Consider the following 49966-nt stretch of genomic DNA (forward strand, 5'->3'; position numbering starts at 1 on the left):
AGATCGTTAAGCGTACTGAATCTTAATCAAGGACAACTATAATTTAAAAGAATTAGACCCGTGAGAGTATCCAAAGAGGCATTAGGGACTGACTGTCCATCACCGCAATGGTATGGCTGGTTTTCCTATGCTTTCAGAATCGACGAAAGGAGCGAAGCGGAACCTCACGGGCCGACAATGCGGTAAAACCGCAATTGATTTAACCTAAACTCCATTTTTAAAAAACCGAACTACAAGATGATATGGAAGTAAATAGTATCATGAATTAGCCGTGCCACCAACGACCATTAATATTGACAGGTAAAGGGTGATTATGCTAAAGTAGTACAGGATCTTTTTATGGCTGTATTTGGAACTATATACTGTAGATTCGGCAGTAGGAGGTGGCACAGTGCGCGTAGGTGTAATTTTAGCATGTACTGAATGTAAAAACCGCAATTATAATACACAGAAAAATAAGAGAAACAATCCGGAACGCTTAGAGCTTAAAAAATACTGTCCCGTTTGTAAAAAACAGACTGCCCACCGCGAGACCAAATAAGTGGTGGCGTGTCGAAGGATGTGAGCAAGTGGCAAAAAAGGCAGGCGCGGCAAAGCCTAAAAAGGGTGCCAAAGCACGCGCAAAAAAGGCAGCTACAGGAGAAGAGGCTAAACAGGAACAGGAAGAGCGCCTGGCTGAGGCCGCACCTGTTTCAGAAGGAAAATTACGCTCTTTTCTGCGTCTCATAAAAAAGGATGACAAGCCAAAGGATCAGGTACAGGAAGCAGCAAAAAAGCAAAAAGCGAGTAAACCGGCAGGTTGTTAAAAAAGAGAAGCGAGTTGCTCGTAAGGAAGGCAGAGATAAACCCAAGAGGAATTTTTTCCAAAATACGGCTAAATATTTTCAGAGTGTATGGGGAGAGCTAAAAAAGGTATACTGGCCTAGCCGGAGAGAGCTTGTTGCTTATACCATGGTGGTGATCACAGCTGTAGTATTCGTTGCTGCCCTTATCTGGGTAGCTGATATTATTTTAAGCAAGCTGCTTAGCCTCTTGTTGACTCTGAGATTGTGAGCAGGTAGATCTGCATAGAAACATACCGGGGAGGTGGGGGCCGAAAAGGTCCCTTGTCTTAATGGAAAAGAAATGGTACGTAATTCATACTTATTCAGGCTATGAGAATAAGGTAAAAGCAAATTTAGAGAAGCGAGTTGCCTCTATGAACATGGAGGACAAAATATTTGAGGTTCTCGTCCCCATGGAGGATGAAATCGAGATCAAAGACGGGAAAAGGCGGATTACCCAAAGAAAGATTTTTCCTGGCTATGTGCTGGTAGAGATGATCCTAACTGATGATTCCTGGTATGTTGTCCGCAATACACCCGGTGTTACCAGTTTTGTAGGGTCGGGGAGTAAGCCGATCCCGTTGATGTCCGATGAAATTAATAATATTATGTGTAAGATGGGACTGGCTGAGGCGCCTATTAAAATCGACCTGGATATCGGTGAAAGTGTGAGGGTGATTGCAGGCCCCTTTCAGAACTTTATCGGTTCAGTGGAGGAGATTTATCCGGAAAAAAGCAAGCTAAAGGTGCTTGTATCTATGTTTGGGCGAGAAACGCCTGTAGAATTGGAGTTTACGCAAGTAGAGAAATTATAGATAGATAATTAAGCAGAAAGGATGTGTAAGTAATGGCTAAAAAAAAAGGTAGTAGCTGTTGTTAAGCTTCAGATTCCGGCAGGCAAGGCTACCCCGGCACCACCGGTAGGTTCCGCGCTTGGTCCCCACGGTGTCAATATCATGGGCTTTTGTAAAGAATTCAATGAGCGGACAGCTAAAGATGGGGGATTGCTTATACCGGTTGAAATTACCATTTACCAGGACCGAACTTTAAGCTTTATTACTAAAACCCCTCCGGCGTCTGTTCTCTTGAAAAATGCCCTGGGTATAGATGCTGCTTCCGGTGAACCTAACCGCCATAAGGTAGGCAAGGTTTCCAGAGCAAAGGTGCGCGAAATTGCTGAATTGAAAATGAAAGACCTCAATGCTGCGGATATCGAAGGAGCCATGCGCATGGTTGAGGGAACTGCACGCAGCATGGGAATCGAGATTAGTGGTTAGTTAGTGTGGGATGTGGGAAGTGTGAGGTTAGAGGTGGGAATGGATGTCCGACTTCCGGTTTCTGACTTCCGCTTTTTTGGTTGGTCGTTGGTAGTTAGAAAAAGGAAAAAGATTGGCCTGTTGTCTGAGGACAGGTCATAGGAATGGATTACGTATTAGCGGTGACAGTCACCGTGCGGAATAGATAGGTGAAAAGGAACGAAGTTGACGGTGACAGTCACCTGATGGCAGTCACCTGATGTCTGTCACCTGATGTCTGGGTGGATCAGGAGAACCGTCCCCCTGATCCAAAATGAAGTGGGAGGATTAGGAGTCCGCTAGAACCACAAAGGAGGATTTAATAATGGCTAAAAGAGGTAAAAAGTATCAGACTGCTTTGGAAAAGATTGACCGGCATCATTTTTATGAACCTGAGGAGGCGTTGACTCTGGTCAAAGATAACGCCACCGCAAAATTCGATGAGACTGTGGAATTATCTGTGCGTCTGGGGATCGATCCCCGTCATGCTGACCAGCAGGTGAGGGGAGCAGTGGTACTTCCTCACGGAACCGGCAAATCCAGGAAGGTGCTTGTTTTTGCCAAGGGAGATAAGGCTCAGGAAGCTACTGATGCTGGAGCTGATTATGTCGGTGCAGAGGAACTCGTCGAGAAAGTCCAGAAAGGATGGCTGGATTTTGAAGTTGCAGTGGCCACTCCGGATATGATGAGTTTGGTGGGGAGACTGGGAAAATTACTGGGACCCCGCGGTTTGATGCCCAACCCCAAAACGGGTACTGTGACATTTGATATCGAACGGGCTGTCAAGGAAATTAAGGCCGGCAAGATCGAGTATCGCGCCGATAAAACAGGTATTGTACATGCCCCTATCGGCAAGGCATCTTTCCCGCTGGAAAAACTCAAAGAGAATTATGCGACACTGATTGATATCCTGATTAAGGCCAGACCCGCGGCAGTAAAGGGACAGTATCTAAGAAGCATTGTCGTCTCTTCGACTATGGGTCCCGGTGTTAAGATTACACCTCTTAAACCTTTAGGGTAATCGGATATAGAGTTGTCTTGACTTAAAAAGAATCATTTGTTATGCTCTACAAGTAGCCGTAGACAGTAGGTGCCGTAAGGCTTAAATTTTAGCCTACCGAGGTTGTTAGGGAGTTCAAGGATGTTGATCCTGGCCCTCTGCAGTCTGCGGAGGGCCTTATTTTTTTGTAAAGGAGGCGTGAAATGGCCAGTCTTGACGAAAAAAAGAAAGTTGTAGCTGAATTGGAAGAGAAGCTCAAGACATCTAAGGCAGCGGTTTTTGCAGACTATCGGGGCATTAAAGTAGCAGAGGCTACAGACCTGCGGAGTGTCTGCCGTGATGCAGGTGTGGAATTCAAGGTTGTAAAAAACACCTTGACACAGATTGCTGCGGAAAACAGCGGTTTTCCAGAACTTAACCAGTTCCTGGAGGGTCCTACTGCCATCGCTTTTGATTATGAGGATCCCGTCGCACCGGCAAAGACATTGATGGACTTTATAAAAAAGAATCGCAAGCTAGAGATCAAAGGTGGTCTGATTGAAGGCGAGATAGTGGGTTTGTCATCTATTAAAGAACTCGCTGATCTGCCGAGCAGAGATGTTTTGGTCTCTATGGTATTGCGCGGCCTGAACGGGCCCCTTACTGGCCTATCCTGTGTTCTTCAGGGACCGATTAGGAAGCTGGTTTATGCTCTCAAAGCTGTGCAGGATCAAAAAGCAGCCGGTTAATAGGTGGAATAAGAATACTATAAAATGAAAATTAGGGAGGTTTATTGAATGAGTAAAGTTGCAGAGATCATTGAAGCTGTCAAGGGAATGACCGTGCTGGAGCTGGCAGAATTGGTCAAGGCCCTGGAAGATGAGTTTGGTGTTAGTGCTGCAGCACCGGTGGCTGTTGCTGCCGGGCCTGCTGCTGCAGAGGCTCCAGTTGAAGAGGAGAAGACAGAGTTTAACGTTGTGCTCAAGGCTATCGGTGACCAGAAGATCAAGGTTATTAAAGCAGTGCGTGAGATCACCGGGCTTGGGCTCAAGGAAGCCAAGGAAGTTGTGGATACCGCACCAAAACCGGTGAAGGAAAATGTCAGCAAAGAAGAGGCCGAATCAATAAAGGCAAAACTTACCGAAGTAGGGGCGACAGTAGAAATCGAATAGAGTCATTGCTTCAGATTGCAATAAACTGTAATAGATAGGGCCTCTCACCACACTTTTCCTCCATAGATAGGATGCGAATGCGGTGTGAGGTTCTATTTTTGTTGCACCATGACATAATATGTGGTAAACTCCATATAATAAATTAAAATTATAAATGCAAGAAAAACAAAGGGAGCTTTTTCAAGGTATCCTGAAAGAGTTACTTTTGTTTTTTTCTTGACATTAATATAGATATATGATATTCTTTCAAAATGTCTATTGATTTAAAAATGTATGATTATGGAAAGAAGAGCGGTTGAAGCTTTACCATCACCGCTGCCGGTTGTATGGAAAATATTACATGAAACCGAGTAAGGTGAGGGATGGTGTGTACATGATTAATCCGAAACCGGTTCAAGTAGGAGAGAAAGTGCGTTTAAGTTTTGGGCGAATCTCAGAAGTTCTGGAGATGCCCAATATGATCGAGATCCAGAAACAATCTCATGAGTGGTTTCTGAAAGAAGGTCTAAAGGCGACTTTTCATGATGTTTCCCCGATACAGGATTTTACAGGCAATCTGAGTCTGGAATTCCTTGATTATTCCCTGGGGGAACCCAAATATTCGGTCGCTGAGTGCAAGGAAAGGGATGTTACCTTTGCGGCACCCTTGAGGGCGAAGGTGCGTTTAACAAACCGGGAGACCGGTGAAATCAAGGAACAGGAAGTCTTTATGGGAGACTTTCCCTTGATGACCGACAAGGGAACCTTTATTATCAACGGCGCGGAAAGAGTGGTTGTCAGCCAGCTGGTGCGTTCGCCTGGAGTATATTATAATGCGGCAAGTGATGCCTCCGGGAAACGAATTTACAGCGCCACTGTGATTCCCAATAGGGGCGCCTGGATAGAATTTGAGTCAGATTCCCATGACTGCATTCACGTGCGCATCGACCGCACACGTAAACTGCCTGTAACTGTTCTCATTCGTGCTTTGGGATATTCGACAAATGAAGAGATCTTGGAAAACTATGATGATGACGAGTTTCTGAAAATTACCCTGGAGAAGGATAATACCCAATCCCAGGAAGATGCACTGGTGGAGATTTATAAACGCCTGCGTCCCGGGGAACCCCCCACAGTTGAGAGCGCGCGGGCACTCTTGGAAAACCTCTTTTTTGATACTCGCCGCTATGACCTCGGTCAGGTAGGACGCTACAAATTAAACAAAAAGCTTGAGTTGGATGATACTCATGACAGCAGGTGCTTGACCCCGGAGGATCTATTTGCTGTTGTCGGTTATTTTCTAAAGCTGATGAACGGCACAGGGAATGTTGATGACATCGACCATCTGGGGAATAGAAGACTGCGTTCAGTGGGAGAACTGCTGCAGAACCAATTCCGGATCGGTCTGGCGCGCATGGAAAGGGTTGTTCGCGAGCGCATGACCATCCAGGATGTGGATACCATAACCCCCCAGGCCTTGATCAATATTCGCCCTGTTGTGGCATCGATCAAGGAGTTCTTTGGCAGCAGCCAGCTCTCTCAGTTCATGGATCAGACAAACCCACTGGCAGAACTGACCCACAAGAGGCGCTTAAGTGCTCTGGGGCCGGGTGGTTTAAGCAGGGAGCGTGCCGGCTTTGAGGTGCGGGATGTTCACCACTCACACTATGGGAGGATGTGTCCCATCGAGACTCCGGAGGGGCCGAACATCGGTCTTATCGGATCACTCAGCACCTATGCCAGGGTGAACAAATACGGTTTTATCGAAACACCCTACCGAAAGGTAGACAAGGAAAAGGGCGTTGTTACCGATGAAATTGTATACTTGACCGCTGATGAAGAAGACAAATATGTTGTTGCTCAGGCTAACGCTCCTCTTGATGAGGAAGGCCGCTTTATCACACCCCGTGTTGATGTCCGGGATGGAAAAGATATTTTGGCTGTGCCTCCCTCTCAAGTTGATTTTATGGATGTTTCACCTAAACAGGTAGTGAGTGTTGCTGCAGCTCTCATTCCCTTTTTGGAGAATGACGACGCCAACCGTGCTCTGATGGGTGCCAACATGCAGCGCCAGGCTGTGCCCCTTTTGCGCACCGAAGCACCACTGGTGGGTACCGGAATCGAATATCGTGTTGCTCATGACTCAGGTGTTGTGGTGACCTGTGATGAGCCCGGGGTAGTGGAAAGGGTTACAGCGGATGAAATTAAGATCAAGGGTGACACTGGCAGAATAACCACTTACCGTTTGACGAAATTTGCTCGTTCCAACCAGGGCACCTGTATCAACCAGAAACCCATTGTAAAAAAAGGCCAGCGTGTGGAGGAAGACCAGGTAATCGCTGACGGTGCTTGTACTAGCGGAGGTGAACTCGCTCTGGGCAGAAATGTCCTGGTGGCATATATGCCTGGGAGGGTTATAACTATGAGGATGCGATCCTGATCAGTGAGAAGCTGGTGAAGGAAGACTATTTTACATCTATTCATATTGAAGAATATGAGTGTGATGCTCGGGATACCAAGCTGGGCCCTGAGGAAATTACAAGGGATATACCCAATGTTGGTGAAGAAGCATTAAAGGATCTGGATGAGCGGGGGATCATTCGGGTAGGTGCTGAGGTGCGGCCCGGGGATATCCTGGTAGGGAAGGTAACCCCTAAAGGGGAAACCGAGCTTACAGCGGAAGAACGCCTGCTCAGGGCGATCTTTGGAGAAAAGGCCCGGGAGGTGAGAGACACTTCTCTGCGGATTCCACATGGGGAATCCGGGCGGGTTGTTGATGTTAAGGAATTTTCCCGGGAGAATGGGGATGAACTCCCACCGGGTGTCAATAAATTGGTGCGGGTGTATGTAGCCCAAAAAAGAAAGGTGTCTGTAGGGGATAAGATGGCCGGAAGGCATGGGAACAAAGGTGTTATCTCCCGGGTGATGCCGGAGGAGGATATGCCTTTCCTGCCTGACGGTACACCTGTGGAGATTGTTTTAAATCCTTTAGGAGTGCCTTCTCGAATGAACATCGGACAAATTCTGGAGTGCCATTTGGGGCGTGCTGCTTATCAGATGGGAGTTTTGACCGCCTCTCCTGTATATGATGGCGCAGTGGAAGAGGACATTATGGATGCCCTGGAAGAAGCCGGATTCCCCAGAGATGGGAAGACAGTGCTCTACGACGGCCGTACAGGAGAGCCTTATAACAATGAGATCACAGTCGGTTACATCTATATGTTGAAATTGGCTCACTTGGTCGATGATAAAATCCATGCCCGTTCTACAGGGCCCTACTCCTTAGTTACACAGCAGCCTCTGGGCGGAAAGGCACAATTCGGAGGACAGCGTTTCGGTGAAATGGAGGTTTGGGCACTGGAGGCGTACGGAGCGGCTTATACACTGCAGGAGATTCTTACGGTTAAATCCGATGATATAGTTGGCCGCGTGAAAACCTATGAAGCCATTGTCAAGGGGGAGAATGTTCCCGAGCCGGGAGTTCCTGAATCCTTCAAGGTGTTGATCAAGGAATTGCAGAGTCTCTCTTTAGATGTCCGTGTGCTTACAGAAGCCAATGAGGAATTGGAGATCAAAGAGAGTGAAGATGAGGATGATGTGGAGGCAACCGCGAAGGAGCTTGAAATTGATGGGCAAAGTGCAACTGCTTCCAGAGTGATCAAAAGGTCGGCACCCGCCCTTGATGAAGAAGAGGAAGAGGAAGAAGAGGAGGAAGAAGAAGAAGATACTATGGTTGAAGCCATGGAGGAAATAGATGAGCCTGATGATACAGGCGATTCGATAGTCAGCTTCCCTTCCAAGGAGGATGACCAGGAAGATAAAGATGAAGAGATCATTCCCCAGAGGTCCAGGAAATCGCGGCTGGAGGCGAAGGGAAAGATGGAAGCCGCCTCTGTTGTTGATTCGCTGGGCGAGGAAGACGAATAGATTTTCTTGAGGTTCGATGTCTTAGAAAGGAGCGATTGTCTTTGTCTTTGCATGAAGTCACCAACACAAACAATAATAATTTTGAAAGCATCCGCATCGGTCTTGCTTCCCCGGAGAAAATTAGATCATGGTCCAGCGGAGAAGTAAAAAAGCCGGAGACCATCAACTACAGGACACTCAAACCGGAGCGGGACGGGCTGTTTTGTGAAAGAATATTTGGCCCCACCAAAGACTGGGAGTGTCACTGCGGGAAATATAAGCGTGTTCGCTATAAAGGTGTGATCTGTGATCGCTGTGGAGTAGAGGTTACCAGGTCCAAGGTGAGACGGGAGCGATTGGGGCACATCGAGCTGGCGGCACCCGTATCACATATCTGGTATTTCAAGGGAATACCCAGCCGCATGGGTTTAATCCTTGATATGTCCCCCCGCACACTGGAAAAGGTGCTCTATTTCGTATCCTATATAGTTCTTGATGTAGGGGATGTTCCTGACTTGAGCAATAAGCAGCTGCTCACCGAATCCGAATACCGCGAATTAAAGGAGCAGTATGGGACACGCTTCCGTGCAGGGATGGGAGCAGATGCGATCAGGGAACTGCTTGAACAAATAGATATGGATAAATTGAGTGAGGAACTGCGTGTTGAACTGCGGGAGAGCAGGGGGCAGCGCAAGGTGCGGGCGATCCGACGCCTGGAGGTTGTAGAGGCCTTCCGGAAATCCGGGGATCGGCCTGAGTGGATGATCCTGGATGTGATTCCGGTGATACCCCCGGAGCTCCGGCCGATGGTGCAGTTGGACGGTGGCAGGTTTGCCACCTCTGATTTAAATGACCTGTATCGCCGTGTGATCAACCGCAACAACAGGTTGAAGCGTCTGCTTGATCTGGGTGCCCCGGATATCATTGTGCGCAATGAAAAGCGCATGCTTCAGGAGGCTGTGGATGCCCTTATTGACAACGGGAGACGCGGTCGACCAGTGACCGGTCCCGGCAACAGGCCATTGAAATCATTGAGCGATATGCTCAAAGGAAAACAGGGCCGCTTTCGCCAGAACCTGCTGGGCAAGAGGGTGGATTACTCCGGACGGTCGGTTATTGTTGTCGGCCCGGATCTGAAACTACACCAGTGTGGTCTCCCTAAAGAGATGGCTCTTGAGCTGTTCAAGCCCTTTGTGATGAAGTGCCTTGTAGAAAGAGGCTTTTCCCACAATATCAAGAGCGCCAAGCGCATGGTGGAGCGGGCACGTCCCGAGGTCTGGGATGTCTTGGAGGATGTCATTAAACAGCATCCGGTGCTGTTAAACCGTGCACCGACACTGCACAGACTTGGTATCCAGGCATTTGAGCCGATTCTTGTTGAAGGTAGAGCGATCCAGATTCACCCCCTGGTCTGTACAGGTTATAATGCCGACTTTGACGGCGACCAGATGGCAGTGCATGTGCCGCTTTCTACAGAGGCACAGTCTGAGGCGCGCATACTGATGCTTTCAGCGCATAACCTGCTCAACCCCAAGGATGGGCGCCCGGTTGCTTCACCTACCCAGGATATGGTTCTGGGATGCTATTACCTGACCCTGGAAGTGGAGGGTGCCAGGGGTGAGGGTAAGTGTTTCCGTGATATTGATGAGGCACTGTTTGCCTATGAAAGCAATGTGATAGACCTTCATGCAGTGATCAAAGCACGGTATAATGGGAAGTTAATGGAAACCACTGTGGGCAGGCTGATCTTTAACCAGGTGATTCCACCTGAATTAGGCTATTATAATGAAGTAGTGGACAAAAAGATGGTTGCTGAAATTATCAGCGAGTGTTATCGCCTCAAAGGATTCCATGATACTGCCAGGATGCTGGACGGTATTAAGGAGCTTGGGTTCAGGTATGCTACTAAAGCCGGGGTAACAGTCGGGGTGACCGATGTCACCATTCCTCCGGAAAAAGCGGATCTGATCGCCCAGGCTGAATCAGATGTAGAAAAAGTCGAAACAGCAGTATATTCGCGGCCTTATAACAGAAGATGAGCGCTATGAGAGGGTTACCGGTATATGGAAAAAGACTACCGACCAGGTAACGGACTCCCTGCTTCTTCACCTGGATCATATGAATCCCATCTACATGATGGCGATTTCCGGTGCACGGGGCAGCATCCAGCAGATCAGGCAGTTGGCCGGGATGCGCGGGCTGATGGCCGACCCCTCAGGAGAGATCATCGACCTTCCCATCAGGTCAAACTTCCGGGAGGGCCTCACTGTTTTGGAGTATTTTATCTCCACCCATGGAGCGAGGAAGGGGTTAGCTGACACAGCTCTCAGAACCGCTGACTCAGGTTATCTCACCAGAAGACTGGTGGATGTCGCCCAGGATGTCATTGTTCGGGAGGAAGATTGTGGCACAACAGAGGGTTTTGTGGTAGAAGCCATCAAGGATGGGGAGGATGAGATCGAATCCTTGAAAGAAAGGATTGTCGGCAGAACCGCCCTTGAAGATATCATCCATCCGGAAACAGGAGAGGTGCTTGTTAAGGAAAACAGTGAAATCACTGAAGATGACGCCGAGAGGGTTAAGGCCGCAGGGATAGAAAAAATGAAGATCCGCATCCGCTCAGTGCTCACCTGCAAGACACGCTACGGCGTTTGCCGCAAGTGTTACGGTAGAAATATGGCTACAGGAAAGCCGGTAGAGATCGGTGAGGCAGTGGGTATCATGGCAGCCCAGTCCATTGGCGAGCCCGGGACCCAGCTCACCATGCGTACCTTCCATACCGGAGGGGTGGCCGGGGAAGATATCACCCAGGGTCTGCCGCGTGTTGAGGAGCTCTTTGAGGCACGTAAACCCAAGGGCCAGGCCACCATTGCTGAGTGCAATGGTGTAGTCAAACTCCAGGAAGTAAAAGGCAAGCGGGAGATCGAACTTCTGGGGGAGGAAGGGGAAAAACACACATACCAGATCCCCTTTGGCTCAAGGCTACAGGTACAAGATGGGGATTATGTGGAGGCTGGTCAGGAACTCACAGAAGGGTCGATCAACCCTCATGAACTTTTACAAGTAAAGGGTGCGGAGGCTGTTCAGGACTACCTGCTGCGTGAGGTACAGCGAGTTTATCGCATGCAGGGTGTTGATATCAATGATAAGCATATTGAAGTGGTGATCCGACAGATCCTGCGCAAAGTGAAGGTTGAGGATTCAGGGGATACAGAACTGCTTCCGGGGGGATTGATCGATTTCTTCGAATTAGAGGACGAAAATGCCAGAGTTATAGAGCAAGGGCTGGAACCGGCTACAGCAAAACCCGTAATCTTAGGGATCACCAAAGCCTCACTGGCTACAGATTCCTTCCTTTCGGCCGCCTCGTTCCAGGAGACCACAAGGGTGCTTACAGAGGCAGCTATCAAAGGGAAGTCAGATCCTTTGTTGGGTTTAAAGGAAAATGTGATTATCGGGAAGCTCATTCCGGCTGGGACGGGGATGTCCCGTTACCGCAATGTCAAAGTTCACAGTAAACAGGAACAAGCGATAGAGGAGGAACCAGTGGATGGTGAGGCCCAGGAGGATATAGAGAAGGGTGAGGAACAATCTGTTGCTAAAGTAGATACAGCAGACGCGCAGGTGCATCACCTCAATTAACAGGAGGCAGTTCTTTTTCTGTTGCAAATCAACTTAACAGTTGACAGGGTTCTGCTCCAGGTGTTAAAATCAACACTGTGGTTTTTTCACCAACTGCCTCAACTGCTCCATTTTCACTGTTATCTTAAGGAGGGCGAGGGAGAGGAATGCGAAGGCTGAGCAAAACATGCGGTAAAACTGTAGGCGCCAAACAGACTCATAAACTTATAGAGAATGGGCAGGCGCAGGTAGTTTACATAGCAAAAGATGCCGAAGAGCGTGTTACATCACCTTTGCTGCGTATTTGCGAGGAAAAGGGTCTCGAAGTAGTTTATGTGGATTCGATGAAGGAATTGGGGAAAGCTTGCGGCATCAAGGTTGGAGCAGCAACAGCTGCGATTCTGAAATAAACAATTTGCCACGAAAGATGCCCCGGCCCCCATAGTTGATGGTAACCAGGGAAAAGGAGGTGCTAAATTGCCAACACTGAACCAGATGATTCGCAAGAGGCGTAAGGTATCAACGAAAAAATCAGATGCCCCGGCTTTGAAGAATTCTCCTCAAAAGCGAGGCGTTTGTACAAGGGTTTATACGACAACTCCTAAAAAGCCTAACTCTGCACTGCGGAAAGTAGCCAGGGTACGCCTGACCAACGGGATGGAGGTTACAGCCTACATACCTGGGATCGGGCATAACCTACAGGAACACTCGGTCGTCCTTGTGCGGGGTGGCCGTGTAAAAGACCTTCCGGGTGTGCGTTATCACATTGTCAGGGGATCTTTGGATGCTGCAGGTGTCCAGGGGAGAAGCCGTGGGCGTTCTAAATATGGTGTAAAGAGACCAAAAACTGCTAAAGCCTAAGAGCTTGGAAGGGAGGTTGACACACAAGTGCCACGCCGTGCTAATATTGGCAAACTAGGGTTGCTGCCGGACCCTGTTTACGGCAGTCAGGTTTTTACCAGACTGGTAAACCAGATCATGTGGGACGGCAAGAAAAGCCGTGCCGAAGAGATCTGTTATGGGGCCTTCGATATAATCGAGGAAAAGACAAAAAAAGACCCCATGGAAGTATTCGAACAAGCCTTAAAAAACATTATGCCGGTACTGGAAGTCAAAGCAAGACGAGTGGGGGGTGCCAACTACCAGGTACCTATTGAGGTGCGTCCTGACCGCCGCTTGACACTCGGTATCAGATGGATGGTGAATTATGCCAGGGCAAGATCCGGTAAGAGTATGCAGGAGAAGCTTGCCGCGGAGATTATGGATGCCGCCAATAACACTGGGGCAACAGTGAAAAGGAAAGAAGACACTCATAAGATGGCAGAAGCCAATAAGGCTTTCGCACACTACCGCTGGTAGTCATAAAAAATATTTTACCGGAAAGGAGGGATGTGTGCATGGGACGTGAGGTTCCTTTTGAAAAAATTCGCAATATCGGTATTATGGCGCATATAGACGCAGGAAAGACTACGACAACAGAACGCATTCTCTTTTATTCAGGAAGGGTTTTTAGAATAGGGGAAGTGGATGATGGCGCAGCAACAATGGACTGGATGGTCCAGGAGCAGGAGCGAGGCATAACTATTATGTCTGCGGCGACTACATGCCAGTGGCGTGATTTTATTATTAACATCATTGACACGCCCGGTCACGTGGACTTTACGGCAGAAGTTGAACGCTCTCTGCGGGTACTCGATGGTGCTGTTGCTGTTTTTGATGCTGTTGCCGGGGTTGAGCCCCAATCGGAAACTGTTTGGAGGCAGGCTGATACTTACCATATTCCACGTATGGCCTACCTGAACAAGATGGACCGCGTGGGGGCTGACTTTCACCGCGCAGTAGCAATGATCCGCAAGCGTCTGCAGGCAAATGCAGTACCTGTACAGCTTCCTATCGGAAGTGAGGATTCTTTTAGGGGTATCATAGACCTGGTCAAAGATACAGCGATTATCTACCAGGATGAGCTGGGTATGGATTTTATAGAAGTACCTGTGCCTGAGGAATTTGTCAGTGAAAAGCGTTTATACCGGGAACATCTCCTGGAGTCCCTGGCAGAATTCGATGACCAGCTGCTGACTGACTACCTGGAAGGGGAAAAAATTACCGACTGTCAGATCATGGCTGCTATTCGAAAAGGTACTTTAGCATGTAGATTTATACCTGTCCTGTGTGGAACTTCCTTTCACAATAAGGGGGTTCAGCCGCTGCTGGATGCAATTACGAATTATATGCCATCACCGCTGGAAGTACCGCCTGTGGAAGGAAAAGATCCAGAGACTGATGATCTGATTTACCGCAAGGTGGATGATCATGAACCCCTTGCTGCACTGGCTTTTAAGGTGCAGACCGACAGCTATGTAGGAAAATTGGTATTTTTGCGCATTTATTCGGGGTCACTGAAAACAGGTGACATCGTTTACAACGCCACCAAGGGGAAAAAGGAGCGGATCGGGCGGCTGCTGAAGATGCATGCCAACCACCGCCAGGATATCCAGGAGGCTTTTGCTGGGGAGATTGTGGCTGCTGTAGGCCTTAAGGAAACAGCTACCGGGGATAGTCTGTGTGCAGAGGGCCATCCCATTATATTAGAATCGATTTCTTTCCCAGAACCTGTGATCACAGTTGCCATAGAACCAAAAACCAAGGCTGACCAAGACCGGATCGGAACGGCTCTGCACCGCCTTGCTGAGGAGGATCCCACTTTCCGTACCTTTACAAATCATGAAACCGGGCAGACGCTGATCGCTGGAATGGGTGAACTACACCTGGAAATCATCATTGATCGTCTGCTCAGGGAATTTCATGTGGAGGCCAATGTGGGCAAACCCCAGGTGGCGTATAAAGAAACCATCAGCCGCAATGCCCGGGGAGAAGGCAAATACATCAAGCAGACCGGGGGACACGGCCAGTATGGGCATGTGCTCTTAGAGGTAGAACCGCTGCCCACAGGCAAGGGCTTCGAATTCGAGGATCGCACTACAGGTGGGATTATTCCCAAGGAGTTTATGCCAGCGATCAGCAACGGTATTCAAGAGGCTATGGATAGCGGTATTCTAGCAGGATACCCAATGGTTGATATGCGCGCTATCCTTGTGGGAGGGTCCTATCATGAGGTGGATTCTTCGGAATTGGCCTATAAGATAGCTGGAGCGTTGGCTTTACGTGATGCTGTTGAAAAAGGTAAGGTTGTGCTTCTGGAGCCGATCATGAAAATTGAGATCACTGTTCCTGAGGAGTACATGGGTGATGTGATCGGGGATTTCGGATCCAGGCGCGGCCGGATTGAGACCACTGAACTGCAGGGCAACTACCAGGTGGTCAAAGGGAAGGGGCCCCTTGCTGAGATGTTTGGTTATGCAACGGATCTTCGTTCTCTTACGCAGGGCCGAGGCAACTACGTGATGCAGTACAATCACTATGAGCGGGCTTCTGCTGAAGTGGTAGAGCAGCTTCTTAAAGCAAAAGGGTATGGCTTTGCCATTTAACTAAGCTGTATCCGGTACTCTTGGTTATCTTCGGGATGTAGCCTGGCGCTTCACTTAAAACGGGTGCCGGGATAAACTCAGCCAATTAATTTTTGAAAGGAAGGATATGAAAAAATGGCTAAGAAGAAATTTGAGCGCACAAAGCCGCATGTGAACATCGGGACGATCGGTCATGTGGACCATGGCAAGACAACATTAACCTCAGCGATCACCAAGGTTTTGAGCCAGAAGGGGTTTGCCAGCGCTACCGATTACGGTGAGATCGATAAGGCCCCGGAAGAAAGAGAGCGCGGGATTACCATCGCTATCTCTCATGTGGAGTATGAGACCGACAACAGGCACTATGCCCACGTGGACTGCCCGGGACATGCCGACTATATCAAGAACATGATCACCGGAGCCGCCCAGATGGATGGAGCGATTCTGGTAGTTTCCGCCGCTGATGGCCCCATGCCCCAGACTCGGGAGCATATCGTGCTTGCTCGTCAGGTGGGTGTACCCAAAATTGTGGTATTCCTCAACAAATCCGATATGGTGGATGACCCGGAATTGATGGAACTGGTAGAGCTTGAGGTGCGGGAACTGTTAAGTGAGTATGAGTTCCCCGGAGATGACATTCCGATTATTGCCGGCAGTGCTCTCAAGGCGATGGAGTGTGGCTGCGGAAGCCCTGACTGCGAGCATTGTGGGCCTATTCATAAGCTGATGGATGCTGTTGACGAATACTTCCCCACACCGGAGCGCGATGTTGATAAGCCGTTCCTGATGCCTGTTGAGGACGTTTTCACCATTACCGGTCGCGGAACAGTTGTTACCGGTAGGGTAGAGCGTGGTATTGTCAAGGTTGGGGATAATGTGGAAATTGTTGGGCTCCAGGATGAGCCGCGCAAGACCGTTGTCACAGGTGTGGAAATGTTCCGTAAACTCCTGGACCAGGGCCAGGCTGGGGACAATATCGGTGTGCTGTTAAGAGGAATTGACAGAGAGGATGTAGAGCGCGGCCAGGTTATTGCCAAGCCGGCCTCTGTGAAGCCGCATACCAAGTTCAAGGGAGAAGTCTACGTGCTGACCAAGGAAGAGGGAGGACGCCACACACCCTTTTTCCAGGGCTACAGGCCGCAGTTTTATTTCCGTACAACCGATGTTACCGGTACGATTCAGATGCCGGAGGGTGTGGAAATGGTTATGCCTGGTGACAATGTGAATATGGATGTAGAGCTTATCACTCCGATTGCCATGGAAGAGGGACTGCGTTTTGCTGTTCGTGAAGGTGGGCGCACTGTAGGAGCCGGTGTCGTTACCAAGATCAGCGAATAGTGTATCCCTTGGACCGTGAGAACCAGGAGTGGCGAGGTCTGCTTAAGGAGGGATGAGAGTGGCGCGCCAGAAAATACGTATCAGGTTAAAAGCATTTGATCACAAGATTCTCGACCAATCGGCACTAAAGATTGTAGAGACAGCTAGCCGTACAGGGGCATTGATTTCGGGGCCCGTTCCGCTTCCAACCGAAAAGAGTATTATTACAGTTTTGCGGTCGCCCCATGTAGATAAGGATTCCCGGGAGCAGTTTGAGATGCGGACACATAAACGGCTTATCGATATCTTGGAACCAACGCCAAAAACAATCGATGCCCTCATGCGTCTCGACCTTCCGGCAGGAGTAGATATTGAAATCAAGCTGTAAGAGATGCCGGAGGGTCAGGGATTAGGAGGTGAAGAAGTTGCGGAAAAGCATTCTCGGCCGTAAAGTGGGCATGTCCCAGGTTTTTGATGAAGAAGGAAAGGCAGTACCAGTAACAGTAATTGAAGCAGGACCCTGCTATGTTGTCCAAAAGAAGACCCCGGAGCGGGATGGCTACGCTGCACTGCAGATCGGATTCGATGAGGTGCGCGGGGGGAAGCTGAACAGCCCCTTGCGCGGCCATTTTAACAAGGATAAAGTTAAGCCACTCCGTTTTCTCAAAGAGATCCGTCTGGATGAGGCAGAGTTAGATAGCTACAATGTAGGGCAGGAAATAAAAGCAGATATTTTCGGCCCCGGTGAGAGTGTGGATGTCCAGGGTATTTCTAAAGGAAAGGGTTTTGCCGGTGCCATTAAAAGGCACGGTTTCCACAGGGGTCCTTCAAAACACGGGTCAAAATACCATCGTGGCCCCGGATCACTGGGAGCAGCGGGTGTCGGCCGCGTGTTTAAAGGAAGGAAGCTGCCTGGCAGGATGGGTGGAGATAAGGTAACAGTTCAAAACCTCCAGGTAGTAAAGGTAGATAGTGACCGCAATCTACTGTTGGTGCGGGGTGCGGTTCCAGGCCCCAGAAAGGGCCTGTTGGTGATCAAAGATTCGCTGCGCTAGCCGGAAAGGAGGAAATATAATGCCGAAAACCGTTTTGTACAATACAGAAGGAGAAAGGGTCGGAGATCTAGATCTCCGGGATGATGTGTTTGGTGTCCCGATCAATGATGATGTCCTCCACCAGGCTGTAATGCGGCACCTGGCCAACCGGCGAGCCGGTACCGCTGCTGTAAAGACGCGCGGCCAGGTTCGTGGCGGCGGCCGCAAGCCGTGGCGCCAGAAGGGTACCGGGCGAGCGCGGGTAGGAAGCATTCGCTCCCCACTTTGGCGCGGAGGTGGGATTATCTTCGGGCCACAGCCACGCAGTTTCAAGCAGGCTATGCCTCGCAAGATGCGCCGCCTGGCACTGAAGTCAGCACTTTCCGCCAGATCAGGAGATGGGGATCTGGTTGTGATCGAGGAATTTTCACTCCCTGCTCCCAAAACCAAAGAAGCTATCAAGCTTTTGGAGTCACTGGATGCTGCAGGAAACATACTGCTGGTTGCACTGGAGGAACAGCCTGACTTGATGCGGGCAGTACGCAACATCCCCGGTGTGCATTTTATGGTAGCTGACAACTTGAGTGTGTATGATGTCCTGGCTGCAGATAAGGTGATTATGACGCGTCAGGCGGTGGCCAGGCTCGAGGAGGTGCTGGGTAATGCGGAGCCCTCATGATGTGATTCTCAAGCCTTTAGTTACAGAAAAGGCGGTAAATCTTGCCCAGGAGCAAAATAAATACACCTTTTATGTAGACAGAAAGGCAAACAAGATCGAGATCAAAAACGCTATAGAGGAGATCTTCAATGTCAAGGTAACAGCGGTTAATACAATGACCGTAAGAGGCAAAAAAAAAGCGTGTAGGCCGCTATGAAGGATTAACACCGACACGCAAAAAAGCTGTTGTTACCTTGAATGAAGGTGACACAATTGATATCTTTGAAGAATTGCTTTAATAGTTTTGATAGATGGCAGCGGAAGGAGGGAAAACATGGGGACCAAGAAATTTAAACCGATAACCCCAGGCAGGCGATTTATGAATGCAGTGACTAATCAGGGGCTTGATGATGTTGAGCCTGAAAAATCGCTGCTCAAACCTGCTCCTAAGAAAGCCGGACGCAATAACAGAGGTCGCATTTCAGTACGCCACCGCGGAGGTGGAGCAAAGCGGTCCTATCGGATGATCGATTTTAAACGGGATAAAGATGGGATCCCGGCTCGGGTAGCCTCTCTGGAGTACGACCCAAACCGGTCCGCCAATATTGCCTTGCTCCATTATGCAGATGGAGAGAAGAGATATATACTGGCACCCCAGGGACTGAAAGTGGGAGACAGTGTGCTTTCAGGTAAAGGTGCTGACATCAAACCGGGAAGTGCTCTTTCCCTGCGCAATATACCGGTAGGAACCATGGTGCACAACATTGAAATGTCCCCTGGTGGTGGAGCCAAGTTGGCCCGCTCTGCAGGCGCATCTGTCCAGTTGATGGCCAGGGAAGGTGATTATGCTACTTTGAGGATGCCTTCCGGGGAAATGAGAATGATCCACGCTGACTGCAAGGCAACAATAGGTCAGGTGGGAAATTTGGACCATGAGAATATTCAGTATGGAAAAGCCGGTAAACGGCGCTTATTAGGATGGAGGCCATCAGTGCGCGGTGTTGTGATGAACCCGGTGGACCACCCGCATGGCGGTGGTGAAGGGAAGTCAACAGCCGGCCGTCACCCGGTGACCCCATGGGGTAAACCGGCCTTAGGGGCCAGAACACGCAAGAAGAAAAAGGCCTCAGATCAATTCATTATCAAACGGCGCACAACTTAAGGAGGGATGCAAACTTGGGTCGTTCTCTGAAAAAAGGGCCTTACATTGAACAAAAGCTAATGCGTAAAATTGAGGACATGAATGAGAAGGGCGAGAAGCGGGTAATCAAGACCTGGTCGCGGCGGTCGACAATATTTCCTGAGATGGTCGGACATACAATTGCAGTACACGATGGACGGAGGCACATTCCCATTTATATAACCGAGGATATGGTGGGGCATAAATTGGGTGAATTTGCACCAACACGCCTCTTCCGCGGCCATGGAGCTCATACTGAACGCTCATCGGCACTCAAATAGAAGGAGTGAATTTCGTGGAAGCAAGGGCTGTTGCACGCTATATCTGGATTCCCCCGCGTAAACTGCGGCAGGTTGCAGATCTGATCAGGGGTAAGAGTGTGGTAGAGGCCATGGCGATTTTAAGGTTTATGCCGGGCAAAGCGGCGGTTCCCATTGCCAAGGCGGTTAATTCCGCTGCTGCCAATGCTGAACACAACCAGGACCTCGACCGCGATGATCTGTATATCAAAACCGTCTTCGTGGATGAGGGGCCTGTTGTTAAGCGCTACCGTCCGCGGGCGCGCGGCCGTGCAGATTTAAAACGCAGGAGAACCAGTCATATTACTGTGATAGTAGACGAACGAAAGGAGGGGTAAAAGATGGGTCAAAAAGTACACCCCAAGGGTCTTCGCTTAGGCATCATCAAGGATTGGGATTCCAGGTGGTATGCCGATAAAAATTACCGTGAACTGCTTCATGAAGACATCCTGCTCAGGGATTACATAAAAAAGCGGCTTTATGATTCGGGTGTTTCTTTGGTAGAGATTGAAAGAGCAGCAAATCGACTGCGCATCTCCATTCATACCGCAAAGCCCGGTATTGTAATCGGGCGCGGGGGCGCTGATGTGGAAGCTTTGCGCAAAGATTTGGAGAAGTTGTCAGGAAAGCAGGTCAGTGTCAACATTGTAGAGGTCAAAAGACCGGAAGTGGATGCCCAATTGGTTTCCGAGAATGTCGCTGGACAGCTGGAACGGCGTGTGGGTTTCCGCAGAGCTATGAAGCAGGCGGTTTCCAGGACCATGCGTATGGGAGCACAGGGAGTCCGAATTGCCTTGAGCGGCCGCTTGGCCGGAGCGGAAATGGCTCGCTCCGAATGGTACAGCGAAGGTAAGGTTCCCCTCCATACACTGCGTGCTGATATTGATTATGGTTTTGCTGAGGCAAACACGCAGTACGGTAAAATCGGTGTTAAAGTCTGGATTTACCGGGGAGAGGTTTTCCCGGAAAAAGAGAAGGTTGCTGCCAAAGGTGCAGCGGAAGGAGGCGAGGGTTAAATGCTAATGCCCAAAAGGGTTAAGTACAGAAAGCCACACCTGAGCCGCCCGACCGGAAAAATTGAACGCGGATATGAAGTTAGTTTCGGGGAATACGGTCTTCAGGCCCTGGAATCAGGGTTTATCAGCGCTCGTCAGATTGAGGCCGCCCGAATTGCCATGACCCGCTATGTAAAACGGGGGGGCAAAGTCTGGATTAAAATCTTCCCCCAGCAGCCTGTCACCGCTAAGCCGGCGGAAACCCGCATGGGCAGTGGTAAAGGCGCTCCTGATTACTGGGTGGCAATTGTCAAGCCTGGACGCATTCTTTTCGAACTAGCCGGAGTACCAGTTAATGAGGCCAAAGAGGCCATGCGTCTAGCAAGTCATAAATTGCCCATAAAGACGCGGTTTATCAAACGGCAGGAAGCAGGTGGTGAGGCCGGTGAAGAAGGCTAAGGAATTGCGCGAGTTAACAGATGAAGAACTGGAAAGAGAATTGATAGACCTAAAAGATGAACTGTTTCGCCTGCGCTTCCAAATGGCTACAGGCCAGTTGGATAATCCCTTACGGATCCGTGAGGTTCGGCGTAACTTTGCTCGGACCAAGACCATCGTCCGCGAAAGGGAACTGACAAAAGAGCGCGGGGACAGCATCGAATTAGGCCAGGATGGATAGGGGGTGTCGACATGGCAGAACGAAAACAGCGTAAAACACGCGTAGGAACAGTTGTCAGTGATAAAATGGATAAAACCGTAGTGGTTGAAGTGGAAAGATGGGAGAGGCATCCTCTATATGGTCGTATCGTAAAAAGAACCAAGAAATACAAGGCTCATGATGAGCATAATGAATGCAAGGTTGGCGACAAGATAAGATTGGCAGAAACCCGTCCTTTGAGCAAGGATAAGAGATGGCGGGTGGCTGAAATGATATCCCGAGCAGTCGAACTCGGGCCGCCTGGAAGGGAGGACAAAGCAAGTGATCCAGCATCAGACAATGCTTAGAGTCGGAGATAACACCGGTGCCAAGAAGTTGTTATGTATCAGGGTTTTAGGTGGTTCCTCTAGGCGGTATGCCTCTGTCGGTGATGTGATTGTTGCTTCTGTGAAGGAAGCGAGCCCAGGCGGGATGGTCAAAAAAGGTGAAATTGTTAAGGCTGTTGTTGTCAGGACCAGCCAGGGCATTCGCCGGCAAGATGGTTCGACGATCAAGTTTAGTGAAAATGCCGCAGTAATTTTGAGTGATGCAAAAAATCCCCGCGGTACGCGGATTTTTGGCCCTGTAGCCAGGGAACTCAGAGAGAAAGATTTTATGAAAATAGTTTCTTTGGCTCCGGAAGTCCTCTAAATCTTGGAGTGGAGGTGAGAAAATGTCACAACAAAAACTGCATGTGCGTAAAGGAGATACAGTGTATATCTTGACGGGAAAAGATGCCGGCAAGAAGGGTAAAGTTCTCCAAGTCCTCCCTTCCAAAAGAAAGGTGCTCGTTGAAGGGGTCAATGTAGTAAAGAAGCACAGCCGCCCGACGCGGTCGATTCCCCAGGGTGGGATTATAGAAAAAGAAGCATTCATCGATAGTTCAAATGTGATGCTGGTCTGCGGCAAGTGCAACAAGCCCACCAGGGTTGCCAAGAAAATCGCTGATGATCGCTACTACCGGGCCTGCAAGAAGTGCGGGGAAATCATTGATAAGTAGTGGCTACGGTAAAGGAGTGAGCAAGAATTGGGTCTCAAAGAACGCTATCGCGGCGAGGTTAGCCCTCAGCTGGTGAAAAGGTTCGATTACAGCAGTATTATGGAGGCCCCCAGGCTGGAAAAAATCGTCGTTAACATGGGGGTCGGTGAGGCCATTCAGAATCCAAAGGCCCTGGAGGCTGCTGTCAACGACCTGGCCCAGATCACCGGCCAAAGGCCTGTGATCACCACCGCCAGTAAATCCATTGCGGCTTTTAAGGTGCGTGAAGGGATGAAGATCGGGTGTAAAGTGACCCTGCGGGGGGACCGGATGTATGATTTTTTTGATAAACTGGTCAATATTGTACTCCCCCGGGTGCGGGACTTTCGGGGCATTTCTCCGAAAGCCTTTGACGGCAGAGGGAACTACACCCTGGGCCTACGGGAACAGGTAATTTTTCCGGAAATTGATTATGACGAGATCGATAAAGTACGCGGGATGGATATAACAATTGTTACCACAGCTAAAACAGACGAAGAGGCCCGGGAGCTGCTGAAGCTGATGGGAATGCCATTCCGGCAATAGAGTTTAGAGATATTTATAAAAGGAGGGAAAAAGGTGGCCAAAAAGTCGCTTGCTATAAGGCAGCAAAGAAAGCCTAAATACAAAGTCAGGGCTTACAATAGATGCCCTCTTTGCGGCAGGCCACGCGCTTACCTGCGTAAATTCGGGATGTGTCGTATCTGCTTTCGGAAACTGGCCTATAAAGGGCAGATCCCTGGTGTTGTCAAATCTAGCTGGTAATACGGCACAGAGGAGGTTGAACATATGGTTACGGATCCCATTGCCGATTTCTTGACCAGGATTCGCAATGCGAACCAGGTTTGCCGGGATTGTGTAGAAATCCCAGCATCCAACATGAAGCAGTCCATGGCGGAAATTTTGAAAGCAGAAGGGTATATTAAACATTATGAATACGTGAAAGACGGGAAACAAGGGATTTTACGAATTTATATGAAATATGGCCCTAACCGGCAGAAGGTGCTTTCCGGATTGAAGCGTATCAGTAAGCCGGGACTGCGGGTTTATGTGAAGAAAGATGAAGTTCCTAGAGTGTTAGGCGGTCTTGGTGTGGCTGTGATGTCCACTTCCAAGGGTCTGATGACCGATAAGAAAGCCAGGCAGGAAGGCCTGGGTGGCGAAGTAGTCTGCTATATTTGGTAGGGAGGTGGTACCATGTCTCGAGTGGGGCGCCTTCCGGTGACAGTGCCGGCAGGAGTCGAAGTAAACATTAAGGATCACCTGGTGGAGGTTAAAGGGCCAAAAGGTAAACTTTCATGCGAGGTCCACCAGGAGATGCAGCTTTCTCAGGAAGATAACAAAGTGTTTGTCATACGGTCATCAGATGAAAAGCAGTCTCGGGCCCTCCATGGGTTGACGAGAACCCAGATACAGAATATGGTGGATGGTGTTGTGAAGGGCTTCTCCAAATCACTTGACCTGGTCGGGGTTGGCTATCGCGCTGCAATGCAGGGTAAAAAGCTGGTCTTGACCGTTGGATACACACATCCGGTAGAGATCGAACCGGAAGAGGGTATAGAGATTGAGGTTCCGGCAGCAAGTAAGATTATCGTTAAAGGTATAGACAAGGAAAAAGTAGGTGCCGTGGCGGCTCAGATCAGGAGTATACGTGAGCCTGAGCCCTATAAGGGAAAGGGCATCAAATATGAAAATGAAGTGATCAGGCGTAAAGCCGGCAAAGCAGGTATCAAAGGGAAGATTTAAGGGGTGAGAGAATGGCAAGAGAAACGCGAGCTACCAAGCGCAACCGGAAACACTCCAGGGTTCGCAGAAAGGTTTTCGGTACAGCAGAAAGACCCAGGCTTTGTATTTATAAAAGCCTCAACCATATCTATGCTCAGGTAATCGATGATTCCAAAGGGGAGACCCTGGCTTCTGCCTCCACCCTTTCTCCGGAAATTCGAGAGGATGTCGGAGGGAAAAAGGATATGGCTGCTGCCCGTATTGTTGGACAGTTAGTTGCCGAAAAGGCTAATGCCAAAGGAATCAAGAGAGTTGTTTTTGACCGCGGCGGCTTTCCCTACCACGGACGAGTTGCTGCTTTTGCCGATGCGGCCAGGGAAAACGGCCTGGAGTTCTAAAGAAGGGAGGGAATACGTAATTTGCGAAATGACCCCGAAGCAGTTGAGTTAACAGAAAAGGTAGTCAGCATCAATCGTGTTGCAAAAGTTGTAAAAGGTGGACGCAGATTTAGTTTCAGCGCTTTGGTTGTTGTGGGGGACAATCAGGGACGGGTAGGTGCCGGATATGGAAAGGCCGGAGAGGTGCCTGAAGCGATCCGCAAGGGAATCGAAGATGCTAAAAAGAATCTGTTTGATGTTCCCATGAAAGGGACTACAATCCCTCATGAAATAATCGGGGAGTTTGGGGCAGGGCAGGTTATGCTCAAACCCGCCGCACCTGGTACAGGTGTAATCGCCGGCGGGCCTGTGCGTGCAGTTTTAGAAGCCGCAGGGATCCAGGATATCCTGACCAAGTCCCTGGGTTCCTCCAATGCCCATAATATGGTCCATGCCACTGTCCAGGGGCTTCAGAATCTGAAGCGAGTAGAAGAAGTGGCACGATTGCGGGGGAAAACAGTAGAGGAATTAACTGGATAACCCTGTTGTTAGGATCGATTTACTAAAAGCTTGTTGTGCTAGTTGATGAGAAGGAAGGGGAGTGGAATGATAAAACTCCATAATTTAAAGCCGACTCCGGGTGCACGTGTGGGGAAAAAGCGCAAGGGGCGTGGCATGGGGTCAGGTTTAGGTAAAACTGCCGGCAGAGGACACAAAGGCCAAAAAGCGCGCTCCGGTGGGGGCACGAGGCCAGGATTTGAGGGAGGACAGATGCCTTTGAGCAGGCGTCTCCCCAAGCGTGGTTTCACCAACATCTTTCGGGAAGAGGTGGCCATCGTCAATATCAGGGATCTGGTCCGCTTCCCTGAGGGTGCTGTTGTGACACCGGAACTCCTCTTTGATGAGGGATTAATCAAACAGCGTGATGTCAAAATTAAACTTTTGGGGAAAGGTGACCTCAACCGGCCCTTAACAATAAAGGTGCATCAGGTGAGCAAGGGAGCCGCGGAAAAGGTATCAGCCGCCGGCGGTAAAGTCGAGGTGATCTAGGTGCTGGACACTCTACGCAGTGCCTGGAAGGTAACGGACCTTAGAAAAAAGGTTATCTTTACCCTGGTGATGTTTCTGGTTTTCCGTATCGGTGTCCATGTTCCGGTACCCGGGATCGATGTTGAAGCAATGAAACAGGCTACACAGGGGCAGCTGTTTGGGATCTTCGATGTGATCTCAGGTGGTGCTTTCAGACGCTTATCGGTCTTTGCCATGAGCATCACACCCTATATTAACGCCTCGATCATCATGAGTCTTCTCCAAGTGGTGATCCCGAAACTGGAACAGCTTGCTAAGGAAGGGGAAGCCGGTCGCAAGATAATCGCCCAGTACACCAGATACTTTGCGGTGTTTTTGGGGCTGGTTCAGGCCATAGGAATGTCTGTGGCTCTGGGCCGACAGGGCATTTTCGTATCTCCTGGCATTGGCTCCTATGCGCTGGTTGCCCTGACCCTGACCGCAGGTACCGCGATGCTGATGTGGATCGGGGAGCTAATCACAGAAAAAGGGATCGGGAACGGTATTTCACTGATCATCTTTGCTGGGATCGTTTCCCGCTTACCTCAGGGGCTTTCCAGTATGGGGCAGCTGTTTAGTGTGGGCGAAATCAATATACTCAGCATTATTCTTTTAACGGCGCTGGGGCTGTTGATTATCGCCGGAGTAGTGGCAGTAAATGAGGGTCAGAGGCGGATTTCCGTTCAGTATGCCAAGCGCGTCATGGGACGGAAGGTATACGGTGGACAGAGCACCCATATTCCGTTAAAGGTCAACCAGGCAGGGGTAATTCCCATCATCTTTGCTATGTCGCTGATGCTCTTCCCTGTTCAGATCGCCAGGTTTATTGACCATCCCTGGGCACGTGCTGTGGAGTCGTCACTGGCTTTCGGATCTGCTTTGAACTCGGTATTATATGCCTTGTTGATCATTTTCTTTACATACTTTTACACAGCCATAGTTTTTAATCCGATGGATGTGGCTGACAACCTGAAAAAATATGGTGGTTTTGTCCCCGGGCTGCGGCCGGGCAGGCCAACCGGGGAGTATATCAGCCGTGTTTTGTCGCGGCTGACCCTGGCAGGTGCTATTTTCCTGGCGCTGATCGCAATCTTGCCGAACTTTATGATTGCTGTCACCGGGATTTCATCCCTCTACTTTGGGGGAACAGCCCTGTTGATTGTTGTCGGTGTTGCTCTGGAGACCATGAAGCAGTTTGAATCGTATCTATTGATGCGACATTATGAGGGTTTCATGAAATAGGGGAGTGTATTTAGATGAGGATGTTGATTATGGGTCCCCCAGGTGCAGGTAAAGGGACCCAGGCGGCACGAATAGCTTCATTCTGTGAGATACCACATATTTCGACAGGTGATATTTTCCGGATCAGAGATCAAGGAATCAAGTGAGCTCGGCAAAAAGATCAAGAGCTACCTGGACACGGGCAAACTGGTTCCCGATCAGGTCACAGTGATGGTGATCAAGAAGCGTTTGCTGCAGCCGGACTGTACCAGAGGATTTTTGCTCGATGGGTTTCCCCGCACCATTCCCCAGGCGGAGGCACTCGACAGTATATTGAAAGAAATAGAGGAAGGTAGGCTCGACCTGGTATTAAATATCAGTGTTGACCCACAGGTGCTGTTGGAGCGCCTGACCGGGCGGCGCGTCTGCAGAAAGTGCGGTGCCACCTACCACCTCCTTTATCAAGCACCCGAGAGGGATGGAATCTGTGACAGCTGTGGTGGTGACCTCTATCAAAGGAGTGATGACACTGCTGAAACAGTATCCAACCGCCTGGATGTCTACCGGAGGCAGACAATGCCCCTTCTGGAATACTACCGGCAGCGTGGTATCGTTCAGGAGGTCGATGGGGAGCTTTCTATTGACCAGGTTTTCTCAGAGATCGAAAAAGTGATAAGGAGTTTTGCTTGATGATAACGCTCAAGTCAGCCCAAGAAATTGCCTTTATGCGCCAGGCGGGGCGAATTGTGGCTGAAACACTTCAGGAACTGGGCAAAAGGATCAGCCCCGGGGTGACTACAGGTGAGCTCAATAAATTTGCAGAGGATTTTATCAGAGAGGCCGGCGGAGTCCCTGCTTTTCTCAATTACCAGGGTTTTCCGGCCAGCATTTGTGCATCAGTCAACAATGAGGTTGTGCACGGCATCCCTGGTTTAAGAATATTGGAAAACGGGGATATTATTAGTATTGATGTTGGGGCTTTCTACCATGGCTACTGTGGGGATTCTGCCTGTACCTTTCCCGTTGGGGAGATCTCCGCGGAGGCAGAGCGCCTGCTGGCAGTAACTAAAAAATCCTTAGAGATGGGGATAGAGAAGGCAGTCAGCGGGAACCGGATCGGAGATATCGGTGCCGCCATTCAAACCTTTGTTGAAGACAACGGCTTTAGTGTTGTGCGGGCGTTTGTCGGCCACGGGATTGGGCAGGAGATGCATGAGGCTCCACAGGTACCCAATTTTGGAAGGCCTGGCTATGGTCCGCGGCTAGAACCGGGGATGACACTGGCTATCGAACCAATGGTCAATGCCGGCACATACGATGTAGCCATTATGCCCAATAAGTGGACTGTCGTGACCAAAGACGGCAGCCTTTCCGCCCATTTTGAACACTCAATATTGGTAACTGGAGGACAGCCGGAAATATTAACCCGGCTCTCGTGAAGGGTTGGGGTTGACTTTGATAGATGAACAGATTAAGCTTGGTCAGTTGGTTTGTTCTAAACGAGGGCGCGACAGAGGAAAATATTACCTTGTCCTTGAAATAAGAGATGACACATTTGTTTATCTGGTTGACGGAGAAAAGCGAAGGATGGATAATCCCAAGCAGAAGAACATCAAACACCTAAAACTGTACCCTGCGGTTGCCGGTGATCTCGTTCAACAGTGGGAAACCGGACAAAACCCGGGAAACAGTGAGGTTCGCAGGGTTATTGCCCGATTCAAGCAGCATTTTTTGCTTGATCAGGAGTCTGAAACAAGGGGGTAGATAAATTATATGCCCAGGTCAAAGCCAAATGTAATCGAAGTCGAAGGTACAGTGGTGGAAACACTGCCCAACGCCATGTTCAAAGTAGAGCTAGCCAACGGGCATAGACTACTAGCGCACGTTTCCGGAAAGATCCGGATGAACTTCATTCGGATTTTGGCGGGTGACCGCGTTACTGTTGAGCTGTCACCCTATGATTTAACCCGGGGACGGATTGTTTATCGTTATAAATAATGTAACCTTAGTTTCGAATTTCATGCGCATATCTTTGTAAAACGGGCAGAGAGGGAGGTATTTTTCATGAAGGTTCGCGCTTCTGTGAAGCCTATCTGTGAAAAATGCAAAATTAATTAAGCGTAAGGGAAAAGTAATGATTATCTGTGAAAACCCCAAGCATAAACAAAAGCAAGGTTAAGATCGGAGGTTAAGAGATGGCACGTATTGCTGGAGTAGATTTACCGCGTGATAAACGGGTGGATGTCGCCCTGACCTATATTTACGGGATCGGCCAGACCTCCGCTCGGGAAGTTATTCAAAAGACGGGAATCGGCCCAAGTACAAGAGTGAAGGACCTCACAGAGGAAGAGGTTGGTAAAATCACTGAGATTATCGACAATGACTATAAAGTCGAAGGCGATCTGCGGCGTGAGGTCACTATGAATATCAAGCGCTTGATCGAAATTGGGAGCTACCGGGGCATGCGCCACCGCAGGGGTTTGCCTACCCGGGGTCAGCGCACCAAAACCAACGCCCGGGGTCGTAAAGGCGCTAAGAGGACCGTCGGTATTCAAAGGAAAAAAGCATAGGAAAGGGGGAGTAATGTGGCAAGACCTAAGGCAAGACCCAAGAGAAGAGAACGCAAAAATGTGGAACATGGGATCGCCCATATCAGATCAACTTTTAACAATACAATAATCACTATAACTGACACCAAAGGCAATTCTGTAGCCTGGGCCAGTGCAGGCGGTATGGGATTTAAGGGTACGCGCAAAGGCACCCCTTTTGCCGCCCAGATGGCAGCCGAGTCCGCTGCTAAAGTAGCAATGGAGCATGGGATGAAACAGGTAGAGGCTTACGTCAAGGGGCCAGGCAGCGGAAGAGAGGCAGCGATCAGGTCGCTGCAGGCTGCGGGTCTGGAAGTAAATATGATCAAAGATGTAACCCCAATACCGCATAACGGCTGCCGGCCGCCGAAACGCCGGCGTGTATAGACGAAAAAATAAGGAGGGACAAAATTCATGGCAAGACACACAGGTCCCGTATGCCGCTTATGCCGCCGTGAGGGGATGAAGCTCTATCTGAAGGGCGACCGCTGTTACTCGGAAAAGTGCGCAGTGGACAAACGAAGCTATCCTCCCGGTCAGAGGCACGAGGGCGCAGAAAGGAGACCGAGTACGGATTACAGCTCAGGGAGAAGCAGCGTACACGCAGGATTTATGGAGTTTATGAACGCCAATTCCGCCGTTACTTTGACCTGGCGGAAAGACAGCAGGGAATTACCGGTGAGAACCTGCTCCGCCTGCTGGAAACTCGGCTGGACAATGTTGTTTATCGCCTGGGATTTGCCCAGTCCAGGGCTGAGGCCCGCCAACTGGTACGGCACGGTCATTTTACCGTCAATGGAAAACGAGTAAATATACCGTCCTACCATATACGGACCGAGGATGAGATTGCTGTTCAAGAAAAAAGCAGGGAGTTGCCCCTGTTTGCTGGAATTGCTGAAGCAGCAGCACAAAAAAACACCTCCCCCCTGGCTGGAAGTAGATCTGGAGAGAATGCAGGGGCGGGTATTAGGAATGCCGGCACGCGAAGATATAGATATCCCCATCCAAGAACACCTGATTGTGGAGTTGTATTCCCGTTAAGGATAAGTTTCATAAAGGTGTTTGGGGAAGGAGGTATGTTGATGCTGGGTGATGAAAATAAACCGCGCATCGATTATGTGGATAAAAATGAAGAGGAAACATATGGGAAGTTTGTAGTGGAGCCGCTGGAGCGTGGCTATGGGACAACACTGGGTAACAGTTTACGCCGTGTGCTCCTCTCCTCCCTTTCCGGGGCAGCTGTAACATCTGTCCAGTTTGAGGGTGTTTTACACGAATTTAGCACACTTCAGGGAGTACGGGAGGATACCACAGATATTATCCTGAACATCAAGGGTTTAGCCCTCAAAATGTATGGGGATGAGCCCCAGATGATTCGTCTGGAGGCTGAGGCTGAGGGGGAGGTCACTGCCAAAGATATCAAAGCAGGGGCTGATATAGAGATCCTGAATCCCGATCTCTACATTGCCACATTGGAACCCGATGGCCGCCTCTTTATGGAAATGACTGTGGAAAAGGGCCGCGGTTATGTGCCAGCGGAGAGAAATAAAAAGTCAGAGCAGGTGATCGGGGAGATCCCTGTGGATTCTATCTTTTCACCTATTTACAAGGTAAATTATGCAGTTGAAGACACCCGGGTCGGGCAGCAGACTGACTACGATAGGCTGATCCTTGAGGTCTGGGGAAATGGAGCTATTGCCCCTGATGAGGCTGTAAGCCAGGCTGCAAAGATCATTTCCAAATACCTGCAGCTGTTTGTCAACCTGACGGAAATGCCGGAAGAAGACGAACCGGAACCTGAGGAAGAAGAAGACGATACAAACGTGCATCTAGAAAAACCTATCGAAGAGCTGGAGCTTTCTGTTCGCTCTTATAACTGTTTGAAACGTGCCGGAATTAACACTGTGGAAGAACTAACCCAACGGACCATAGAGGAAATGATGAAGGTGCGCAACCTGGGAAAAAAATCCCTTGAAGAAGTGGAAAATAAACTTGCTGAAATGAATCTTGAGTTGAAGAAGAGTGAGGAGTAGAAAGAGGTGATGGTGATATGCGGAAGCTGGGGATGCGAACTGACCCGCGGCGAGCCATGCTGCGAAACATGACAACATCCTTAATTAAGGAAGAGCGCATTGAGACAACACTGACCAGGGCCAAAGAGGTCCAGCGTTTAGCAGATAAAATGATCAGTTTGGGAAAACGAGGAGACCTGCATTCCAGAAGACAGGCAATGGCATATCTTCTCGATGAAACCGTTGTTAAAAAACTGTTTGATGAGGTTGCACCAAGGTATGAGGAGCGTTCCGGTGGTTATACACGGATCCTCAAAACCGGATATCGGCATGGGGATAGCGCCCCCATGGCCTTTTTAGAGCTCGTCTAGATGCCATGCGGCGTCTCAAGGTTACACTGGAATATGATGGCACACATTTTGCAGGGTTTCAAAAGCAGTCAGGCACAGACTTAAGGACGGTACAGGGAGTCCTGGAAGAATCTCTGGTAAGGCTTACCGGAAAAGAGACTCCCATAACAGGTGCCGGGCGGACAGACAGCGGAGTTCACGCCCTGGGACAGGTGGTGCACTTTGAAACCGGCTCATCCATTCCAGTGGAGCGTTTCTGCAGGGCGTTAAACGGAAAGCTGCCTCCTGATATAAAGGCTTTAGATGCTGTTGAGGTGGATGCCTCTTTCCATGCCAGGCGCAGTGCCTCAGGTAAAAAATACCGCTACCTGGTGTTCAACAGCAGGAAGCCTTTGGCACTTTGGCGAAATTACTGTTACCGCTTTCCCTTTCCTCTGGAGATGGCAAGAGTGAAAGAGTGTGCCGCGGTGTTAACCGGGGAGCACGACTTTAGAGCATTCTCGGTTGCAGGCAGCAGTGTAAAGAGTACGGTACGGCATCTTTATTCTGTTGATGCTGAACAGCAGGGGGATTGGGTCAGGTTTTCAGTTATAGGTAATGGCTTTCTTTATAAGATGATGCGGCTGATTGTAGGTACCCTGCTGGAGACAGGCTGTGGAAAACTTTCCCCCGGCCAGGTCAAGCAGATTCTGGAAAAAGGGGAGAGGGGGAGGGGTGGTTTTACCGCTCCCCCGCAGGGACTCTACCTGGTACAGGTATATTACCAGGATGGGTTTATTCTTGACAGAGACATATCGATCCCCTAGAATAAAACAGGTTGAAGAGCAGTAATATAGCTGAAATGGATGCAGCCCAAAGGGAAATGTTGAGAAGAGGAGGTTTTTGAAGTGCGCACATATATGGCCAAGCCAGATGAAGTGCAGCGTAAGTGGTATCTGATCGATGCAGAAGACAAGACGCTGGGTAGGCTGGCAACAGAGGTGGCGCGAATTTTGCGTGGGAAGCACAAGCCAACATTCACTCCACATATTGATACCGGTGACCATGTAATTGTGGTCAATGCGGAAAAGGTGAAGGTTACCGGAAATAAGTTTAAAGATAAGCAATACTATCGCCATACAGGCTATCCGGGCGGTTTGAAGGTGATAAATTTGCTGCACTGATCAGCAAAAAGCCTGAACAGGTAATTGAAAAGGCTGTCTGGGGGATGATCCCACACAACCGCTTAGGCAGGAGTGTTATTAAAAAGCTGCGGGTTTATCGCGGCCCGAACCATCCTCACGCCGCCCAAAGCCCTGAAGTATGGGAAATGGCTTAGTGGTTGGTCGTTAGTCGTTGGTGGTTGGAAGGTTCGCCACAGTTTCTGTTAAAGATTCCCGATCTTCAACATGTGCAGGGGGGTAGTCTCCGATGCGCATTAAAAGAATAAAAACAAAGGCCGAAGACAGGAATGTTGCGCCTTATGCCATCCAGGCGGTACCATCGGATAATGAAAACAGTGGCTGAAGTTGAATGTTAAGGAGCCGGCGGAAACAAGTTTTTCACAACTTCTGACATCTGACTTCCTGCCTCCACATTTTTTTTTGGAAAGGAGGTAACAACTTTTGGCGCAGGTACTCTATCAAGGAACAGGAAGACGCAAGACCTCTATAGCGCGTGTGCGAATCGTACCCGGTGACGGCAAGCTCATCGTCAATGGGCAGCCTATGGAGGAATATTTTGATACACGCACCCAGCAGATTATAGCCAGGCAGCCCCTGGAACTTACCAAGATGACAGGGCGTTTTGATGTGATTGCCAATGTTGACGGTGGTGGTTCAAGTGGGCAGGCAGGAGCTATTCGCCTCGGCCTGGCACGAGCCCTGATCAAAGCAGATCCGAACCTCCGACCTTTCCTGAAAAAGGCGGGGTTCTTAACCAGAGATCCCAGAATGAAAGAAAGAAAAAAATACGGTCTCAAGAAAGCCCGCAAAGCTCCACAGTACTCCAAGCGTTAAAGTTCAAGTGGCGGAAAACTCCGTCACTTTTGCTTTTCTGAAAGATCACGGGGACGGCAGACTGTGTGATAACTCCCAAAATCACCAGTTCAGCGGTCAGAAGTGGGGGTCATAACTGAAATAGCGGGTAATTGGTGTTCCTTATCCCTAAAAACAACCGGAATTAGATCGTAAGTGGGGGGACGGAAAAGGGCGCAATGGTTTTTACACAGTCTGACGGTTCTCGTGATCTTCTTTATGGGGATTATGGAAAATATGGGATCACGAGAACCGTCTCCCTGATCCCTTGTGTGGATATTTGTTCTTCTTTTTGCATACATTTTTAGGAGGATGAATTGAGGGAGGGGCAGTTGTGCGGAAGTTCATTTTCTTCAAGGTTTTTCGTCCCAAGCAACGGGTGGTTTTCGCAGTGATACTGGTGCTGCTGCTGGGGTGTGCCCTTTATCCCTATTATGCTTCATGCCAGGAGCGCAAGGCGGTGGAAGCCCTATCTTGGACAGTTGCCAGCAAGGTAATTGTTGTTGATCCGGGACATGGTGGAATAGATCCTGGTTGTGTAGGAAAAAGCGGAGTCCAGGAAAAAGAGATCAACCTGGCCATTGCCAGACGCCTTTCCACCTTTTTAAAACAGGCAGGTGCTACAGTGATCATGACCAGGGAGGGTGATTACGATTTAAGTGAAGAGGGGAGAGCACCGGAAGGGGTGCGCCATAAGGATGATCTGGCAGCGAGGGTGGAGTTGGCGGAAAAATACCAGGCGGATCTGTTTATAAGTATCCATATCAACAGCATCCCTCTCTCTGAATGTTGGGGTGCCCAGGTTTTCTATCATTCCGGTTCAAAGGAAAGCAAGCGCCTGGCAGGTTTGATTCAAAAGGAACTGATCAAAACCCTTGGGGAAAGCCATCGCTGGATCAAACCCGAGGATTTTTTTGTCTTGCGCAGCCACAAGTGTACGGCTGTAATTGTAGAGGCGGGATTTATATCCAACCCCCGTGAAGAGACTCTACTTGGTGACCCTATTCACCAAAACAAGCTGGCCTGGAGTATCTACGCCGGAGTTGTCCGCTTTTTTGCCGGGGATCCCTTGCCCAAAGAACCGGCATATGACTGATGCATTTAAGCATCGTGCCACTCTTAGCCAAACCCCCGTGCTTATCGCCTTCCTGCGTGTGTCAAGACAAACCCAAAGGCAGTATCGCTGTTTTGTCAAGACAGGTTTTGACTTGGCTGCCAACACCTTCGGCCCGGCAGTTCCCAGTAACAAACGACCAACGACTAACCACCAACCCGAAAAACATAAGCCTGAGGGAAACCTGGAGTCATCATGGACAACTTTTCGCCCCAGCATCTTTTTTCCAACGACTTACCACCAACTACCAATATAACTGATAATAATGGTTTACCAGGGGATGATCTAAAGAAGGGATTCATATCCATATTGCTGAAAGTAAAAAATAAAGGTAAGAAATCAAAGGGGCTGCCCTAAGCCCTGACGAAAAGAAGGTGATGTTGATCATGTTGGTTTGTGCCGGTGTATCGCCACACCCCCCGATCATCATACCCGAAATCGGTGGGGATGAACTGCAGAAGGCAAAAAGTACTGTCACTGCCATGCGGGAGTGGGCGGCTTTTATGACAGAGCAGCGCCCGGAAGTTCTCGTCTTTATCAGCCCGCATGGGGTTTTCACACGCAGACAGATGGGGTATTTACAGACTCAGGATCTCTTTGGGGACTTTACGGCCTTTGGTGCGATGGAAATATCCTTTCAGGTGAAAAACGATCTGGATTTGGCGCGAAAGATTGCCGAAGAGGCCAGCAGGGAGGGAGTGGAGGTGCTGGGGGTTGACCTGGACAACTGGTATGTCAATGACCCCGGCAGCCTGGACCATGGGATTACAGTGCCCCTCTACTACCTTGAGGAGGCAGGGCTGGATGCTTCACTTGTAGCATTTGGAATTAGCTTACTGCCTCTGCCAAATCTTTATAAGTTTGGACAGGCCCTGGGGAGGGTATTGGAGAGTTCCCCTCAACGCGCAGGTATTATCGCCAGCGGTGACCTCTCACATCGCCTTATGCCCGGGGCGCCTGCAGGTTACAGTCCCCGTGGTAGAGAGTTTGATCTGCTAATTAAAGAGTCTCTGGAGAAAATGGATGCCCAGCTACTCCTCAATATCTCAGATGATCTGGTTGAGGATGCGGGAGAGTGCGGGCTGCGCCCTATCATTATGCTGTTGGGAGCTCTGAAAAATTATGAGGTTGAGCCCACAATCTATTCGTATGAGGGGCCCTTTGGTGTTGGCTACCTGGTGGCGGGCTTCCGGATTGGCGATAGGGCAGAAGAGCCCGGGACATCGCCTGTTCAGCTTGCACGGGAGAGTCTGGAGCATTACCTGCGTACCGGCAAGGTCATGTCGATCCCGGACCCTGTTCCTGAAGGGATGGAAAAGAGTGCAGGGGTTTTCGTTTCCCTGAAAAAAGATGAACAGCTGCGGGGGTGTATTGGGACATTTGAACCTATACGGGAAAATATAGCCTCTGAAATCATACACAATGCGGTTGCTGCCGGGGTAGAGGATCCACGCTTTTGGCCGGTGGAATTGGATGAACTTTCTGAGATAGATATTTCTGTTGATGTCCTGACACCCTCAGAGCAAGTGGATTCAAAGGATGACCTCGACCCGAAGCGCTATGGGATCATTGTAAAAAGCGGTAGGCGTACCGGTCTGCTGCTCCCGGACCTGGAGGGTGTGAACACCGCAGATGAGCAGATCAGCATTGCCTGCCAAAAGGCGGGGATCTCTCCTGGCGATGAGGTAGAGCTCTACCGTTTTGAAGTGATCCGTTACGAGTAGGGAGGGGTTTTCAGCAGCCCGGGTGATTGCTCAGGGTATAGCCAACCATGATCCTGTTACGAGAAGGAGGGGTTTTCAGTGCAAGAAGCTTTGTATTATGAACAATTGGATGAGGGGCGGGTATGGTGTCATCTCTGCCCGCAAAACTGCAAAATTAGTCCTGAACGGCATGGAATCTGCCGCGCACGCCAGAATATAGAGGGCAAACTTTATACACTGAACTACGGCAAAGTCACCTCCGGGGGGGTTGACCCAATTGAAAAAAAGCCTCTTTATCACTACTATCCCGGAACGAATATCTTTTCTGTGGGGACCTTCGGCTGCAACTTCCGCTGCGGCTTCTGCCAGAACTGGGAGATCGCCCATGGTGATTCCCCTCCTACCAGGGAGGTGACGCCGGAAACACTGGTAGAGATCGCCCTGGAGGCCCAAAAGAGATCAGGGTCGATCGGTATTGCCTATACCTATTCTGAACCGCTGATCTGGTATGAATTTGTTTATGATACAGCGAAGATCGCACAGCAGAAGGGCCTGAAAAACGTCCTGGTCACCAATGGTTTTGTGCAAAAAGAGCCACTCCTGGAACTGCTCCCCTTTGTGGATGCCATGAACATCGATGTAAAGGCCTTTACAGATGACTTTTACAGAAAAACTTGCTCCGGGCGGCTGGAGCCGGTACTAAAGACTGTGGAACTGGCACAGCAGTCGTGCCATGTGGAGATCACCAACCTTGTGGTGCCGGGGATGAATGACAGTGACCAGGAAATAATAGGTCTTGTGGACTGGATTGCCTCAATAGACCCGGGGATCCCTCTGCATTTTTCCCGTTACTTCCCTCAGTATGAGTTCGACCTGCCTTCTACTCCTCTGGAAACCATGATCAGGGTTTTTAAGCTCGCTTCCAGTAAACTTCAATATGTCTATATCGGCAACGCCTGGGAAATAGCTAAAAATGACACACTCTGCCCGGAATGCGGCAGCCTTCTCATAGAGCGCTCCGGTTACGGTGTTCAGGTCAAGGGGCTGGAAGAGAACAAATGCCGGGAATGTGGGTATGAGGCGAGAGTAGTGGTTAGTAAATGAGAAGTGGGAAGTTGAATTGAGAAGTGGGAAGTGGGAGGTTGAATCGAGAAGTGGGAAGTGAGAAGTGGGAGGTTGAATTGAGAAGTGGGAAGTGGGAGGTTGGAAGTGGGAATAAAGTTAGTGGTTAGTTGTTGAAGTTCTGTCAAGACATGGGTAACACTAATGGTTCAACAGATAGGTAACACTCCATCACGTGCAAGGGGGACAGTTCCCAGTGCATCCGTAGTTAGCATCCGTAGTTAGTGGTTGGGAAAAGAGTCACCGGAAGGTGTTATTTGTATAGACAGGTATATACAGATTCGGCCTTTTGGTGACAGTCACCACATATTATTTTTTGGGTGTTGCATAAATATTCATAACAGCGTATAATAATTAGAAATCATTTTCTCAAGGGGCAGTATGCCCAATGCGGTGCTTGCATTATGAGCACAGCATTTCACTTTTTGTGCATAATTTATTGGCAGAGAGGATTAATATTAATAATAGGAGAGACAGATATGGCATTGAATGTGGGGATCATAGGGGCTACCGGGTATGTGGGCGAGGAGCTGGTTAGAATTCTTTGTCAGCATCCGGAGGTAACTGAAATAATCACAGCTTCGCGGGATTTTGCGGGGTCGACCTTGATGAGGTTTTTCCTCACCTGCGGGGGTATGCTGAGTTGGAGATACTGGATATGGAGAGGGTGCCGGAACTGATTCGCCGTTCGGATGTTGTGTTTCTGGCACTGCCCCATGGGGTTTCAGCACCCGCAGCCCAGGGGGTGCTGAAGGAGGGGAAAAGGGTGATCGATATAGCCGCGGATTTCCGTCTGCCTGACAGCTCGCTTTATGAAAAGTGGTATAAAGCTCCGCACGGGGCGCCGGAACTGCTGGCTGAGGCTGTTTATGGCCTGCCGGAGCTCTTTCGGCAAAAAATTAGCAAGGCGAAGCTGGTAGCCAACCCTGGCTGTTATCCCACCAGTGCCCTGCTTGCCCTGGCACCGCTGCTCAAGAACGGTCTTGTTGACCTGAGATCATTGATCATTGATTCCAAATCCGGGGTATCAGGTGCCGGAAGGGCCTTGGCCCTGGGCAGTCATTTTTGCGAATGTGAAGGGAACACAAAGGCCTATGGTGTAGGGACACACCGGCATACACCGGAGATCGCCTATTATGCCGGGGTTCTGGCTGGGAGCTCGGTTGATGTTGTGTTTACACCCCACCTGATTCCGGTGGCAAGGGGTATTCTGAGTACAGTTTATGCAAGGCTCAACAGTTCGCTGGACACCTCCGGCCTGCGCCGGATTTATCAGGATTATTATGCTGAAGAGGAGTTTGTACAGGTAGCCCGGGATGGGGAACTGCCGGAGACCAAGTGGGTGCTGGGAACCAACAGGTGTTTCCTCGGTGTTGTCGCAGCTAAAAAGCAGGCAATTATTGTGTCAGTGATCGATAACCTGGTCAAGGGAGCGGCAGGTCAGGCGGTACAGAATATGAACCTGATGTTTGGCCTTCCGGAGAATGCCGGATTAAAACAGCCGGTGATCTATCCTTGATTGAATCGTTGTTCTTATAGCTATTTGATAACTGTGCAACTAGGTGCAGTAATTTACAGCAGGTTGCTGCAAGTTGACATAAATGGGCTGCTCGAAGTAGTATATAGCTCTGTCAATCCACGAAAGGAAGGGGGTGCCTGTGTTCCTGGCAGTCCAACTGACTGCCCCTTCTTCATAGAAAGGCCGGTTAATCCGGGGAACCAGGAGTCATTTTGTCCCAACAGTTAAAATACAAGGAGATATCGGGTGGTGTGACCACCCCACAAGGATTTTTAGCAGCGGGAGTTACAGCTGAGATTCGTAAAAATGGGCGGCGGGATGTGGCCTTTCTTTACTCGGAAACACCTGCTGTAGCAGCTGCGGTCTACACCCAGAATCAGGTGAAGGCTGCCCCGGTTATGGTAACACAGGAACACCTGGCACAGGGATTGGCTCAGGCGGTTGTGGTGAACAGCGGGATTGCCAATGCCTGTACCGGGGAGCAGGGGCTTGCTGATGCCAGGATGATGGCTAAGCTGGCAGGTGATGCCCTGAATATCCCTGCGGAGCATGTGGCTGTCGCCTCCACCGGAGTGATCGGGGAGTATCTCCCTATGGAAAAAATAGAATCAGGGATCAAAGAGGCGGTAAGCCTTCTCTCCACAGAGGGTGGGGCTGCTGCTGCAGAGGCTATCCTGACCACAGATACTGTGACAAAGGAGTATGCTGTTCAATTTAACCTGGGTGGCAGAGAAGTAATAGTGGGTGGGATGGCTAAGGGATCAGGGATGATCCACCCGAATATGGCTACAATGCTTGCTTTTATTACAACTGATGCCTGTGTGGAGCAGCAGGTGCTGAAACTTGCCTTGCGGTGGGCGGTTGACCGTTCCTTCAATAATATTACTGTGGATGGTGATACCAGCACCAATGATATGGTGGTCCTCCTGGCCAATGGGCAGGCGGGGAACCCTGACTTTTCCGCTGATCAACCGGAGTTTACCCTCTTTCGGGAGGCGATTTATGCGGTCTGTGTGGAACTTGCTAAAATGATCGCACGGGATGGGGAGGGAGCCTCAAAATTTTTGGAGGTCCAGGTGAAGAATGCAGCCAGTGAAGAGGAAGCCCGTATCATAGCTCGTTTTATAGCTGCTTCCAGCCTGGTCAAGACTGCCATCTTCGGTGAAGATGCCAACTGGGGGCGGGTGCTTTCGGCAGCAGGTGCCAGCGGGGTTCTCTTTGATCCGAATCTAGTAGATGTTTATCTGGGAGATCTTCTAGTAGCTGCTGAGGGGAGAGGTCTGACCTTTGATGAGGAGCGGGCGAGTGCCATCCTACGGGAGCGGAATGTGACGATTACAGTGGACCTGCATCAAGGCAACTCCCTGGGAATAGCATGGGGTTGTGACCTTACTTTTGATTATATAAAGATTAATGCCGATTACCGCACCTGAGGGGAGGGAGAAGGATGGTTGTAACTGCACTGGAAAAAGCTTCGATACTTGTTGAAGCTCTGCCTTATATCAGAAAGTTTTCCGGCCAGACCGTGGTCATCAAGTACGGAGGCAGGGCGATGGTCAGTGAGGAATTGGAGCAAGGGGTGATGGCCGACTGCATTTTGTTGAAGCTGGTCGGTATCCACCCGGTAATTGTTCACGGTGGAGGAAAAGCCATCGATGCTATGCTGGCGCGGCTTGGCAAAGAAACGCGTTTTGTACATGGCCAGCGGGTTACCGATGAGGAGACCATGGAAGTGGTGGAGATGGTGCTGGCCGGGAAAGTGAACAAGGAGATCGTTACCCTGATCAACCAGCTGGGGGGGAAGGGTATTGGGATCTGCGGGAAAGATGCGGGGTTGATCACAGCCCACCAGAAGGTGCTTCCTGTTTCAGTAAAGGAGAGGGAGGACCTCGGCCATGTAGGTGAAGTGGAAAAGGTAAATCCCGAGATAATACAAACCGTAAAAGATGAGGGATACATTCCGGTGATTGCCCCTATCGGGGTAGGAAGGGATGGCAAGAGCTATAATATTAATGCCGATTATGTGGCCGGTGCGGTGGCAGCAGCCTTAAAGGCCAATAAATTGGTGCTGCTTACAGATGTAGAAGGAATTTTTGTCGATCGTGATGACCCTAAGAGTCTTCTTTCAGTGATCAAAGCCGCGGAAGTCCCTGATCTGATCAGCAGGGGAGTGATTGCCGGTGGGATGATTCCCAAGGTGGAGTGCTGTGTCTATGCCCTCAAGAACGGTGTGGGGCGCACCCACATCATCGACGGCCGCATCCTGCACTCAATCCTGCTGGAGGTCTTCACAGACGAAGGTGTCGGCACAATGGTAGATAAGTAGAAGATGCAGCGGGGATGCAGCGGGGACGGTTCCTGGCGCATTTCTGGAAGCAACGTGGACGGCCGACTTCCGGCTTCCGACCGCTAGTTCTGTCAGGCTTGCTTTATTGCTAATACATATCAGTGAGTGTATTGGGAACATGTTTTGTGGCCTATTTTTTAGCAATCGGAAAATTATTATCAAAGGACCAGCCGAAAAAACAGAAGTCGGAAACCGTAAGTCGGAAGTCAGAAGTAGACGGAAATGCTTCTCAGGTGGATCAAAGGTGGATCAAAGGTGGATCAAAGGTGGATCAAAGGTGGATCAAATTAACAGGAGATTCTCTCAATCCACTTTAGGCAACGAATTTTTCAACAACAAACAACAAACAACAAACAACAAACAACAAACAACAAACAACAAACAACAAACAACAAACAACAAACAACAAACAAACGACTAACGACTAACGGCTAACCACTATTGACGGGAGGAGATGTTATGACAGGTAATCAAATAACTGAAATGGGGAAGAGATACCTGATGCAAAATTATGCACAACTTCCCCTGGTGATCGCCAGGGGGGATGGGGTGCGTGTTTGGGATGATGAAGGTAAGTCTTATCTTGATTTTGTAGGGGGGATCGCTGTCAATGCTGTGGGACACTGTCACCCCAGGGTAGTTGCTGCAATCCGCGAGCAGGCAGAGCGGTTGATTCACTGCTCCAACCTCTACTGGTTTGAGCCCCCTGTGGTTTTAGCCCGGGAGTTGGCAGTCTTAAGCGGCCTTGACCGTGTTTTCTTTTGCAACAGCGGTGCTGAGGCTAATGAGGCAGCAATCAAGCTTGCCCGCAAGTACGCCTACGAACATGGCAGGGAGAACCCGGAGATCATTGCTTTTACAAAGTCTTTTCACGGCAGGACACTGGGAACACTGGCAGCAACCGGCCAAGAGAAGTTTTCCCGCGGATTCACACCCCTGCCGGGGGGGTTTCGCCATCTCCCCTTCAATGATGTTGCGGAGCTGAAGAAGGCTGTAGGGTCGCAAACCGCAGCTGTTATGATAGAGCCGCTGCAGGGGGAGGGCGGTGTCTATCCCGCTTCCCTGGAACTGATGGAAACTCTGGCTGAACTGCGGCGTGAAGAGGGGATTTTGCTCATCTTTGATGAGGTGCAGTGCGGCCTGGGGCGTACCGGAAAGGCCTTTGCTTACGAACACTACGGGGTGCGGCCTGATATCCTTACCCTTGCTAAGGCCCTGGGGGGAGGACTGCCTATCGGTGCTGCGGTGGCGCGGGAAGAGGTAGCCAGGGTTTTCCAGCCCGGCACCCACGGTTCCACCTTCGGGGGGAACCCGGTGGCCTGTGCGGCAGCAAGGGCGGTTCTTCAGGTGCTTCAGGAAGAGGGGCTTGTTGAGCAGGCAGCAAAGACCGGGGAGTATATGAAAGCATGCCTGGATGCTCTGCAAAAGAAGTATCCATTTATTAAAGAGGTGCGGGGGATGGGACTGTTGCTGGGGATGGAGCTTGACCGTCCCGGACAGGAGATGGTAGCACTCTGTCAGGAGCGGGGACTCCTGATCAACTGCACTGCAGAGCGGGTGATCCGCTTCCTGCCTCCTTTGATCATAACCAGAGAAGAGGTTGATGAGGCAGTGGGGATCCTGGAGGAGGCACTGCGTGTATTAATCTTGTCATAGAAAGCGATTTTTTAAACAATGGGGAGATGTAAAAAATGTCTGGTGCATACCTGGATAAAAGCTTAAAAGGACGGGATTTTCTGACGATATCTGATTTTACCGCTGAGGAGATCCGGCTGCTCATCGATGCCGCACATGACTTGAAGAGAGACTTAAAAGAGGGCATCCCTCATACGATTTTACAGGGGAAGAGCCTGGGGATGATCTTCACTAAGCCCTCTACACGCACCAGGGTTTCTTTTGAGGTGGGGATGTATCAACTCGGTGGCTATGCCCTTTTCCTGAGCTCCCAGGATATCCAGCTGCGCCGCGGGGAGTCCCTTCCTGATACAGCGCGCACCCTGGAGCGGTACCTGGATGGAATCATGATCAGAACCTTTGACCAGGAGGATGTGGATGAACTGGCCCAGTATGCCTCAATTCCGGTGATCAACGGACTAACAGATATTGTTCACCCCACCCAGGTAGTGGCGGATCTGATGACTGTAGAAGAGCACCAGGGTAAACTGGCGGGTTTAAAGCTTGCTTATATCGGGGATGGGAATAATGTTGCCCATTCCCTGCTGCAGATCTGTGCCAGGATGGGGGTGCATATGACCATCGCCTGCCCGCAGGGGTATGAGCCTGATGCGTCAGTTCTTCAATCGGCTAGAAATGATGCCGCCAAATCCGGTGTGCAGCTGGAGGTAGTGGATGACCCGGTAGAGGCGGTCAAGGATGCTGACGCTGTCTACACAGACATCTGGGCAAGCATGGGACAGGAAAAGGAACAGGAAAAGCGGGCACAAGTTTTCCAGCACTATCAGGTAAATACTGAATTGCTAAAAGGAGCAAATGAAGATGTGATTGTTCTGCACTGCCTGCCTGCTCATCGCGGTGAAGAGATCACCGATCAGGTGATCGATGGACCCCATTCGGTGGTTTTTGATGAGGCGGAAAACCGCCTGCATGCCCATAAGGCTATTATGGCCCTGTTAATAGGTTAAAGAGTGCCTGGCAGAAATGGATGTCAGATGCCGGAGGTCGGAGAAAAGACGGCCGCTTTTGGTGCCTGGTACTAAGGGGTATCCCTCTTTCCGGTGATCTTACCGGAGGTTGCATTGGTGTCAAATTGATTATCTATTTATGGAGACTCGCCGTTGACAATGGCGGGTTTTTTCTATAGAGCGATGTTATCTATGGGGCCGGCATCCGGATTTCTGCCTGGCCGCGGCGGGTTTCTTCTCTGTAGACTATGTTGCTCTTTGACACCGGCGGAGAATAAAAACAGAGGGAAAGTCAGCAAAATGGAGCAAAATGGTGACAGTCACCATAACCGAACACCACAACATATGACATGTAAAGAATGCCCATATATCTAATGCAGCATTCAAAACCATTTTACGCACTTTTCGCACAGCCTGCCGTTCTCGTATCCCACCCTGTGGATGAGAACCGAGTGAGACGCGAGAGTGAGACGCGAGAACCGTCCCCGTGTCTCTCCCTGTGGATGAGACGCGAGAACCGTCCCCGTGTCTCGACGTGTCTAAGGCCAATAAATTGGTGCTGCTTACAGATGTAGAAGGAATTTTTGTCGATCGTGATGACCCTCAGAGTCTTCTTTCAGTGATCAAAGCCGCGGAAGTCCCTGATCTGATCAGCAGGGGAGTGATTGCCGGCGGGATGATTCCCAAGGTGGAGTGCTGTGTCTATGCCCTCAAGAACGGTGTGGGGCGCACCCACATCATCGACGGCCGCATCCTGCACTCAATCCTGCTGGAGGTCTTCACAGACGAAGGTGTCGGCACAATGGTAGATAAGTAGAAGATGCAGCGGGGACGGTTCCTGGCGCATTTCTGGAAGCAACGTGGACGGCCGACTTCCGGCTTCCGACCGCTAGTTCTGTCAGGCTTGCTTTATTGCTAATACATATCAGTGAGTGTATTGGGAACATGTTTTATGGCCTATTTTTTAGCAATCGGAAAATTATTATCAAAAGACCAGCCGAAAAAACAGAAGTCGGAAACCGTAAGTCGGAAGTCAGAAGTAGACGGAAATGCTTCTCAGGTGGATCAAAGGTGGATCAAAGGTGGATCAAATTAACAGGAGATTCTCTCAATCCACTTTATGCAACGAATTTTTCAACAACTAACAACTAACAACTAACAACTAACAACTAACAACTAACCACTATTGACGGGAGGAGATGTTATGACAGGTAATCAAATAACTGAAATGGGGAAGAGATACCTGATGCAAAATTATGCACAACTTCCCCTGGTGATCGCCAGGGGGGATGGGGTGCGTGTTTGGGATGATGAAGGTAAGTCTTATCTTGATTTTGTAGGGGGGATCGCTGTCAATGCTGTGGGACACTGTCACCCCAGGGTAGTTGCTGCAATCCGCGAGCAGGCAGAGCGGTTGATTCACTGCTCCAACCTCTACTCGGTTTGAGCCCCTTGTCGGTTTTAGCCCGGGAGTTGGCAGTCTTAAGCGGCCTTGACCGTGTTTTCTTTTGCAACAGCGGTGCTGAGGCTAATGAGGCAGCAATCAAGCTTGCCCGCAAGTACGCCTACGAACATGGCAGGGAGAACCCGGAGATCATTGCTTTTACAAAGTCTTTTCACGGCAGGACACTGGGGACACTGGCAGCAACCGGCCAAGAGAAGTTTTCCCGCGGATTCACACCCCTGCCGGGGGGGTTTCGCCATCTCCCCTTCAATGATGTTGCGGAGCTGAAGAAGGCTGTAGGGTCGCAAACCGCAGCTGTTATGATAGAGCCGCTGCAGGGGGAGGGCGGTGTCTATCCCGCTTCCCTGGAACTGATGGAAACTCTGTCTGAACTGCGGCGTGAAGAGGGGATTTTGCTCATCTTTGATGAGGTGCAGTGCGGCCTGGGGCGTACCGGAAAGGCCTTTGCTTACGAACACTACGGGGTGCGGCCTGATATCCTTACCCTTGCTAAGGCCCTGGGGGGAGGACTGCCTATCGGTGCTGCGGTGGCGCGGGAAGAGGTAGCCAGGGTTTTCCAGCCCGGCACCCGACGGTTCCACCTTCGGGGGGAACCCGGTGGCCTGTGCGGCAGCAAGGGCGGTTCTTCAGGTGCTTCAGGAAGAGGGGCTTGTTGAGCAGGCAGCAAAGACCGGGGAGTATATGAAAGCATGCCTGGATGCTCTGCAAAAGAAGTATCCATTTATCAAAGAGGTGCGGGGGATGGGACTGTTGATGGGGATGGAGCTTGACCGTCCCGGACAGGAGATGGTAGCACTCTGTCAGGAGCGGGGACTCCTGATCAACTGCACTGCAGAGCGGGTGATACGCTTCCTGCCTCCTTTGATCATAACCAGAGAAGAGGTTGATGAGGCAGTGGGGATCCTGGAGGAGGCACTGCGTGTTTTAATCTTGTCATAGAAAGCGATATTTTAAACAATAGGGAGATGTAAAAAATGTCTGGTGCATACCTGGATAAAAGCTTAAAAGGACGGGATTTTCTGACGATTTCTGATTTTACCGCTGAGGAGATCCGGCTGCTCATCGATGCCGCCCATGACTTGAAGAGAGACCTAAAAAAGGGCATCCCTCATACGATTTTACAGGGGAAGAGCCTGGGGATGATCTTCACAAAGCCCTCCACACGCACCAGGGTTTCTTTTGAGGTGGGGATGTATCAACTCGGTGGCTATGCCCTTTTCCTGAGCTCCCAGGATATCCAGCTGCGCCGCGGGGAGTCCCTTCCCGATACAGCTGCGACCCTGGAGCGGTACCTGGACGGAATCATGATCAGGACATTTGATCAGGAGGATGTGGATGAACTGGCCCAGTATGCCTCAATTCCGGTGATCAACGGCTTGACAGATATTGTTCACCCTACCCAGGTAGTGGCGGATCTGATGACTGTTGAAGAGCACCAGGGTAAACTGGCGGGTTTAAAGCTTGCCTATATCGGGGATGGGAACAATGTTGCCCATTCTCTGTTGCAGATTTGTGCCAGGATGGGGGTGCACATGACCATCGCCTGCCCACAGGGGTATGAGCCGGATGTGTCAGTCCTTCAAGCCGCACGGAAGGATGCAGCCAAGTCCGGTGTACAGCTGGAGGTAGTGGAGGATCCGGTTGAGGCGGTCAAGGGCGCTGATGCTGTTTACACAGACATCTGGGCGAGTATGGGACAGGAAAAGGAACAGGAAAAGAGGGCGCAAGTTTTCCAGCACTATCAGGTAAATACTGAATTGCTAAAAGGAGCAAATGAAGATGTGATTGTTCTGCACTGCCTGCCTGCTCATCGCGGTGAAGAGATCACCGATGAGGTTATCGATGGACCCCATTCGGTGGTTTTTGATGAGGCGGAAAACCGCCTGCATGCCCATAAGGCTATTATGGCCCTATTAATAGGTTAAAGAGTGCCTGGCAGAAATGGATGTCAGATGCCGGAGGTCGGAGAAAAGACGGCCGCTTTTGGTGCCTGGTACTAAGGGGTATCCCTCTTTCCGGTGATCTTACCGGAGGTTGCATTGGTGTCAAATTGATTATCTATTTATGGAGACTCGCCGTTGACAATGGCGGGTTTTTTCTATAGAGCGATGTTATCTATGGGGCCGGCACCCGGATTTCTGCCTGGCCGCGGCGGGTTTCTTCTCTGTAGATTATGTTGCCCTTTGACACCGGCGGAGAATAAAAACAGAGGGAAAGTCAGCAAAATGGAGCAAAATGGTGACGCAAAATGGTGACAGTCACCAGTAACCCAAAGTGGTGACAGTCACCAATAACTGAACACCACAACATATGACATGTAAAGAATGCCCATATATTTATTGCAGCATTCAAAACCATTTTACGTACTTTTCGCACAGCCTGCCGTTCTCGTATCCCACCCGGTGGATGAGAACCGAGTGAGACGCGAGAGTGAGACGCGAGAACCGTCCCCGTGTCTCAGCCAGCAGAAAGTAAATTACTCAAGCCTGACCCCAGGGAGGGAAAGGTTGGTCGATGGCGAATACATAAAGCACATCCTAATACAGGAAGATAGGTAAAGTGGGGGATTTATTTGCGACTTCTTCATGCTGCAGATGTGCACCTGGCTCCGGGAGTGCCGGAGCGCATGGAGGCCTTCCGTTCTGTGTGTCAGATGGTGGAAGATCTCGACTGTTCAGCCTTACTCATTTGTGGGGATCTCTTTGATTCCACCGCTGCTGCCCAAGATCTCAGGGTCGAGGTGCGCGAATTGTTTGATTCCTTGGGTAAAGATGTCTTTTTGATCCCTGGCAACCACGACCTACAGGCTTTTCAATCCGGAGAGTACTACGGGAGGGATGTACACATCTGCAAGTATCCTGTCAGGTGGGAACTGGAGGGGGTTCCTCTCCTGGGAATACCCTATCTTCCAGGGCGGCAGGGTATCGAAGCACTCTGTTCCTTAGTGCATGGGGAAGAGTCCCCTTTTATAGCTCTTATGCATACGGATTTCTACAATTCATCGTTATCAGCCTGTTTTTTTGCTGAAGAGAAAGATGACCAAGGCAGTGCCTGTTTATGGGACCGGGATCTGGAGCAGTTCCCTCCGTCCTACATCGCATTGGGGCACTGGCACAACCCTACACGCCCTCCCATCAAGATTAACAACACACAGGTGGCCTACAGCGGAACTCCCTATCCTACGGCAAAGGGGGAGAATGGGGCGCGCATCGTTTTTCTCATCGAAGTTTCTGTTGAGGGTATTTGTGTAGAGGGGGCGGAGATCCCTGGGGTGCCCCGCAGAGAAGCGGTATCCTTCTTCTTTGTTCCCGGGGAAGAGGAAAAAATATTAGAAGAGATAGGCACTTTTCTGGAGAGTGAGGCTGACAGCCAGGTTATCCTGGATCTGGAGGCAGAGGGATGGGTAGAGGGTATCAGTGAAGAGGACTGTGCAGCAGAAATAGAATTGATGGTGAGAAAAAACCGCGCTCGCTGGAGAGCCGTCAACACCGGAACACCTCAGATCACCGGAATGGAGAGGCTGTCAGGGGTTGCCTTACGATGCCTGCAGTTCCTGGGTGAATTGGAACCCCCGGATCCCCTGGCTCTGGAGGACTGCAGTGACCCATCTCTATATGAACTCGCCCGGGAAGTGCGGGAAGACCGACATGGCCTTTATCGCAAGGCTCTTTCCTTGCTGCTGCAGCAGATGGGAAGGGGGAGATAGAGTGCGGATTTTGGAGATAAATTGCCAACCTGTGGGGCCCTTGACTAAACCGGTGTTGTATCTTCATAGCTATAAGAACTGCACAGTTGTTTTCGATGAAAATGAGACCGGGAAGACATCCCTGGTTGACATAATCGTAAATATGCTCTTTAAAAGAGGGAGCGCCCAGTCGCGCTTTCAATCACGGCGCTTTGATGACTATGATGGCTATGTAAAGCTGGAATACCAGGGGAATGAGATGACCTGCACAGGAAGTGTTGATCTGGACAAGAACTTCGGTTTCCCCCAGGAGTTTTCGCGGCTGCCTATTGTGCGCGGCAGTGACCTTCATTTTCTCTGGTCCGGCAAACGAGAGAAAAAGGGACCTCTTATTGATGCCTTGTATCCAGCATTTTTCAGCGGATTTTGAAGATAATCTGAGTACAGTTGTGGCAAATGCCCGCTCTGCGGCAGGGCTCCCGGCTAAGATGAACTACTGGACGAAGGGTAAACTGGAGGAGATCGGAGAGCAACTTGATCTTTACAGGAAAAAAGAATTTCTATTATCTGTTATG

At 50.0% G+C, this 49966-nt stretch carries 55 protein-coding genes, 11 pseudogenes and 1 other annotated feature; all 66 genes and pseudogenes read left to right on the plus strand.

Annotated features, from left to right (window positions below; genetic code table 11):
• Window positions 1-391 precede the first annotated feature (391 nt).
• On the plus strand, window positions 392-541 hold the full coding sequence (rpmG, locus tag SSCH_RS13545) for a 50S ribosomal protein L33 (RefSeq protein WP_044665936.1): 150 nt from the start codon (window positions 392-394) through the stop codon (window positions 539-541).
• A gap of 28 nt (window positions 542-569) precedes the next feature.
• On the plus strand, window positions 570-806 hold the full coding sequence (locus SSCH_RS13550) for a hypothetical protein (RefSeq protein ID WP_044665937.1): 237 nt from the start codon (window positions 570-572) through the stop codon (window positions 804-806).
• On the plus strand, window positions 736-1053 hold the full coding sequence (secE, locus tag SSCH_RS17765) for a preprotein translocase subunit SecE (protein ID WP_084711201.1): 318 nt from the start codon (window positions 736-738) through the stop codon (window positions 1051-1053). The genes SSCH_RS13550 and secE overlap by 71 nt, the downstream gene beginning before the upstream one ends.
• A gap of 61 nt (window positions 1054-1114) precedes the next feature.
• Window positions 1115-1639: a transcription termination/antitermination protein NusG gene (nusG, locus tag SSCH_RS13555; protein WP_044665938.1), complete on the plus strand. Its 525-nt coding sequence runs from the start codon at window positions 1115-1117 to the stop codon at window positions 1637-1639.
• A gap of 36 nt (window positions 1640-1675) precedes the next feature.
• Window positions 1676-2101: pseudogene (gene rplK / locus SSCH_RS13560) on the plus strand (50S ribosomal protein L11); the annotation flags it as partial.
• Window positions 2102-2444: 343 nt separating this feature from the next.
• Window positions 2445-3140, plus strand: a complete 696-nt coding sequence (rplA, locus tag SSCH_RS13565) for a 50S ribosomal protein L1 (protein WP_044665940.1) — start codon at window positions 2445-2447, stop codon at window positions 3138-3140.
• 38 nt (window positions 3141-3178) lie between these two features.
• Window positions 3179-3311, plus strand: a sequence feature (ribosomal protein L10 leader region).
• Between the two features lie 11 nt (window positions 3312-3322).
• Window positions 3323-3847, plus strand: a complete 525-nt coding sequence (gene rplJ / locus SSCH_RS13570) for a 50S ribosomal protein L10 (RefSeq protein WP_044665941.1) — start codon at window positions 3323-3325, stop codon at window positions 3845-3847.
• 48 nt (window positions 3848-3895) lie between these two features.
• Complete coding sequence (gene rplL / locus SSCH_RS13575; RefSeq protein ID WP_044665942.1) at window positions 3896-4270, plus strand: 50S ribosomal protein L7/L12; 375 nt, start codon at window positions 3896-3898, stop codon at window positions 4268-4270.
• 457 nt (window positions 4271-4727) lie between these two features.
• A pseudogene (rpoB, locus tag SSCH_RS13580) lies at window positions 4728-7507 on the plus strand (DNA-directed RNA polymerase subunit beta); the annotation flags it as partial.
• Window positions 7508-7591: 84 nt separating this feature from the next.
• The gene (locus SSCH_RS20485; protein WP_232294489.1) at window positions 7592-8176 is read left to right on the plus strand and encodes a DNA-directed RNA polymerase subunit beta; all 585 of its coding nucleotides are present in this window, start codon (window positions 7592-7594) and stop codon (window positions 8174-8176) included.
• A gap of 47 nt (window positions 8177-8223) precedes the next feature.
• Window positions 8224-11797, plus strand: a pseudogene (rpoC, locus tag SSCH_RS22560) (DNA-directed RNA polymerase subunit beta').
• 146 nt (window positions 11798-11943) lie between these two features.
• Window positions 11944-12186: a ribosomal L7Ae/L30e/S12e/Gadd45 family protein gene (locus tag SSCH_RS13590; RefSeq protein WP_044665943.1), complete on the plus strand. Its 243-nt coding sequence runs from the start codon at window positions 11944-11946 to the stop codon at window positions 12184-12186.
• A 67-nt stretch (window positions 12187-12253) separates the two neighbouring features.
• Window positions 12254-12637 (plus strand): 30S ribosomal protein S12, encoded by a 384-nt coding sequence (gene rpsL, locus SSCH_RS13595; RefSeq protein ID WP_044665944.1) that lies wholly within the window; start codon window positions 12254-12256, stop codon window positions 12635-12637.
• A gap of 27 nt (window positions 12638-12664) precedes the next feature.
• Complete coding sequence (gene rpsG / locus SSCH_RS13600) at window positions 12665-13135, plus strand: 30S ribosomal protein S7 (protein WP_044665945.1); 471 nt, start codon at window positions 12665-12667, stop codon at window positions 13133-13135.
• 38 nt (window positions 13136-13173) lie between these two features.
• On the plus strand, window positions 13174-15261 hold the full coding sequence (fusA, locus tag SSCH_RS13605) for an elongation factor G (protein WP_044665946.1): 2088 nt from the start codon (window positions 13174-13176) through the stop codon (window positions 15259-15261).
• A 114-nt stretch (window positions 15262-15375) separates the two neighbouring features.
• A complete protein-coding gene (gene tuf / locus SSCH_RS13610; RefSeq protein WP_044665947.1) occupies window positions 15376-16578 on the plus strand; it encodes an elongation factor Tu in 1203 nt (400 codons plus the stop codon).
• Between the two features lie 58 nt (window positions 16579-16636).
• Window positions 16637-16945 (plus strand): 30S ribosomal protein S10, encoded by a 309-nt coding sequence (gene rpsJ, locus SSCH_RS13615; protein WP_044665948.1) that lies wholly within the window; start codon window positions 16637-16639, stop codon window positions 16943-16945.
• Between the two features lie 37 nt (window positions 16946-16982).
• Window positions 16983-17612, plus strand: a complete 630-nt coding sequence (rplC, locus tag SSCH_RS13620) for a 50S ribosomal protein L3 (protein ID WP_044665949.1) — start codon at window positions 16983-16985, stop codon at window positions 17610-17612.
• 19 nt (window positions 17613-17631) lie between these two features.
• Entirely contained in the window at window positions 17632-18270 is a 639-nt protein-coding gene (gene rplD, locus SSCH_RS13625) for a 50S ribosomal protein L4 (RefSeq protein WP_044665950.1), read from the plus strand.
• Complete coding sequence (gene rplW, locus SSCH_RS13630) at window positions 18254-18466, plus strand: 50S ribosomal protein L23 (RefSeq protein ID WP_456300470.1); 213 nt, start codon at window positions 18254-18256, stop codon at window positions 18464-18466. Before rplD ends, rplW begins: the two co-directional genes overlap by 17 nt.
• Window positions 18467-18479: 13 nt before the next feature.
• Window positions 18480-18548 (plus strand): annotated as a pseudogene (locus SSCH_RS22565) (50S ribosomal protein L23); the annotation flags it as partial.
• Window positions 18549-18583: 35 nt separating this feature from the next.
• On the plus strand, window positions 18584-19411 hold the full coding sequence (gene rplB, locus SSCH_RS13635) for a 50S ribosomal protein L2 (RefSeq protein ID WP_044665951.1): 828 nt from the start codon (window positions 18584-18586) through the stop codon (window positions 19409-19411).
• Window positions 19412-19425: 14 nt separating this feature from the next.
• Window positions 19426-19710 carry a 30S ribosomal protein S19 gene (gene rpsS / locus SSCH_RS13640; RefSeq protein WP_044665952.1) on the plus strand — a complete coding sequence of 95 codons (285 nt, stop codon included), beginning with the start codon at window positions 19426-19428 and terminating at the stop codon, window positions 19708-19710.
• Window positions 19711-19724: 14 nt separating this feature from the next.
• Entirely contained in the window at window positions 19725-20066 is a 342-nt protein-coding gene (gene rplV / locus SSCH_RS13645) for a 50S ribosomal protein L22 (RefSeq protein WP_044665953.1), read from the plus strand.
• A gap of 3 nt (window positions 20067-20069) precedes the next feature.
• On the plus strand, window positions 20070-20744 hold the full coding sequence (rpsC, locus tag SSCH_RS13650) for a 30S ribosomal protein S3 (RefSeq protein ID WP_044665954.1): 675 nt from the start codon (window positions 20070-20072) through the stop codon (window positions 20742-20744).
• Window positions 20745-21182: a 50S ribosomal protein L16 gene (rplP, locus tag SSCH_RS13655; RefSeq protein WP_044665955.1), complete on the plus strand. Its 438-nt coding sequence runs from the start codon at window positions 20745-20747 to the stop codon at window positions 21180-21182.
• Entirely contained in the window at window positions 21169-21402 is a 234-nt protein-coding gene (gene rpmC / locus SSCH_RS13660) for a 50S ribosomal protein L29 (protein WP_044665956.1), read from the plus strand. Before rplP ends, rpmC begins: the two co-directional genes overlap by 14 nt.
• Window positions 21403-21413: 11 nt before the next feature.
• Window positions 21414-21728: a 30S ribosomal protein S17 gene (gene rpsQ, locus SSCH_RS13665; protein WP_044665957.1), complete on the plus strand. Its 315-nt coding sequence runs from the start codon at window positions 21414-21416 to the stop codon at window positions 21726-21728.
• On the plus strand, window positions 21703-22071 hold the full coding sequence (gene rplN, locus SSCH_RS13670; RefSeq protein ID WP_044665958.1) for a 50S ribosomal protein L14: 369 nt from the start codon (window positions 21703-21705) through the stop codon (window positions 22069-22071). Before rpsQ ends, rplN begins: the two co-directional genes overlap by 26 nt.
• A gap of 22 nt (window positions 22072-22093) precedes the next feature.
• Window positions 22094-22420, plus strand: a complete 327-nt coding sequence (rplX, locus tag SSCH_RS13675; RefSeq protein ID WP_044665959.1) for a 50S ribosomal protein L24 — start codon at window positions 22094-22096, stop codon at window positions 22418-22420.
• Between the two features lie 27 nt (window positions 22421-22447).
• Window positions 22448-22984 (plus strand): 50S ribosomal protein L5, encoded by a 537-nt coding sequence (rplE, locus tag SSCH_RS13680; protein ID WP_044665960.1) that lies wholly within the window; start codon window positions 22448-22450, stop codon window positions 22982-22984.
• 33 nt (window positions 22985-23017) lie between these two features.
• The gene (locus tag SSCH_RS13685) at window positions 23018-23203 is read left to right on the plus strand and encodes a type Z 30S ribosomal protein S14 (protein ID WP_044665961.1); all 186 of its coding nucleotides are present in this window, start codon (window positions 23018-23020) and stop codon (window positions 23201-23203) included.
• A gap of 24 nt (window positions 23204-23227) precedes the next feature.
• Window positions 23228-23623, plus strand: coding sequence for a 30S ribosomal protein S8 (gene rpsH / locus SSCH_RS13690; protein WP_044665962.1), 396 nt, complete (start codon window positions 23228-23230; stop codon window positions 23621-23623).
• Window positions 23624-23635: 12 nt separating this feature from the next.
• Window positions 23636-24184, plus strand: a complete 549-nt coding sequence (rplF, locus tag SSCH_RS13695) for a 50S ribosomal protein L6 (RefSeq protein ID WP_044665963.1) — start codon at window positions 23636-23638, stop codon at window positions 24182-24184.
• Window positions 24185-24195: 11 nt separating this feature from the next.
• Window positions 24196-24561: a 50S ribosomal protein L18 gene (rplR, locus tag SSCH_RS13700; protein WP_044665964.1), complete on the plus strand. Its 366-nt coding sequence runs from the start codon at window positions 24196-24198 to the stop codon at window positions 24559-24561.
• Window positions 24562-24582: 21 nt separating this feature from the next.
• On the plus strand, window positions 24583-25080 hold the full coding sequence (gene rpsE, locus SSCH_RS13705; RefSeq protein WP_044665965.1) for a 30S ribosomal protein S5: 498 nt from the start codon (window positions 24583-24585) through the stop codon (window positions 25078-25080).
• A gap of 69 nt (window positions 25081-25149) precedes the next feature.
• Window positions 25150-25590, plus strand: a complete 441-nt coding sequence (rplO, locus tag SSCH_RS13710; protein ID WP_044665988.1) for a 50S ribosomal protein L15 — start codon at window positions 25150-25152, stop codon at window positions 25588-25590.
• Entirely contained in the window at window positions 25591-26850 is a 1260-nt protein-coding gene (gene secY / locus SSCH_RS13715) for a preprotein translocase subunit SecY (RefSeq protein ID WP_044665966.1), read from the plus strand.
• A gap of 14 nt (window positions 26851-26864) precedes the next feature.
• A pseudogene (locus SSCH_RS13720) lies at window positions 26865-27519 on the plus strand (adenylate kinase).
• Complete coding sequence (gene map / locus SSCH_RS13725; RefSeq protein ID WP_044665967.1) at window positions 27519-28268, plus strand: type I methionyl aminopeptidase; 750 nt, start codon at window positions 27519-27521, stop codon at window positions 28266-28268. The pseudogene SSCH_RS13720 and the gene map overlap by 1 nt, the downstream one beginning before the upstream one ends.
• A 10-nt stretch (window positions 28269-28278) precedes the next feature.
• Window positions 28279-28593, plus strand: a complete 315-nt coding sequence (locus tag SSCH_RS13730) for a KOW domain-containing RNA-binding protein (RefSeq protein WP_232294487.1) — start codon at window positions 28279-28281, stop codon at window positions 28591-28593.
• Between the two features lie 9 nt (window positions 28594-28602).
• On the plus strand, window positions 28603-28827 hold the full coding sequence (gene infA, locus SSCH_RS13735; RefSeq protein WP_044665968.1) for a translation initiation factor IF-1: 225 nt from the start codon (window positions 28603-28605) through the stop codon (window positions 28825-28827).
• Between the two features lie 66 nt (window positions 28828-28893).
• Window positions 28894-29008: pseudogene (gene rpmJ / locus SSCH_RS17770) on the plus strand (50S ribosomal protein L36).
• Window positions 29009-29024: 16 nt separating this feature from the next.
• Entirely contained in the window at window positions 29025-29399 is a 375-nt protein-coding gene (rpsM, locus tag SSCH_RS13740; RefSeq protein WP_044665969.1) for a 30S ribosomal protein S13, read from the plus strand.
• A gap of 15 nt (window positions 29400-29414) precedes the next feature.
• On the plus strand, window positions 29415-29804 hold the full coding sequence (rpsK, locus tag SSCH_RS13745) for a 30S ribosomal protein S11 (RefSeq protein ID WP_044665970.1): 390 nt from the start codon (window positions 29415-29417) through the stop codon (window positions 29802-29804).
• Window positions 29805-29831: 27 nt separating this feature from the next.
• Window positions 29832-30458, plus strand: a pseudogene (gene rpsD, locus SSCH_RS13750) (30S ribosomal protein S4).
• Window positions 30459-30499: 41 nt separating this feature from the next.
• Window positions 30500-31450 (plus strand): DNA-directed RNA polymerase subunit alpha, encoded by a 951-nt coding sequence (locus tag SSCH_RS13755; protein WP_044665991.1) that lies wholly within the window; start codon window positions 30500-30502, stop codon window positions 31448-31450.
• 17 nt (window positions 31451-31467) lie between these two features.
• Entirely contained in the window at window positions 31468-31800 is a 333-nt protein-coding gene (rplQ, locus tag SSCH_RS13760; protein WP_044665971.1) for a 50S ribosomal protein L17, read from the plus strand.
• 5 nt (window positions 31801-31805) lie between these two features.
• Complete coding sequence (gene truA / locus SSCH_RS13765) at window positions 31806-32585, plus strand: tRNA pseudouridine(38-40) synthase TruA (RefSeq protein WP_044665972.1); 780 nt, start codon at window positions 31806-31808, stop codon at window positions 32583-32585.
• A 93-nt stretch (window positions 32586-32678) separates the two neighbouring features.
• Window positions 32679-32998 (plus strand): annotated as a pseudogene (gene rplM, locus SSCH_RS13770) (50S ribosomal protein L13); the annotation flags it as partial.
• A gap of 385 nt (window positions 32999-33383) precedes the next feature.
• A complete protein-coding gene (gene rpsI / locus SSCH_RS13775; RefSeq protein WP_044665974.1) occupies window positions 33384-33776 on the plus strand; it encodes a 30S ribosomal protein S9 in 393 nt (130 codons plus the stop codon).
• Window positions 33777-34128: 352 nt separating this feature from the next.
• A complete protein-coding gene (gene cwlD / locus SSCH_RS13780; protein ID WP_044665975.1) occupies window positions 34129-34890 on the plus strand; it encodes an N-acetylmuramoyl-L-alanine amidase CwlD in 762 nt (253 codons plus the stop codon).
• A 404-nt stretch (window positions 34891-35294) separates the two neighbouring features.
• A complete protein-coding gene (gene amrA, locus SSCH_RS13785; RefSeq protein ID WP_052835670.1) occupies window positions 35295-36632 on the plus strand; it encodes an AmmeMemoRadiSam system protein A in 1338 nt (445 codons plus the stop codon).
• A gap of 78 nt (window positions 36633-36710) precedes the next feature.
• On the plus strand, window positions 36711-37715 hold the full coding sequence (gene amrS, locus SSCH_RS13790; RefSeq protein ID WP_044665977.1) for an AmmeMemoRadiSam system radical SAM enzyme: 1005 nt from the start codon (window positions 36711-36713) through the stop codon (window positions 37713-37715).
• A gap of 497 nt (window positions 37716-38212) precedes the next feature.
• Window positions 38213-39252, plus strand: a pseudogene (gene argC / locus SSCH_RS13795) (N-acetyl-gamma-glutamyl-phosphate reductase).
• A 212-nt stretch (window positions 39253-39464) separates the two neighbouring features.
• Complete coding sequence (gene argJ, locus SSCH_RS13800) at window positions 39465-40685, plus strand: bifunctional glutamate N-acetyltransferase/amino-acid acetyltransferase ArgJ (RefSeq protein ID WP_044665978.1); 1221 nt, start codon at window positions 39465-39467, stop codon at window positions 40683-40685.
• 14 nt (window positions 40686-40699) lie between these two features.
• Window positions 40700-41578, plus strand: a complete 879-nt coding sequence (argB, locus tag SSCH_RS13805) for an acetylglutamate kinase (RefSeq protein WP_044665979.1) — start codon at window positions 40700-40702, stop codon at window positions 41576-41578.
• 265 nt (window positions 41579-41843) lie between these two features.
• A complete protein-coding gene (locus tag SSCH_RS19585; RefSeq protein ID WP_198142495.1) occupies window positions 41844-42020 on the plus strand; it encodes a hypothetical protein in 177 nt (58 codons plus the stop codon).
• A gap of 38 nt (window positions 42021-42058) precedes the next feature.
• A complete protein-coding gene (locus SSCH_RS13815) occupies window positions 42059-43255 on the plus strand; it encodes an acetylornithine transaminase (protein WP_044665981.1) in 1197 nt (398 codons plus the stop codon).
• A gap of 35 nt (window positions 43256-43290) precedes the next feature.
• The gene (gene argF, locus SSCH_RS13820) at window positions 43291-44241 is read left to right on the plus strand and encodes an ornithine carbamoyltransferase (RefSeq protein WP_044665982.1); all 951 of its coding nucleotides are present in this window, start codon (window positions 43291-43293) and stop codon (window positions 44239-44241) included.
• Between the two features lie 541 nt (window positions 44242-44782).
• Window positions 44783-45058, plus strand: a pseudogene (locus tag SSCH_RS13825) (amino acid kinase family protein); the annotation flags it as partial.
• A gap of 411 nt (window positions 45059-45469) precedes the next feature.
• Window positions 45470-46645: pseudogene (locus SSCH_RS13830) on the plus strand (acetylornithine transaminase).
• A 35-nt stretch (window positions 46646-46680) separates the two neighbouring features.
• Entirely contained in the window at window positions 46681-47631 is a 951-nt protein-coding gene (gene argF / locus SSCH_RS13835) for an ornithine carbamoyltransferase (protein WP_044665984.1), read from the plus strand.
• Between the two features lie 647 nt (window positions 47632-48278).
• Window positions 48279-49412 carry a metallophosphoesterase family protein gene (locus SSCH_RS13840; RefSeq protein ID WP_044665985.1) on the plus strand — a complete coding sequence of 378 codons (1134 nt, stop codon included), beginning with the start codon at window positions 48279-48281 and terminating at the stop codon, window positions 49410-49412.
• A gap of 1 nt (window position 49413) precedes the next feature.
• Window positions 49414-49821 (plus strand): hypothetical protein, encoded by a 408-nt coding sequence (locus SSCH_RS13845; protein WP_044665986.1) that lies wholly within the window; start codon window positions 49414-49416, stop codon window positions 49819-49821.
• On the plus strand, window positions 49784-49966 hold a 183-nt coding region (locus SSCH_RS20490), incomplete at its 3' end, for a hypothetical protein (RefSeq protein WP_232294488.1). The genes SSCH_RS13845 and SSCH_RS20490, both read left to right, overlap by 38 nt.

The organism is Syntrophaceticus schinkii, from assembly GCF_000946815.1.
Taxonomy (GTDB): domain Bacteria; phylum Bacillota; class DSM-12270; order Thermacetogeniales; family Thermacetogeniaceae; genus Syntrophaceticus; species Syntrophaceticus schinkii.

Excerpts from the sequence above, each read along its gene's own strand:
- rplQ (WP_044665971.1), top strand. The coding sequence starts at position 31,468 with ATGCGGAAGCTGGGGATGCGAACTGACCCGCGGCGAGCCATGCTGCGA.
- SSCH_RS13755 (WP_044665991.1), top strand. The coding sequence starts at position 30,500 with ATGCTGGGTGATGAAAATAAACCGCGCATCGATTATGTGGATAAAAAT.
- nusG (WP_044665938.1), top strand. The coding sequence starts at position 1,115 with ATGGAAAAGAAATGGTACGTAATTCATACTTATTCAGGCTATGAGAAT.
- rplP (WP_044665955.1), top strand. The coding sequence starts at position 20,745 with ATGCTAATGCCCAAAAGGGTTAAGTACAGAAAGCCACACCTGAGCCGC.
- argF (WP_044665984.1), top strand. The coding sequence starts at position 46,681 with ATGTCTGGTGCATACCTGGATAAAAGCTTAAAAGGACGGGATTTTCTG.
- argB (WP_044665979.1), top strand. The coding sequence starts at position 40,700 with ATGGTTGTAACTGCACTGGAAAAAGCTTCGATACTTGTTGAAGCTCTG.
- rplD (WP_044665950.1), top strand. The coding sequence starts at position 17,632 with ATGCCGAAAACCGTTTTGTACAATACAGAAGGAGAAAGGGTCGGAGAT.
- rplJ (WP_044665941.1), top strand. The coding sequence starts at position 3,323 with ATGGCCAGTCTTGACGAAAAAAAGAAAGTTGTAGCTGAATTGGAAGAG.
- rpsQ (WP_044665957.1), top strand. The coding sequence starts at position 21,414 with ATGGCAGAACGAAAACAGCGTAAAACACGCGTAGGAACAGTTGTCAGT.
- fusA (WP_044665946.1), top strand. The coding sequence starts at position 13,174 with ATGGGACGTGAGGTTCCTTTTGAAAAAATTCGCAATATCGGTATTATG.
- infA (WP_044665968.1), top strand. The coding sequence starts at position 28,603 with ATGCCCAGGTCAAAGCCAAATGTAATCGAAGTCGAAGGTACAGTGGTG.
- secE (WP_084711201.1), top strand. The coding sequence starts at position 736 with ATGACAAGCCAAAGGATCAGGTACAGGAAGCAGCAAAAAAGCAAAAAG.
- rplF (WP_044665963.1), top strand. The coding sequence starts at position 23,636 with ATGTCTCGAGTGGGGCGCCTTCCGGTGACAGTGCCGGCAGGAGTCGAA.
- rplR (WP_044665964.1), top strand. The coding sequence starts at position 24,196 with ATGGCAAGAGAAACGCGAGCTACCAAGCGCAACCGGAAACACTCCAGG.
- rplB (WP_044665951.1), top strand. The coding sequence starts at position 18,584 with ATGGGGACCAAGAAATTTAAACCGATAACCCCAGGCAGGCGATTTATG.
- map (WP_044665967.1), top strand. The coding sequence starts at position 27,519 with ATGATAACGCTCAAGTCAGCCCAAGAAATTGCCTTTATGCGCCAGGCG.
- rplL (WP_044665942.1), top strand. The coding sequence starts at position 3,896 with ATGAGTAAAGTTGCAGAGATCATTGAAGCTGTCAAGGGAATGACCGTG.
- SSCH_RS13590 (WP_044665943.1), top strand. The coding sequence starts at position 11,944 with ATGCGAAGGCTGAGCAAAACATGCGGTAAAACTGTAGGCGCCAAACAG.
- rpsC (WP_044665954.1), top strand. The coding sequence starts at position 20,070 with ATGGGTCAAAAAGTACACCCCAAGGGTCTTCGCTTAGGCATCATCAAG.
- rplA (WP_044665940.1), top strand. The coding sequence starts at position 2,445 with ATGGCTAAAAGAGGTAAAAAGTATCAGACTGCTTTGGAAAAGATTGAC.
- rpsM (WP_044665969.1), top strand. The coding sequence starts at position 29,025 with ATGGCACGTATTGCTGGAGTAGATTTACCGCGTGATAAACGGGTGGAT.
- SSCH_RS20485 (WP_232294489.1), top strand. The coding sequence starts at position 7,592 with ATGGAGGTTTGGGCACTGGAGGCGTACGGAGCGGCTTATACACTGCAG.
- argF (WP_044665982.1), top strand. The coding sequence starts at position 43,291 with ATGTCTGGTGCATACCTGGATAAAAGCTTAAAAGGACGGGATTTTCTG.
- rpsH (WP_044665962.1), top strand. The coding sequence starts at position 23,228 with ATGGTTACGGATCCCATTGCCGATTTCTTGACCAGGATTCGCAATGCG.
- rplX (WP_044665959.1), top strand. The coding sequence starts at position 22,094 with ATGTCACAACAAAAACTGCATGTGCGTAAAGGAGATACAGTGTATATC.
- tuf (WP_044665947.1), top strand. The coding sequence starts at position 15,376 with ATGGCTAAGAAGAAATTTGAGCGCACAAAGCCGCATGTGAACATCGGG.
- rplW (WP_456300470.1), top strand. The coding sequence starts at position 18,254 with ATGCGGAGCCCTCATGATGTGATTCTCAAGCCTTTAGTTACAGAAAAG.
- truA (WP_044665972.1), top strand. The coding sequence starts at position 31,806 with ATGCGGCGTCTCAAGGTTACACTGGAATATGATGGCACACATTTTGCA.
- SSCH_RS13815 (WP_044665981.1), top strand. The coding sequence starts at position 42,059 with ATGACAGGTAATCAAATAACTGAAATGGGGAAGAGATACCTGATGCAA.
- amrA (WP_052835670.1), top strand. The coding sequence starts at position 35,295 with ATGTTGGTTTGTGCCGGTGTATCGCCACACCCCCCGATCATCATACCC.